Source organism: Streptomyces sp. NPDC019443 (assembly GCF_044389785.1).
Taxonomy (GTDB): domain Bacteria; phylum Actinomycetota; class Actinomycetes; order Streptomycetales; family Streptomycetaceae; genus Streptomyces.
Genome location: NZ_JBIRYJ010000001.1, coordinates 284,710 through 342,380, shown reverse-complemented (window position 1 = coordinate 342,380; position 57,671 = coordinate 284,710). Strand labels below are relative to the sequence as shown.

Below are 57,671 nucleotides of genomic sequence, written 5' to 3'. Positions count from 1 at the left end.
CCGCGTCGATGGCCAGGATGTCGCGGCGTGCCTCGGAGGTGACGCGAGCGTGCTGGTCAGCGGAGGCCCGGTAAATCGCGCAGCGTAGCCGGCCCTCGGGTGACCGGGCGTTGGGGAGGGCGTGCGTCAGGGGGCCGGGGGTGGCGTGGATCAGGAAGTCGCTGTCGTGGAGCAGCGGGTCAAGGACGTCGGCGGCAGCGGCATGGGTTGCGAGGTGGTCGCGGATATAGAGGCTTGCGGCGGGCCAGTCCCGGCCGCTGCTGCGCGGATCGTGGGGCACCTGGGCGAGGAGCGCCCTGGTGATGGCGGCGTGAGCTTCCCTGTCATGGCCTGGGGTGCGCAGGTGCTCGGCCATCGTCTCGTGGAAGAGGCGAAAGGCGGAGGTGTCCGCGGTGCCCGTTGCGACGACGTAGGAGCCGGCGTTCTCGTGGAGCCAGTGCAAATCCTCCTCAGGACAGGGTCTTCCGGAGAGGGCTTCGGCGATGGCAGACCAGTGGGTGGACCACGGGAGCCCGGCACCTTGGGCGTAGGCGAGCGGGCGCAGCAGGCGTTCGACCTTCTCCCTGTCGCGGCCGAACCGGGCCAGGTACGCGGCGAAGGCCTGGCCCGCGTCGCTGGGCAGGGCGTTCTGCCAGCCGGGCCGGGTGGTGTCCACCGTGATCCGGCCGTCCACGACAGCCCGCGCGGTCATCCGCGCGACCAGGAACGACCTGCCCGCGCGCTCCGCGATTCCCTTGGCGACCATGGCGGCTTGTGCAGGCCGGTTCCGGTAAGGGGAGCGGCTGTCCGGGTCTTGGGCCTCAAGCAGGAGACTGCGGGCGTAGTCGGTGATGTCGCTCTGCGTGATGTACTCGGAGTCGTCCAGGTTGATGACGTCCACCGCTCGGCCCAGCGCGGGGATCACAGGGCGGCGGGTGCCGATGATCAGCCGGACGGCGGACAGGCTGGTCATCGGCTGGAGGAGTTCGCGGGCGACCCGCATGCCCTCGCTGCTGTCGCCCGCGGTACCGGCCTCGTCGAGGGCGTCCACGAGTAAGGTGACCGGTTCGGTGCGCTCGCCGAGTGCCTGCAGGAGGTCATCGCGGTCAGTGCTGGGCAGGTTCAGCACCTTGGCGAGCTCAGCGGCCAGCTCCTCGGCGGTGGTGCGGCGGGCGTGCAGGGGGACGATGGCCAGGCCGGGCGGGGGTAGGGCGTTCCGCGGGGTACCACTACGGGACGGATGGTCGGCTTCGGTCAGCATCAGCAACCGTCCGAGCAGGGCGGACTTGCCGGATCCGGGGTCGCCGGTCACCACCTTGGCTCTGCGGTCGTGGCGGTCGGATCGGAGCCAGGAGGCCAGGGAGTTGAGGGCGGCGGTGCGGCCGGTGAAGTAGTCACCGCGCTGCCCCGCGTGTTCCAGGCCCCGGCCCCGAGGTCCGAAATGCCCCCGGCTCTGCTTGCGCAGGCGGGTCAGGGTCTCGACGTCGAGGTCGTTCCAGGGCAGGCCGGGGATATGGGCCGTGTTGCGGAAGAACGGAGCGTAGCCGTCGCTGTCGACTGCCGAGTGGCTGGCGTGCTGGGCTGCCTTGTGGGCGGTGCGGAAGTGGGCGTTGATCCGTTCAGTGACCTCCCGCACCCCGAGGAATTCCTGGTGGGCGCTCGCTCGGGGATGCCTGAGTACATCAGTGAGGGCGTCGACGAATGCGTTCTCCTTGGCTTTCTCCTTGCCGCGGGCGGCGGCCAGGAGCCAGCGGCCCGCCGCCCTGCGCTGGGCCCCCGCCAGCTCCGCCGCTAGCACCGAGACGTTCTCGGCCCCTGCGCCCGCGTAGCAGGTGTCCAGCATCACCAGCAGATGGCCCACCGGACTGGTCAATAGCGGTCGGCACAGGTCCTCGCTGGCCAAGGCGGTGGTCCACCGGCCGTAGTTGGTATTACCGCACAGGAGATAGTGGCGGTCGGCGGCCTTGGTGCCGTGGCCGGCGAAATAGACAACCACGACGTCGTGCGGACCGAGATCGGCTTCCAGCGCCCAGTCCTCGATGCCTTCGGGCAGGGCACGACTGTCGGGGTTCTCGGACAGCCCCGCAAGCACCCGCTCGTATCCCATCGGTTCCAGTAACGCGCATACCCGCCGTACGTCGTCCGCGACGCCCGGCAGGTCTTTGATGGCGTCGTCCCTGTAGGTGGAAGCCCCCACCGCGATCAGGAGGCGGCGGTTCACGGTGTGCTCGTTCACCGCTTCTCCTCGCCTTCCGAACAGGCCGAGTCCAGGAGGCCCTTGGTGATCACCTCGCCCGTCTTACGGGCGGTCAGGTAGCGGGTGAGGTCATGCATCCGCGTTCCGTTGGTGATCGGCAGGTCGGTGATGCGCAGCTCACCCTCGCGCGGGCGGAAGTGGTCGGCGAGGGTGTCGGGGAGGGCAATGATGTCACCCGGATCGGCGATGTTGGTCCAGCGGCGGATGCCGCCCGGCCACAGCCCAACCCCGCCGACGGGCGCCGGATCGAGCCGGTCGTGGACGATGCCGCGCAGGCCCAGCGGGGAGCCGAGTGTCACCAGGTCGGTCACCGGCCAGTCCGGGTTCGCGTGCAGCGCCTCGTACGCCACGACCGAGCCCAGGGAGTGGGCGACCAGCACGCTGGTCTCGTCGGCGATCTCCTCGGTCAGCCGCCTGCGTACCGCTTCGCGCAGCTCAGGCTCCGTCAGATAGCGGCGGACCTGCTTCAGGGCGAAGATCAGCAGCCGGTCAGAGACCTTGCCAAAGAACCGGGAGCCGGCCAGCGCGTCCAGCGCCTCCCGCACCCGCTGTAACAGCAGCAGTCGCGAGGCGCCATAACCGACCAGTCCCCGCGTACCGTCCTCGTCAGGCCCGGTCACCGCCGGATCTACCCGCGCGGCCTGCTCCCACCACGCGGCCAGCAACTCCGCCTCAATGCCGTCCTCGACGTCCGACTCGTCCCACGAGGGCAGGTCAAGTTCCGTGCCCCGGGTGCCCGTCTCGAAGTACAGATCGCCGTAGAAGGCGCACGCCACGTCCCGATCCCGAAGGTGTGGCCCTCCCGCCAGCCGTACCCCGTCCCTGAGCGCCGGGCCGACGACCACGCGCATCGTCTCCGGGCCCAAGAACTCCTTGCCGATGCCGTGCACGACAACAACCCGCGCCACCGCAGCCCCCACTGTTCTCATTGACCCGGGACCCGACCCTAGAGCAACGTGCCCGCCCTGAACGGCGATTTCGGCATTCCCGCGGTCGCACAGTGACCGGCTGTTGCGCACGGGCCGCATGCGCGAAGCCGGGTGTCCTGAAACGCCGAGCAGCCCCCGGCGGCAGGTACGTCAGACATTCAGCGGCTTGATCGCCGTCGGCGCGTGGCCCGGCTCCGTGGCCAGTTCCTCGAACTCGACGACATTGCTGATGTCCGCCGTCGTGCTCATCGAGATGTTGGTGATCCGCTCCAGGATCGCCTCCACGACGACCGGCACCCGGAACTCCGCGGCCAGCTTCTTGGCCTCCTCGAAGGCCGGCAGCAGCTGGTCCGGCTCGGTGACCCGGATCGCCTTGCAGCCCAGACCCTCGACGACCTTGACGTGGTCGACACCGTAGACACCCAGCTCCGGGGCGTTGATGTTCTCGAACTCCAGGTTGACCTGGAAGTTGATGTCCAGGCCGATCTGCGCCTGCCGGATCAGGCCCAGGTAGGAGTTGTTCACCAGAACATGGACGTACGGGATCCGGTGCTGCGCGCCGACCGCCAGCTCTTCGATCATGAACTGGAAGTCGTAGTCGCCGGACAGGGCGACGACCGGCGACTCCGGGTCCGCGGTGGCGACGCCGAGCGCGGCCGGAATCGTCCAGCCGAGCGGGCCCGCCTGGCCGCAGTTGATCCAGTGGCGCGGCCTGTAGACGTGCAGCATCTGCGCGCCGGCGATCTGGGAGAGGCCGATGGTGGTGACGTACCGGGTCTCCGGACCGAAGGCCCTGTTCATCTCCTCGTACACGCGCTGCGGCTTCAGCGGCACGTTGTCGAAGTGCGTACGGCGGTGCAGCGTGGCCTTGCGCTCCTGCGTGGCGGCGGCCCACTCGGCGCGGTCGGGGAGCTTGCCCGCGGCCTTCAGCTCGCGAGCCACCTCGACGAAGAGCTCCAGCGCGGCCTTGGCGTCGGAGGCGATCCCGTAGTCCGGGGCGAAGATCCTGCCGATCTGGGTGGGCTCGATGTCCACATGGACGAATGTGCGGCCCTTGGTGTAGACGTCGAGCTTGTAGCCGGTGTGGCGGTTGGCCCAGCGGTTGCCGATGCCCAGGACGAAGTCGGACTCCAGGAAGTTCGCGTTGCCGTAGCGGTGCGAGGTCTGCAGGCCGACCATGCCGGCGTTGAGCTCGTGGTCGTCCGGGATGGTGCCCCAGCCCATCAGGGTCGGGATGACCGGCGTGCCGGTGAGCTCGGCGAACTCGACCAGCAGGTCGCAGGCGTCGGCGTTGATGATGCCGCCGCCGGCGACGATCAGCGGGCGCTCCGACTCCAGGAGGAAGGAGATCGCCTTCTCGATCTGGGCGCGGGTGGCGGACGGCTTGTAGACGGGCAGCGGCTCGTACGTCTCCGGGTCGAACTCGATCTCGGTCAGCTGCACGTCGATCGGCAGGTCGATGAGGACCGGTCCCGGACGGCCCGAGCGCATCAGGTGGAAGGCCTGCTGGAAGACGCCGGGGACCTGCGCGGCCTCCAGGATTGTCGTCGCGGCCTTGGTGACCGGCCCCGCGATCGAGGCGATGTCGACGGCCTGGAAGTCCTCCTTGTGGATCACGGAGGTCGGCGCCTGGCCGGTGATGCACAGGATCGGGATCGAGTCGCCGATGGCGGAGTACAGGCCGGTGATCATGTCGGTACCCGCCGGGCCCGACGTGCCGATGCAGACACCGATGTTGCCGGCGCCCGCGCGGGTGTAGCCCTCCGCCATGTGGGAGGCGCCTTCGACATGGCGGGCAAGCGTGTGGTCGATGCCGCCGACGGCCTGGAGGGCCTTGTAGAAGGGGTTGATGGCCGCGCCCGGCACACCGAACGCGTTCGTGACGCCTTCGCGCTTGAGGATCTCAACTGCCGCTCGGGCAGCGGTCATACGAGGCATGGATGCTCCTGCTTCGGCCAGGCGGAGTCGGACTCTTTCGCGTCACTCGAGAGCTTCGATTCCGTAATGCGGAAGTATAGTTCTGCTATACGGAAGTAATGTAGGACGCGTACGGAACGGCGTCAAGGGATGGCCGAAGTCCCTCCCCAAGGCCTTGCGCTTGGTGGACGATGTACGCCAGTACGAGGGGAAGGGGGACCCGCGGTGGCCGAGACCGTGCGGGTGCGCTGTCCGTCCTGCCGGCGCGACCATCTGTACGCAGCGCAGGTCTATCCGTGCGCGTGCGGCGCCCCGATCGCCCCGCCGCTGCTGCGCGCCGCCCCCGCGGAGCCGATCACGCACCGCACCTGGACGGACGACTGGGTGACGGTCCGCTGCCAGGAGTGCGGCCGCCAGGACCAGTGGCCACAGCCGGAGCTCGGCTGCCTGTGCGGCACGGTGCTGCGCGTCCCGGTCCGCCCGGTGAGCGCCCCCGCCCCGGCCGCGCCCGACTCGACGGCGTCCTTGGCGGCACGCCCGTCGCACATCCGACTGCCGAGCACCGCGACAGCCGTGGTGCGCCCCTCTTTCCGCCCGGTCACGATCCGCACCGCGCGGGACGCGGTGACCGCGGCCGCGCTCTATCTGAAGTGGCTGGGGTTCCGGGACGTCGTGCAGCCGGAGGTCCGGCCCTCGTCCGGTATAGATCTGCGCGGCCCTGGCCTGGTCGCCCAGGTCGACCCGTCCACCCGCCCCGCCACGCTGCGCGATGTCGAGTGCCTGTGGCTGAACGGGCTGAGCATCTCGGCGTCGAGCGTCTTCTTCTCACTCGCGGGGTATGCGGACGACGCCAGGTCCCGCGCCGACGATCTCGGCATCCCGCTCTTCGTCATGGACCTCACGGGCAGCCCGCAGCCGGTCAACGGCCCGGCGGACGAACTCATCTCCACCGGCGTCTGACACGGCTCTCGCCACGACGTCACGACGCCTCGGGGGCGCGGGCTGCGGGGCCTGAAACGGCTGGGCCATACTCCCCATATGCGTATCCGACCGGCCGCACTCGCCGAACTCCCCCTGCTCCAGGACATCGAGAGGGCGGCCGGCGAGCCCTTCCGCGGCCTCGGCATGGCGGTGATCGCCGACGACGAGCCCCCGGCGCTCGACCTGCTGGAGCGCTACCACCGCCTGGGCCACGCCTGGGTGTCGGCCGACGCCGCCGACCGTCCGGTCGCGTATCTGATCTCCGACACGGTCGACGGCGCTGCCCATATCGAGCAGGTCTCGGTCCACCCGGCCGCCGCCCGCCGGGGGCTCGGCAGCGCCCTGATCGACCACCTCGCCGCGTGTGCGGCCGCCGACGGGCTGACGGCCCTCACCCTGACGACCTTCGCCGAGGTCCCGTGGAACGCGCCCTACTACACACGTCTGGGTTTCCGCTCGCTGACCGATGCCGAACTCACCGAAGGACTGCGGGAGATCAGACGCGCGGAGGCTCGGCACGGCCTGGACCACTGGCCGCGGGTGTGCATGCGCCGGGAGCTCGCCGGCTCTCCTCCGCCGAGCCGTACCGCCGGCGCAGCTCCACCTTTCTGACCTTCCCGCTCACCGTCATCGGGAAGCCGGCGAGGATCTCGAGACGGCGCGGGATCTTGTAGTGCGCGAGCTGTTCCCGGCAGAACGCGGCGATGTCGTCCAGGGTCGGCGGGTCCGCGGGATCGCGGGGGACGACGCAGGCCAGGATCTCCTCGCCATAGCGCTCGTCGGGGACGCCGACCACCTGAACGTCCGCGATCTTGGGGTGGCCGTACAGAAACTCCTCGATCTCACGCGGATAGACGTTCTCACCGCCCCTGATGATCATGTCCTTGATCCGGCCGACGATCTGGACGTAGCCGTCCTCGCGCATCACCGCCAGGTCGCCGGTGTGCATCCAGCGGCCCTCGTCGATGGCCTCTGCGGTCTTCTCCGGCTCGTTCCAGTAGCCGAGCATCACGCTGTAGCCGCGGGTACGCAGCTCACCGGCCTCCCCGCGGGGCAGGGTCACACCGGTGACCGGGTCGACGATCTTGACCTCGACATGGGGCAGCACCCGGCCCACCGTGCCGGTGCGGCGCTCCAGATCGTCGTCGCGCCGGGTCTGGGTGGAGACCGGCGAGGTCTCCGTCATGCCGTAACAGATCGACACTTCCGCCATGTTCATCTCGGCGACGACCCGCTTCATCACCTCCACCGGGCAGGGCGAGCCCGCCATGATTCCGGTGCGCAGGGTGGACAGGTCGTACGAGGCGAAGTCCGCGAGGTTCAGCTCGGCGATGAACATCGTCGGGACGCCGTAGAGCGAGGTGCAGCGCTCTTCGGCGACCGCGCTGAGGGTGGCCGTCGCATCGAAGGAGGGGGCCGGGATGACCATGCACGCGCCGTGCGAAGTGGCGGCGAGATTGCCCATGACCATGCCGAAGCAGTGATAAAAGGGCACCGGCAGACAGATCCGGTCCTGCTCGGTGTAGGCGATCATCTCCCCCACGAAATAGGCGTTGTTGAGGATGTTGTGGTGGGAGAGCGTCGCGCCCTTGGGGAAGCCGGTGGTGCCCGAGGTGTACTGGATGTTGACCGGGTCGTCGCAGGACAACTCGGCCTCGCGGGCGGCCAGTTGCTCGTCGGTGACGGTACCGGCCGCGTCCAGGAGCACGTCCCAGGAGCCGTCCTCGATGTAGTGGACGGCCCGCAGCTCGGGGCAGCGTGGGCGCACCTGCTCCACCAGTGCCCTGTAGTCGCTGGTCTTGTGCCGCTGCGATGCGCACAGCACCGAGATCCCGGCCTGTTTCAGTACGTACTCGAGCTCGTGCGCCCGGTACGCCGGATTGATGTTCACCATGATCGCGCCGATCCGGGCGGTGGCGTACTGCACGAGCACCCACTCGGCGCAGTTGACCGCCCAGATCCCGACCCGGTCGCCCTTGGCGACCCCGGTCCCGAGCAGCCCGCGCGCCAGCTGGTCCACCGCCGAGCCGAATTCGGCATACGTCCAGCGGGTGCCCGCGGGCACGTCGACCAGCGCCTCGCGGTCGGGATAAGCCGCGATCGCCCGGTCGAGGTTCTGGCCGATGGTGTCACCGAGCAGCGCCGTCGTGCCGGTGCCGTGCGTGTAGGAGAGCGTCACCGCAGGTTCCCCTCGTCGTACTCGGCGGCCGAGCCGTCGGCCGTACGCTCGCGCAGCTCGACCCGGCGGATCTTCCCCGAGACGGTCTTGGGCAGCTCCGCGAACTCAAGACGGCGGATGCGCTTGTACGGGGCGAGGACGGAGCGCGAGTGCTCGAAGAGCAGCTTCGCCGTGTCTTGGCCCGGCTCCCAGCCCTCGGCGAGCACGATGTACGCCTTCGGCACGGCGAGCCGCACCGGGTCGGGTGCGGGCACCACCGCGGCCTCCGCCACCGCCTCGTGCTCCAGCAGCGCGCTCTCCAGCTCGAACGGCGAGATCTTGTAGTCGGACGCCTTGAAGACGTCGTCCGAGCGCCCGACGTAGGTGATGTATCCGTCGGCGTCGCGCGCGCCGATGTCGCCGGTGCGGTAGAAGCCGCCGGCCATCGCCTCGGCCGTACCCTCCGGGTCGCCGTGGTACCCGGTCATCAGGCCGACCGGATGGCCGGACAGATCCAGCGAGATCTCGCCCTCCGTGGCGCCCGGCTCGCCCGTCACCGGGTCCAGGAGCACCACCTGGTAGCCGGGGCTCGGACGGCCCATTGAGCCGGCCTTCAGCAGCTGACCTGGGCTGTTGGAGACCTGCACGGCCGTCTCCGTCTGCCCGAACCCGTCCCGGACGGTGACGCCCCACTCGCGTCGTACGGTCTCGATGACCTCGGGGTTGAGCGGCTCTCCGGCCGCGACCACCTCGCGCGGCGGCGTACGCAGCTGGCCGAGGTCCGCCTGGATCAGCATCCGCCACACCGTGGGCGGGGCGCAGAAGCTGGTCACTCCCGCGCGGTCCATCTCCGCCATCAGCCGGGCCGCGTCGAAGCGCGTGTAGTTGTGGATGAAGACGGTCGCCTCGGCGTTCCAGGGCGCGAAGAGATTGGACCAGGCGTGCTTGGCCCAGCCGGGCGAGGAGATGTTCAGATGCACATCGCCCGGCTTGAGCCCGATCCAGTACATGGTCGCCAAGTGGCCGACGGGGTACGAGAGATGGGTGTGCTCGACCAGCTTGGGACGGGCGGTCGTGCCGGAGGTGAAGTAGAGCATCAGCGGGTCGTGGGCGTGCGTGACACCGTCGGGCTCGAAGTCGTCCGGCGCGGAGAACGCCCCCTCGAATTCGAGCCAGCCCGGCACGCCGGTTGCGCCCCGGTCCGCCACCGCGATTCTGGTGTAGTCCCCCGGCACCTCGGCGAATTTGGCGGTGTCCGCCTCCCGCACGATGACGTGCCGGGCGCGTCCGCGTTCGATCCGGTCCCTGAGGTCCAGCGGGCCGAGCAGCGGGGTCGCGGGGATGACGACCGCCCGCAGCTTCATCGCCGCGAGCGCGATCATCCACAGTTCCTGCTGGTTGCCGAGCATCACCAGGATCCGGTCCCCGGCTCGTACGCCCTGGGCCCGCAGCCAGTTGGCGACCTGGTTCGAGCGTACGGACATCTCACCGAACGAGACGGTGATCTCGCGGCCGTCCTCCTCGACGATGTGCAGCGCGGTCCTGTCGTTGCCGGTGGCGATCTCGTCGAACCAGTCCAGCGCCCAGTTGAAGCGCTCGGGCCGCGGCCAGGCGAAGCCGTCGTACGCCGTCGCGTAGTCCTCCCGGTGCTCCAGCAGAAAGTCCCGGGCGGCCCGGAAACTTTCCGTCGCGCTGCCTGAAGTCATGTGTCCTCCTCATTGCGGGACCGGCTACCGACATCGTGTAATCAGTGACTCAGGTCTCACCACCCCCGTACGGGGGTGACCCAGCACGGAGGAAGAGGACGTGCACGAGCCGGCCGATGCGGTGGAGATGCGAGCGGCGCTGCTGCGGCTGCGCCGGACGACCGGGCTGCCGGTCGCCTTCGGCGGTCTGCTGCACGACGCACGCCGGCTGCGGATCGCCGAACTGAGCGGCGCGGCGACGGGCGCGCTGCGGGGCCTCGCGATATGCGCGGGCAACGGCCTCGGCGGCAAGTCCATCGCGCTGTCCCGGCCGTGCGCGGTGACCGACTACCGCTCGGCGCGGCACATCAGCCACGAGTACGACGCGGCGGTCGCGACGGAGGGGCTGCGCTCGGTGCTCGCGGTGCCCGTCGTCGTACGGCGCAAGGTACGGGGCGTGCTCTACGGCGCGCTGCGTGAGCCGATGGCGATGGGCGAGAGGACCTTCGACGCCGCGGTGGCCGCGGCGCGCGATGTGGAGCAGGCGCTGGTCGTACGGGACGAGGTGCAGCGACTGCTGGCGGCGGCGCGGGAGCCGGTGGCGGGTCCCGGGGCGTGGGAGGAGGTCCGCGAGGCGCACGGCGAGCTGCGGGCGCTGGCCCCGCGGATCGTCGACCAGGCGCTGCGGGAGACGCTGCTGTCGGTCTGCGGCCGGCTGGCGACCGCGGCGGGCGGTCGGCCGCGCGAGTACACGGTCACGCTGACGCCGCGCGAGCTGGACGTGCTGGCGTGCGTCGCGGCGGGCTCGACGAACGCGGCCGCGGCCGAGCGGCTCGGCCTGAAGCCGGAGACGGTGAAGGGTTATCTGCGGTCCGCGATGCGGAAGTTGGGGACGCACACCCGACTGGAGGCGGTGGTGGCGGCGCGGCGCGCGGGGCTGCTGCCGTAGCCGCCTCCGGCGGGGATTGCCCTCTCCGCCCCTTCCCGAAACCGGGGCTTCGCCCCGGACGCCACTCCTCAATCGCCTCAGCGGCTGAGACCGCGGCTCTATGCGCCCAGCCGGGCATCGCGTTGAATGACGGGATGGTGTCGACGGACCGTTTCATCGCATTCGCCGCGATGTCCCTGCTGGTGATCGTGATCCCGGGCCGAGCGTGCTCTTCGTGATCGGCCGGGCTCTCGCCCACGGCCGCCGGACGGCGGTGGCCACCGCCTTGGGCAATGTCTTCGGCTCGTACGTCCTGGTCGTGGCCGTCGCGCTGGGCGTCGGCGCGCTGGTGGAGCGGTCGGCCACGGTGTTCATGGCGGTGAAGCTGGCGGGCGCGGCGTATCTGGTCTTCCTCGGTGTGCAGGCTTTCCGGCACCGCAAGGACATGAAGGTCTCGGACATGGCCGCCCCGGCAGGACCGGCGCGCGGCGATGTCCGTACGGTCGTGGACGGCATCCTGGTAGGCGTCACCAACCCCAAGGGCATCGTCTTCTTCGCCGCGGTGCTGCCGCAGTTCGTGGACCACTCGGCGGGCCATCTGCCCGCGCAGATGCTGCTGCTCGGCCTGGTCCCGATCTCGATCGGCCTGGTGACGGACACACTCTGGGGTCTGGGCGCGGCGGCGGCGCGCGGCTGGTTCGCCCGCTCGGAGCGCCGACTGTCGATGGTGGGCGGCGCGGGCGGGTTCGCGATGATCGGCCTGGGCGTGACGGTGGCGGCGACGGGCCGCGCGGACTGACTCCCGCTTCCCGCTACTCGCTGAAGGTCCCGAAGCGGATGTCGTACGCGGTGGCCGAGGACATGGCGGTGAGCATCCGCTCTCCCTCCTCGGCCACGGCGCCCTGCTGCGCGCGGGTCAGCGTCCCGAAGGCCTGGACGGTCACGGTCGCGGTCTCATCGGTCTCGGTCAGTCGCCAGATCCCGGCGAGGTAGCCGTCCACGAGGAGGGTCGAGTACGCCTGGTTGCCCTTCCAGGTGCTCGTCTTGTACTCCTCGGGCACGAGGCGGCTGCGGTCTGCGTGCGAGAGCAGCAGATTGTCGAACTCGGGCAGGAAGCGGGGCGGCGCCGGGGTCCCGGGGTCCGGCCGGGGCCCGTCGGGGAGGTCGAAGAGCTCGACGCCGTTCTCGTCCTGGAAGACGGCCAGCCGCGGCCGCAGCCGCTCGAAGACCTCCCGCATCCGGGTCAGCCCGGACCAGATCTGCATGTCCTTGACGGAGGCGGGGCCGAAGGCCGCGAGGTAGCGGAGCACGGTGGCGTCGGGCGCGGGCGCGGGCTCCGCCCACCGGCCGAACCAATGCTCGGCGGTGGTGAGCGTGACCTGGCCGCTCCTGCCCCACAGGCCGCGCGGGGTGACCTGCACCAGCGGCAGTACGCAGCGGGCGGCGACGGACAGGGCGAACGGATCGGCGTCCGGCCACTGTCTCAGCAGCGCCTCACGCAGCTCCTTCATGGTCCGGGGCTGCTCCTCGACCAGCTCACGGCTGAGGGCGCCGAGGCGGGCAAGATCGACTCCGGCCAGGCCCGACCGGAACTGCTTGAGCTCCCTGTCGCGCGCGGCCTGGACCAGCGGCCGCAGGGTGAGGCAGTCCTCGGCGGTGTGCGTATGGATGGTGGAACGCATGGTGACCAGTCGCGCGACCTCGCGGGATGCCATCAGCGCGGAAAGCTCTGCGGGGTCGAAGCCGTCCAGCCGGGCCGCGAGGGCGAAGTACGGCGGCTTCACGTTCTGCGCCTGAAGGCCGACGAGGTGCTCGACGGCGCCCTTGACGGACATCGCGGACCTGGGGGCGCGGCGCAGCAGGAGCTGACGCTGAAGCGTTGCGCGGTTGAGGGCGCGGTTGCCGAGTAGGGGATACGTCGTCTTCGAGGCCATGCGCCACACGCTACTCATACTTGCGGACAACTCCTGTCCGCAATGAGGGAGCCCTGTCCCTGCCCCGTCATGCCGGGGCAATTCGACGCGGATATCCTGCTCCGAAGCCGCAAGGGTGCACGTTATGGGTTCGATGTGGAGGTGAGACCCGCGATGCCGCTGTCCCCCAAGAAGCACCAATGGCGCCGCCGGCCCCTGCCGCCCACGAGCCCGCCGTCAAAGGCTCCCGCGACCGCCGAGCCTGCCGCCCCCGCACCCGTACACAAGGACCAGGGCAGCGTCGTCCAGGCCGCGCTCTACCGCGAGGGCAACCGCGTCGCGACGCCCGACTCGCTCGCCGAGACCTTCCGCAAGCTGCGCGAGTTCCCCGACGGCATGGCGTGGATCGGGCTGCACCGCCCCACCGAGGCCGAAGTCCATTCGCTCGCCGACGAGTTCGACCTGCATGAACTCGCCGTCGAGGACGCCCTGGAGGCCCACCAGCGCCCGAAGCTCGAACGGTACGGCGACACCCTGTTCGTGGTGCTGCGCGCCGCCCGCTATCTCGACGCCCAGGAGGAGGTCGAGTTCGGCGAGCTGCACGTCTTCCTGGGCAAGGACTTCCTGATCACGGTCCGCCACGGCGCGGCCCCCGACCTGTCCGCGGTTCGCCGCCGCATGGAGGAGACCCCGGAGCTGCTGGCCCTCGGCCCGGAGGCGGTGCTGTACGCGATCCTGGACGCCGTGGTCGACGGCTACGCCCCGGTGGTGGCGGGCGTGCAGAACGACATCGACGAGATCGAGACCGAGGTCTTCAGCGGCGACCCCGAGGTTTCCCGCCGTATCTACGAACTCTCCCGCGAAATGGTCGAGTTCCAGCGCGCCACCCGCCCTCTGGTCGGCATGCTGCACGCCCTGATGGCGGGCTTCGCCAAGTACGGCACGGACGAGGAGCTGCAGCGCTATCTCCGTGACGTCGCCGACCACGTCACGCACACGAGCGAGCGCGTGGACGGCTTCCGCCAGGCGCTCACGGAAATCCTCACGGTGAACGCGACGCTGGTGACGCAGCAGCAGAACGCGGAGATGCGGGCGCTGGCGGAGGCGGGCTTCGAGCAGAACGAGGAAATCAAGAAGATCTCGAGCTGGGCGGCCATTCTCTTCGCCCCGACGCTGGTCGGCACGATCTACGGCATGAACTTCGAGACGATGCCGGAGCTGAGCTGGGACTTCGGCTACCCGTTCGCGATCTGTCTGATGGCGGTCGTGTGTGTGAGCCTGTACTTCATCTTCAAGCGTCGCCACTGGCTCTGATCGGCGTGAGAGGCGCCGCCGCGAGGAGGTGCAGCCCCGATCTCAGGCTCCGACGGAGCGCCTGAGGCCGCTGGGGAGAATCTGGGGAGATATCAGCCACGCCCCGATCCGGGCGGACTCTTACGATCCCGGGCGCCGGCCTACAAGAGCCTTGCCGCTGCGGCGCCGTCTGCGAGCGCTGGCCAGAACGGAGAGTAGCGGGCCGTCTACGCGGCCGTGGCGACGGCGGCGGATGGCCGAGCTAGCAAACGGATACAGCTGGCGAAGCGTCGACTCCGCATGCGCCGCCTCGGCAACCTTCAAGATCGACTGCGCGTGCCCCAGCCTCTCTGCTTCGTGGCGCAGGTCATCCAGGAGTAGGCGCCACTTCATGGCGACGGCCTCGCGGGGACCGCGTTCGTGGGCCTCCGCCAGCTCGGTCACCTCGACGAACGGGGCCGCTACGCGGATCTCTCGGATCTCGGCCCGTCCCGCCAAGCTGCAAGAGCCCGGGCCATCTCTCCCAGATCCGGTGTCGAACCCGAGATCAGCTGGACTCCCTTGGACCAACCGCTGAAGATGAACCATCGCTCGACGGCTCCGAGGACGATCCAGCACGACTCGCGGTCAACAGCCTGGCTCTCGACACCTGCCGAACGGAGCGGGTCTGAGTCACTGATCAGGACTTTGCCCAAAGAGAGCCCGAACCCGGCAGCTGCCAGTTCGAGTGCCGCGGCGAGACTACCCGCTCTTGTGTAGTACGCCGCTATTGCTGCGAAAGCGCCGGCGACCCAGTCGGGGCGTCGCCCCAGTCGATCCCGCTCATTAGCGAAGCGTAGAACGCCACGGCCCCCGAGCGTGGACACGCGTACGCGCTCGGGGACCGTTCGCTGCCCCAGCCTGCCCCACGACGGGGGACGAGTGGCAGGCCGGGGCGGCTTAGGGCATGGCGCGTCACTCGATGGTGATACGCCCTGTGCGCAGGCAGGTGTGGTTCGCGAAGAGGGCATCGAGGTGGAACTCGCGGGTCAGGTCACCGGTCCACTTCGCATCCGGCAGATCACGGTACGTGGGCGCCCGGACGGTGCGGGCCCTGGTGCACTGGGTCAGGATCCACCGGGCTTGCGCCTGGCTCGGTGGCGGGTTGGTGTACATGCTCGCGGCCAGCCGCCACATGTGATCGCCGGTCGCACTGTCCGGCTCGACGACGCCCACGATCGCAACATCCCCGAGGCCGCGGGAGTCGCTCGACCTCGTGGTGTACGCGACGGTCAAGCCCTCCAGCGGGAACACCGTGAGACGGCTGCAAGCGGAGAGAAGGGCAACCACAACGGCTCCGTTCTGTGAGTGACGCGCGGCCGCCTTCTCGACGGCCGCGCGCGCGAGGGACGGGCTAGCAGCAGGGGCCGTCGCCGCAGCACGTCGGCGGGTTGCAGTCGGCAGCGGTTCCCCAGAGCCTCTCGTCGACGACGAAGCCGGCCTCGCGGAGCTTGCCGACGACGTCCACCATCAGGCCGCGCGTGCGGACCTTGGAGTTCGGCTTGTGGTGCAGGTAGTAGCCGAAGTTCTCCTGGCACCAGGCTGTGTACTCGGGGCTGTGCAGCATGAAGGTGTGCCAGCCCGGGTCAACCTCCTTGGACGGCGCCATGGTGTCGCCGGCCCGGGTGGTGCCCATCACGTAGCACATGGCGATTGCCTGGTCCTGGATCTGTTCCGCGACCACGCGTTCGAGGCCGTACTCCTCCGCGCAGAAGTCCACGAGCCTGTCGAACAGGTCGCCGTCCACGAGGTCTCGACCATGGCGGAGTTCCACAGCTACAGCTGTCATGCGATGCTCCTTGGGTGTGTGCTCGGCGCGGGGCCTTCCCCCATGCCGTCGTGCACGTGCTGGGCCCGCGGGCCCATCTCCGCCTCGGCTGGGGTTCCTGGCCGGAGTCGTCGGCCGAGGCGGGGCTCATGGGTGGTGGGCTGCGGGCAGCAAGGGCCCTCGTGCACCTCGGTGTCGAGAACGTGGGCGCCCATTCGGCCGCGGCAGGGAATCAGGGGCACGACCACACTTCGACGTCCAGAACGTGCGCACCGAGGCGGCCGCGAGCCCACCCGCAGTGGATCGCCCTGGACGTCAGCGGCTGGCCGCACGCGTAACAGGCCCGGCCGGCGTACTGCTCCCAGTTCAGGGAGCCCGCCGACGGGACAGGCCGGTCCCGGCAGATCCGCACGGCGCGGCGCGCCCGCGCGGCGGTGCTCACTGCGGCTCCGGCATGCGGTGCCGCCACGGCGTGCGGCGGTAGGCGTGGTAGTGATCGCCCCGGGAGTGCGGGCGCAGCGTGCAACGCGTCGCCGTGCCGGGCTCCTTGACCCAACAGAGCAACGGCAGCAGCGTGCGGCCCGGGGTCGTGTACGGCTTCATGACGCGAGCGGTACGAGGTGCCGCTGCTCACGGCAGGGTGCGCACGCCTCCAGCGGGAACGGCGGGCCCGAGGGCCGGTCAACCGCGTCGACGACTAAGGCTGTCTTGGACGGTCCTTTGTGCCAGTTGCACGAGCCGGACAGTCCCGCTTCACAGGCCCCCGAGGGGCGGGCATGTGGGTCCATGACCAGGACGTTAGGCAGGTTCGAGAATCACAGCCGTCCGTGATTCTCGAATATTCTCCGGCCGCCCCGGAGGATTCGCGCGGATGCTCAGGAGACGTCCAACTGAGCCCGCGCCCGTCCGATCAACCGGTGCGCATGCGGTCCGTACACGGCCGCCTGGTCGAGGAGATCCCACACCCTGCGATAGACGCTGACGCTGTCCGCTTCATCGAGCCAGAGTTCCGCGTGCCAGTCCTCGACGATCGCGAGCCGGTCGTCATACAGCCAGAAGCCATTGGCAGGCGGGACACGGACCGCGGCACCGAAGGGGACTATGCCGAGGCGGACAGTGTCCAGGCCGATAACTCCGGTCAGCCGGTCGAGCTGCGCGGCGAGCACGGACGTCGGGCACACGCGGGCGTGTAGGGCGGCTTCCCACATGACGATGTGGAAGGTTCGGCCCGACCCGTACAAGAGGTGCTGGCGGTGCATGCGGGCGCGTACCGCGTCGTCTATGTCGCGAGGCGACTGGTGCAGGTCGGCGTAGAGCTGAAAGATCGATCGGGCGTAGTCGGCGGTCTGGAGCATGCCGACGACCATCGCTCCTTCCCATGCGCGCAGCACGGTGGAGCGCTCGTACTCGACGGTGAGTGCGTCCTGTACCGGGCGATGGCCGGCGCGGAGCTGGCGGCGCCACGAACGAACATGGGACTCCAGCCCGTTCAGGCGGGACACCAGCTCGTCGGAGGTGTCCGGGTTGCCGGTCGCCGCCGCCCACGCCCGCAGGTCATCCGCGGTCGCGGTCTGCCTGCCTGTCTCCAACTTGCTGACCTTCGATTGTGTCCATCCGAGGCGGGCAGCGAGGTCCCGCCCCGTGAGCCCGGCGCGGAGCTCGCGGAGCCTCGCGCCGAGGGAAATACGGGCCTGCTGGAAGTCCGTGCTCACATGGGCAACGTACCGCTATGCCTGGTCAAAGGGCACGGAATGGTGCCACGCTGCCTCGCGTGCCTGGAGGTAGCGCAGTACGTCGACCGGGTTGGTGATGAGCTCGACGCCGGTCATCTGGTCGGCGTCGTCGAAGTGGAGCAGGGCGACCACCCGCGCATCGAAGATCCAGAAGTCTTCAGCGGGGAGCCTGAGTTCGTGGGCCTGCGCGCGGGTGAGGGTGCGGATAGTCTCACCTGCTGCGGTGTTGCGGCGGGCGTTGTCGAGGAGGTAGCGCTGTCCCTCGGTGGGCGGGGTGTCGAGGATCCGCACGCGCTCGAACCGCTTGCCGAGCGCGGTTTGTTCGCGGCGCTCGACGCACCACGGGTCGTTGAGGTCCCAGTCGACGGCCTCGCCGCCGGCGAACTGCCGGTAGGTGTCGGTGGTCTCGTCGGAGGCGTAGCGACGGCGGGTCTCCAGCCTCCATGCGGAGTGCCGCAGGCTGGTGAACATGCCGTCGAAATCGTCGAAGGTGATGAACTGGGGCACGTGTACGGGCTCCTTGGGGCCGAAGTTGGCGAGGAGCTCGCGCGGGACAGTGACGGCTCCCTCGTCGGGGGTGAAGTTGTCGAGCTGCTGGAGCTCGACGGGGTCGGTGACGCGGTCGCCCTGGACCACGTAGTGCCCGGCCGGTGTCTCGTACAGGGTTGGGCAGCCGTTGTTGCCGGAGTTGGTGCCGACCTTGGACAGTCGTCGGGCCATGGGTCCTCCCTCGAAGGCGGGGCTAGTTCTGGCGCGCGCACCGTAACCGTACGAGCGAGGGGCCCGACAGGCCGCCTACCAATTGGCGGAGCTTCGGCCGCCTGCCGCTCACGAGCGCATGGGCCGATGTCGGTCGTCCCCAGGAAGTGGTCCACACCAGGCCCTGATCCAGGCTGGTGTACGGCTCAGCCGCAGCGCTAAGGTTCCGCAGGATGAGAGATCGAGTCACGCGTTTCACGGCCATTTCAAGCACTGTCCTGATACCCACCGCATTCGGCCTGCTGGCTGGCGCCAAGCAGGCCAATGCTGCGCTCGCGCTCATCGGCGGCATCGTGACGGTGGTGGCGCTCACAAGCGGCGTCCGCAATCTTCGGCGAGAGTTCCGAGACTTGAAGTGGCGCCTCCGTGGCGTGCACATCATCACCCACAGCCAGGTGCCTTCGTCGCTTCGGGATTAAACCCTGCGTACTACGTCGGAATGGGTTGATGTCCTCTACCTGAAGCACCTCATTCGCTTCCACGTGGTCGAGCAGGCGGCGGAGGCTCTGGGCACCCCGCTGGTCCTTGCGCTCTTGGAACTAACCGCAGGCACCACGGCAAGCGTGTGGTCTCTCTGGATATGACACCTGATCATTCGCCGAGCGGCTCGGCGTCCTGCCTCATGGTGCTCACCTCCTCGTGGGGTGGTCGGGGTTCGGTCATGGGCTGCCCCGGCCGGTGTCGGCGTGGTCGATGGCCGCCTGGTCGTGCGCGGCCTGCACGGCGGTCGGCAGGTGCGGCCAGGCGGTGAACGCCGGTAAATCAAATGCTCTTAGGCTGCCACCCCGAACCCTCACTGACTCCGTTCAATTTGCGATCGCGCACACCTTGCCATCTGCCCTCGGGTGTCACCAAGCGTCCGTATGCGCGGCCGGCGGTCACGCTTTGCTGAGCCGCACCACGTCCCCTGCCCTGCCGCCCGCGAGGACATCGATCCGGGCTCCGGTGTCCGGATCGGTGAAGGTCTGGCCAGGCGCGTAAGCGGCCAGGTCCAGCTGGGTGCAACCAGTGGGCGGGGTGGCGGTCGGGTTGGCGTTCATGATCCTGACCGGTCCCTCGCCGGTCTGGGCGGCGGAATCGACCTTGTAGATGAGCACGCCGGTGGAACAGGCGGCCTGGTCATTGCCCTCGGCGCGGCGGGACTCCACGACGTACGCCGTCGTCTCGCCGGTGCGCAGTACGGCGATCTTGGTCCCGCCGGGGCGCTCCACCGGGGTCAGCGGTACCGTGCGGCGTCCGGGCCTGGGCAGACACGCGACCTGGTTGTCGCGGGTCCAGCCGAGCTTCCACGAGTGCCAGCCGAGGTACTGCGGGGCGGGTCCTGCGATGTTGCCCATGACGTCCCAGCCGCCGGCGTACTGGTGGGTGGAGCCGGTGAAGGAATACAGGTCCGGGAGGCCGAAGGTGTGACCGGTCTCGTGGGCGGCGACCTTGTATCCCCAGCGCCACATGTCCTGCCCGAAGGTGACCGCCCACTTGACCCGGGTGCCGTCGGCGGTGACACCGGGCGTGGTCGGGTCGTAGAGGTAGGTCGGGGAGAAGGAGATCGCGGCCGCTGCCTTCGTGGGGACGACATAGACCATGTCGTACTGGGAGAGGTCCACGGAGGGGTCGGCGGCGGTGATCGCGTCGCGTACGTACTTCTCGTGGATCTCGAAGGTGAGGCCGCGCGCGAACCCGTACGAGGTGGAGTCCGCGGGCATCCGGATCCAGCGGTGCAACGAGCTGATGGCGAGCCGGGAGAGGCCGTAGCTGGCTCTGCTCATCCAGTCGGCGGCCGGGGCGAGTTGGGCGGCGTACGCGTCCGTGGAGTCCGTGGCCTGCGCGTCGGGGAAGTCCACGAAAAGGGTCAGGACGCGGCGGGTGCCGATGGAACGCTGGAACTGGATCCCATCGGTGTTCTGGCCTTCGTCGGTCCAGCCGGTCTTGCCGGGAAGAGCGCAATCAGCCGCCGGAGCAGGCGAATTGGGCTTTGCGGCAGCAGTCGCCGTGGTCGGGGCGGCAAGACAGGAGACTAGGGCGAATGCGGCGGCGAGAGGCCGCAGGCGGGTCGGCAGAGCGGACATGTCTCTCCCTTAGGAGGCAGTGGTAGCAGACGGAAGCGGAGGGGAAGGACAAAAGAGGATGGGGTTACGCGCGGTCTGCGGCCAGATCCATCAGGCGGGCCAGCACACGGCCGCCGGAGGCGGTGACGCCATCGTGCTCCCATTCATTGGTGATCCAGACGCGGGTGGCACCGACCTCGCACGCGGTACGCAGGGAGAGGGCGGCGTCCACATACATGTCGTCGTGGTAGACGACCGCGGCGAGGGGGACCTGGTTGGCGGCGAGTCGGTGGGGGTCGTACAGCGGCGGCCAGTCGGCGCGCTCGGCCAGCAGGTCGGCGGCGTCCGCGAAAGGGCGCAGACCCGTGATGTCGCGGAACATCCACGGGTAGATCATTTCTCCGGTGAGGAGGAGGGGATCCGCGTCCTCGGCGAATTCGGGCAGGTCCGCGAGCGCCCGCGAGGCGGCCCAGCCGCTCGAACCCGCGCCCTGGCCGTATAGCGTCTCCTGCATCACGGCGAACAGCGGATTGTCGGTGAAGCCGGTGAGGGCCATCACCTGGTGGAGGAAGGTGTCGCTCGGCGCGCCCTCGGCGTCCAGGGATTCGTCGAGCAGCCAGTGGATCCGTTCGAAGCCGTCGCCCATGCCGAGGACGAGTCCGAGGGTGCGCAGGCGGCGGGTGGTGAGGCGGTCTCCATCGGGCAGGTGGACCTCGGTGGTCGCGAGGAGATCGGCGATCTTGCGGAGGCGGGGGGCGTCTTCGGGGTAGCGGGCGTAGAGGTCGAGAACGCGGTCCCGCACCCGCGGGTAGGTGCGGGCGTACACGTCGTCGGCGGTGGCGCTGAGACTGGGCAGACCACCGGTCACGTAGCAGGCCCGCAGTCCCTCGGGCGCCTGGGAGAGGTACGTGAGGGTGATGAAGCCGCCGTAGCTCTGGCCGAGTGTCTCCCAAGGCTGTTCACCGCAGAGCTGACGGCGGATCAGTTCCGCGTCGGCAACCACGGCGTCTGCACGGAAGTGGCGGAGATACGCGGCGAGTTGGGCGGGGGAAGCGAAACGGGCGGCGGACCGGGCGGTGACGGGGGTGGAGCGGCCGGTGCCGCGCTGGTCCAGCAGGAGCACCCGGTGGGTCTTGAGCGCCTGGGGCAGCCAGCTCGGTGAACCGGCCGACGGACGGGGTGATTTGCCGCCCGGGCCGCCCTGCAGGTAGAGCAGCCAGGGAAGTCGCTCGCCGACGCGGGCCGGGTCGATGACCTCACGGGCGAAGACCTGGATGTCCGGCCCGCCCGGGGCGGAGTGGTCCAGGGGGACGGTGAAGACGTGGTCGACGGTCGCGTACGCGGGGTTCATGGATCCCTTTCACAGCCCAGGAGCCGCGGCATGAAGTGTGACATTGCACGGATCAGCATGGTGCGGCCGACTGTCGGTGGGGAGCCCCCAAGTCCGCATAACTCCACGTTATGGAGGGCTGTGCCGCCTGAGTCAGCCGTGGCCCGCGTCGGCCAGGGCCGCTACCCGGCGGTCTTCGCCGCGGTCTCGCTCTTGGCCCAGAGGGAGCGGACATGGCCCAGGTGCTTGGCCATGAGCTTCTCCGCTCCCTTCGCGTCACCGGCGAGCATCAGGTCGAGGAGTTCCAGGTGTTCCTCGGCCGAGGGGATCAGCCCGCCGCGCTCGTCGAGGGCGGTGAGCCCGTACAGGCGCGATCGCTTACGCAGGTCGCCGACGGTTTCGACGAGCCTCTCATTGCCGGAGAGGGTGAGAAGCGAGAGGTGGAACTGCCGGTCGGCCTCCAGGTAGCCGATGAGGTCGTGATCGCGCGCGGCCCGGACGATCTCCTCGGCGACCGGCCGCAGCGCCTCCAGTGCCTCACGAGCGGCGGACCGGGTGATCCGGCCGACCGTGGGGATCTCGATCAGGGCACGGATCTCGGTGTACTGGTCGAGATCGCGCTCGTTGACCTCGGTGACCCGGAACCCCTTGTTGCGGACGGGCTCGACCAGGCCCTCCCGGGCCAGGTCGAGCATCGCCTCGCGCACGGGCGTCGCGGAGATCCCGAAGTCCTCGGCAAGGACCGGCGCCGAGTACACCTCGCCCGGCCGCAGCTCGCCGGAGATCAGGGCGGCCCGCAGGGCATGGGCGACCTGGTCGCGCAGCCGCTCGCGGGTGGCGTTGAGGTCGCGCTGCTTCAGGTGCCCCATAACGGTGGTGATCCCTTCATCCCTGCGGATCACCAGCGTACAATGTCACGTTGTTTGCACAGGTGACAGGGTGTACGTTCGGCTGGAGGTGTAGAACTCCAGGGCCGTGTGACCCTGTTCGCGCGGCCCGTGGCTGGATGCCTTGGCGCCGCCGAAAGGCAGGTGGAAGTCGACGCCGTTGGACGGGGCGTTGATCCGGATCATCCCGGTGTCGAGCTGATCCAGTCCGTTCAGGGCCGTGTCCAGGTCCGCGGTGTGGACCGAGGTGACCAGGCCGTACGGGACCGAATTGGTGATCCGTACCGCATGGGCGAGGTCGTCGGCGGGCAGCAGGGCCGCGATGGGCCCGAAGACCTCCTCGCGCAGCAGCCGGTGGCCCGCGGACACCTTCTCGACCAGGGTCGGGGCCGTGTACCAGCCGGGGCCGTCGGGCACGGTGCCGCCCGCGAGTACCGAGGACCCGTCCCAGGCGATGCCGACCTGATCGCGAGCGTGTTCGTTGATCAGTGGTCCGCACACGGTGGACGGGTCGGCCGGGTCGCCGACCGGGACGGTCCGCAGCGCCTCGGAGAGTGCCTCGCGCAGCGGGTCGAGGGCCGCGCCGACCGCGATCACGCGGCTGGTGGCGGTGCACTTCTGGCCCGCGTATCCGGCGATCGCGGCGGCGATGTGTGCCGCGGCCTGCTCGATGTCGGCGTCCGGAAGGACGAGGGCCGCGTTCAGGCCGCCCATCTCCGACTGGACCGGGATACCCCGGGCCGTGGCGGCACGTGCGACTGCCTGGCCGACAGTTGTCGAGCCGGTGAACGAGACGACGTCGGCGGCGGAGACGAGTGCGTTGCCCTCGGTCGCCCCGCCGGGCAACACGGTGAACTCCCCTGCCGACAGGCTCTGTTGGACGATCTCTGCCAGGCGCTGGGCGCACGCCGTCGCTTCCGGAGCGGGCTTGAGGACGACCACGTTGCCCACGGCGAGTGCCGGGGCGGCCTTCCAGCTCGGGATGGCGAAGGGGAAGTTCCAGGGTGTGATGAGGCCCGCGACGCCGTGCGGGCGCCGGCGGGTGAGGAGGAGTCCGGGGCCGGCCGCGGGTTCGTGGACTGCGCCGGTGGGTTCGTAGGGGGCCTGGGCGTAGTACCGCCAGATCGCTGCGGTCCGCGCGACCTCGGCCCGGGCCTCGGCGAGCGGCTTGCCCACCTCGCGCACGGCGAGTTCGGCAAGCTCGTCCGCGGCGGCCTCGATGCCGGTGGCGACCGCGGTGAGGGCCGCCGAACGGGCGGCCGCGCCACCGTTCAGCCAGTCGGGCTGGGCGGCACGTGCCCGCTCGACGGCGTCAACCGTCGCGAACGCGCCCGGAGTCGGGATGTTGACGAGTACGTCGGTGGGGTCGGCCGGGTTGTGGGAGACGAGGCTGGTCACAGGAGGAAACCTCCGGGGAAGGGGTCGTCCGGGTCGAGGAAGTACTGGGCGGTGCCGGTGATCCAGGCGCGGCCGGTGATGGCCGGCACGACGGCGGGCAGCCCGCCGACCTCCGTCTGGGAGAGGAGCCGGCCGGTGAAACGCGTCCCGATGAAGGACTCGTTGACGAAGTCGCGGCCCAGGGGCAATTCACCGCGAGCGTGCAACTGCGCCATCCGTGCCGAGGTGCCGGTGCCGCACGGGGAGCGGTCGAACCAGCCCGGGTGAATCGCCATCGCGTGCCGCGAGTGGCCGGCGTCCGAGCCGGGAGCCGCCAGGTAGACATGCTTGACCCCGGCGATCTCCGGCTGCTCCGGGTGGACGGGCCGGTCCGGCGACGCGTTGATCGCGTCCATGACCGCGAGCCCGGCAGCCAGCAGGTCGTCCTTGCGGGCGCGGTCGAACGGCAGCCCCAGGTCGTCGAGGTTGACGAAGGCGTAGAAGTTGCCGCCGAACGCGAGGTCGTAGGTGACCGTCCCATACCTGGGGACGTCCACCTTGCGGTCCAGGCCGACACAGAAGGCAGGCACATTGGTGAACGTGACCGACTTCGCCACGCCCTCCAGTACCTCTACGTCGACGGTGACAAGGCCGGCCGGGGTGTCGAGCCGCACCGTGGTGACCGGTTCGCTCACCGGCACCATGCCCGTTTCGACGAGGACGGTGGCGACGCCGATCGTGCCGTGCCCGCACATCGGCAGCAGCCCGGACACCTCGATGTAGAGGACCCCGAAGTCGGCGTCGGGCCGGGTCGGCGGCTGGAGGATCGCCCCGCTCATCGCGGCATGGCCGCGCGGCTCGTACATCAGAAGCGTTCGGAGATGGTCCAGATGCTCGATGAAGTGCAGCCTGCGCTCGGCCATGGTGGCGCCGGGGACCATCCCGACGCCGCCGGTGATAACCCGGGTGGGCATGCCCTCGGTGTGCGAATCGACGGCGTGGAAAACATGACGCGTACGCACGGTGAATCCTTTCGAAGCAGCACGGATGCGGTCAGTGGTGACCGTCGGCGACGGCCTTCTCGGTGGCAGCCCGGACGCCGGCCTCGATCTCCCCCGTGAGAGGGAAACGCGGTGGGCGGGTGGGGCCACCGCGGCGGCCGACGATGTCCATGGACAGCTTGATGGACTGGACGAACTCCGTCTTCGAATCCCAGCGCAGCAGCGAGTGCAGGGACTTGTAGAGCGGCAGGGCGGTGTCCAGGTCACCAGCGACGGCGGCGTTGTACAGCTCGGCGCAGGTGGCGGGGAAGGCGTTGGGGTATCCGGCGATCCAGCCGACCGCACCGGCCACGGCGAGTTCGAGCAGGACGTCGTCCGCGCCGATCAGCAGGTCGAGTTCCGGGGCGAGTTCGGCGATCTCGTACGCGCGCCGTACGTCGCCGGTGAATTCCTTGACTGCGACGATGCTGCCGTCTTGGTGCAGCCGGGCCAGCAGCCCGGGCGTCAGATCCACCTTGGTGTCGATGGGATTGTTGTACGCGACGACCGCCACCCCCGCCTTGGCGGCCTCGGCGTAGTGGGCGCGGACGGCCTGCTCGTCGGCTCGGTAGGCGTTCGGGGGCAGCAGGAGGACCGAGCCGCAGTCGGCTTCGGCCGCCAGCTCCGCCCAGCGGCGGGCCTCGGCGCTGCCGTAGGCGGCGACACCGGGCATGACCCGCGCGCCGTCGCCCGCGGCGTCGACGGCGGTACGGACCACGCGGGCCCGCTCCTCGTCGGTGAGGGTCTGGTACTCGCCGAGCGAACCGTTCGGCACGACACCGTCGCAGCCGTTCTCGATCAGCCAGTGGACATGCTCGGCGTACGCGTCATAGTCGACGGACAGATCGTCACGCAGGGGCAGCGCGGTGGCGACCATGATCCCGCGCCAGGGACAGGTGCTGTTCCAGGTGATGGCGGTCATGTCAGTAAGCCCTTCTGTAATGTGTGACATTTTACTGGTAGCTGTGCGGCGCCCACAAGGGCGGACCGCGGGTCAGTGGTCGGCGCCCCGGGCGGTATCGGGCCCGATCTCTGCGGGCCCCTCGAGCGAGGCGAGTGCCGAGAGCGGAACAGGCACGGCGAACGGACGGCGTTCAGCGGGTGATTCCACGGCACCCTCGCGGGCCGCGAGGCAAGCTACAGCCGTCCCGCACATACGCCCCTGGCACCAGCCCATGCCGGCCCGGGTGAGGAGTTTGACGGTGCGTGCGTCGCGGGCCCCGAGGTCGGTGACGGCTTCGCGGATGCTTCCGGCGGACACTTCCTCACAGCGGCACACGTCTGTGTCGTCGGTCAGCCAGCCCGTCCAGCCCGGTGCCGGGGCATGGGCGCCGGTCATCGCGTCGGCGAAGGCGCGCATCCGGTCCCGGCGGCGTTGCAGCTCGCGGACGCGCCCCTCACGGACGGGGTGCCCGTACAGTCTGGCGGCTGCCGCCAGCCCGGCCAGTTCCCCTTCCGAGCGGGCGAGCTGCGCGCCACCGACTCCCCCGGTCTCCCCCGCCGCCCACAGGCCACGCACCGAGGTTTCCTGAAGGCCGTCCAGGGCCAGGGCGGATGTCCCGTCAGCCAAGGGGTGGGTGGCGCAGCCGAGTGCAGTGGCCAGTTCGATCTGCGGGGCAAGGCCGTGCCCCACAGCGAGCGCGTCGCACGCGATCCGCCGGCCCGCCCCCCGTACGGGCCGCCAGTCGCGGTCGAGCCGGGTGACGGTGACGGCCTCCACCCGGTCGGTGCCGTGCACCTGGGTGACCGCACTGCGCAGCCACAGCCGCACCCGGTGCCGCAGCAGAGCGGCACCGTGAACCGCAGCCTCGGCCAGTTTCTGCGGGTTGGCCGCGAGCGCGCGAGGATGGCGGGCGTATCCCAGATAGCCGGACGCCTCGATCACGGCCGGGACCTGCGCGCCGGCGGCGGCGAGCGAGGAGGCGACCGCCAGCAGCAGGGGCCCGCTGCCTGCCACGACAACGCGCTTACCGGGCAGCACCAGGCCGGACTTGAGCATGGCCTGCGCTCCCCCGGCGCCCACGACACCCGGCAAGGTCCAGCCAGGAAAAGGCAGTTGGCGTTCGTACGCCCCGGTCGCGAGCAGGACCGTACGGGCCCGCACCCGCACCGACCGCTCTGCGGTGCCGTCGACCCCGGTGACGGCGTGCACCGCCCACAGACCGTGGTCCTCCTTGGTGACCGCCCAGACATGGTGTCCGGACAGGTGGCTGACGTCGCTCTGCTCCAGGCGTCGGCGCAGCTCCGCGAAGGCAGCCCAGTCGTGGTGCAGGGCCTCGGGCCGCGCCGCGCCCATGGCCCGCTCGGGATGCCGGTAGAACTGCCCACCCGTCTGGGGCGAGGCGTCCAGCAGGACCACGGACAAACCCAGTCCGGCTGCCGTGACGGCGCCCGCGAGACCGGCGGAGCCCGCTCCGATCACCGCGAGGTCGTAGGGATCAGACGCCGAGGTCGGCATGGCCGTGTCCCTCCTGGGCGGTGATCACGTCGCCGGGGCGGGCAGGCACCAGACAGGCCCTGCGGTTGGGCTCCCCATTGATGGTGGCGAGGCAGTCGTAGCACTGCCCGATGCCGCAGAAGACACCCCGCGGGCGGCCGGTCTTGCGCGTGGTGCGCCAGGCGAGGATGCCCGCGGACCACAGGGCCGCGGCGACGGACTGCCCGGGCAGGGCGGTGACCGGACTGCCGTCCATCGTGATCTCGAACGACGGGCCGGGGTTCGCACCGACCAGGTCGGCGGGGGTACGGGCCACTGCAGGCCTCCTCTCGTAGCAGACGGGTCAAGCGGTGGCTTCGAAGCGGCCGGGATGGAACGGGCCCAGGTCCAGCGGTGGTTCACCGCCGTCCAAGGAGCGCGCGATGAGCAGCCCGGTGGCCGGGGCAAGCCCGATCCCCGCGCCTTCGTGACCGCAGGCGTGCAGCAGGCCGGGCACCCGCGGATCGGGGCCGATGGCCGGTAGATGGTCGGGCAGGCACGGGCGGAACCCGGCATACGTCCGCATCGCCCGGACCCCGGCCAGGAACGGGAACAGTGCGGTGGCCTGGGCCGCCAGGCGGCGCAGCACCTCGGTCGACAACGTACGGTCGAAGCCGACCCGCTCCCGACTTGCGCCGATCAGGACCGGGCCCGCCGGGGTGCCCTCGACCACGGCCGAGGTCTGCAGCGCGGCGGAACCGCTCGCGACATCGGCGACATAGTCCGCGGAGTACACCTTGTGCCGCACCACGCGCGGCAGCGGTTCCGTGACGAGAACAAAACCGCGGCGGGGCAGCACGGGAAGCTCGACGCCCGCGAGCCGGGCCAGCTCGCCACCCCAGGTGCCGGCGGCGTTGACCACGTACGGGGCATGTACGTCGCCGGCCACCGTACGCACCCCCCGTACCCGTCCGTCCGCCGTGGTGAGCAGGCCGGTGACCTCCTCGCCGAGCCTGAGGCGCACCCGCCCGCAGCCCGCTCGCAGCAAATGCGCGGCCGCCAGAGCCGGCATGACCTGCGCATCCTGGGGGTAGTGGAAGCCACCTGCCAGGCCGGGGGCCAGATGCGGCTCCAGGTCCTTCAACCGGTCCTCCGGGACTTCCTCCGCCTGCACACCGGCCTTCGCCTGTCCGGCCGCGAAGTGGCGCAGGGCGCGCATCCCTGCCTCCCCGGAGGCGACGACGAGGCCGCCCTTGGGTTCGTACTCGATCTGCGGCGGGAGCAGTTCGGCCAGCTCCTGCCACAGCCCGGTGGACAGCAGCGCGAGATCGAGTTCGGGTCCGGGCTCCTTGTCGGAAACCAGGAGGTTGCCCTCGCCGGCACCCGTGGTGCCGCCCGCGACGGAGCCGCGGTCGATCACGGTGACGGAGAGGCCGGCTCGGGCTGCGTAGTAGGCGCAGGCCGCGCCGACCACGCCCGCACCGACGACGATGACGTCCGAGGTGTTTCTCGTGGGCACGAGCAGTAATATTTCACATTGCACTGACGATGCCAAGGGCTTCACGTGTTCTGCCCGCGGTTCACCCCTCCAGCAGGGCGCCCATCCACGTCTCGATGGCGTCCGGCGTCCTCGGCAGCGCGCCCGACATCAGCCGTGCCCCCTCCGCAGTAATCACAAGATCGTCCTCGACGCGTACACCGATGCCACGCAGCTCAGGCGGCAGGGTCTCGTCGTCGGGCTGGAGGTAGAGCCCGGGTTCGACGGTCAGGACCTGCCCCTCCTCCAGGATCCCCTCGAGGTACACCTCGGCCCTCGCCTGTGCGCAGTCATGGACGTCCATGCCGAGCATGTGCCCGCTGCTGCACAGGGTGTACCGGCGATGAAAGTCTCCCCCGGCGCTCTTCAACACCCCCCATTCCACGAGCCCTTCGGCGATCACCCGCATGCAGGCACGGTGGAAGTCGCGGAAGCTCGCGCCCGGCTTCAGGGCCGCGATGCCCGCTTCCTGTGCGGCGAGGACGAGTTCGTACACCTGTCGCTGCACCGACGAGAACCGCCCGGAGAGCGGGAGGGTGCGGGTGATGTCCGCGGTGTAGAGACTGTCGGTCTCCACGCCCGCGTCCAGGAGCAGCAACTGCCGTGCGTCCAGCGGCCCGTCGTTGCGTATCCAGTGCAGCACGCAGGCATGGGCGCCGGAGGCCGCGATCGTCTCGTAGCCGGTGCCATTGCCCTCGGCACGAGCCCGCAGGCCGAAGACGCCCTCGATCCAGCGCTCGCCGCGCGGATGGGCAAGTGCGCGCGGCAGAGCCCGTACGACGTCCTCGAAGCCGGTGGCGGTGTGGTCGACGGCGAGCTGTAACCGGCCGACCTCCCAGGCGTCCTTCACCAGCCTCAACCCGCTCAGCACCGCGGCAAGTTCGGCATCCGATGCCGCATTCCTGCCGGGCGGCAGATCGTCGTACCCATCCAGGTGTACACACCTGATGCCGGTCATCCGCTCGGCCTCCGCAAGATCGGGACGGCGCCCGACCCAGAACTCGCCGTAGCGGCGGTCCCGGTAGAACCCATCACCAGTGCGCAGGGAGCGGGGCCGGATGTACAGCACCGCATCGTGACCGCTCGGCCCATCCGGTTCGAGGACGAGGACGTGCCCCGCCTGCTCCTCTCCGGCGAGGCCCGTCAGCCAGCTGTAGGCGCTGTACGGCCGGAAGCGGTAGTCACAGTCGTTGGAGCGGACCTTCAGCTCCCCCGCAGGGACGATCACGCGCTCCCCGGGAAAGTGGGCCGAGAGCCGGGCGCGCCGGGCGGGGGTCAGGTCGGCGACGGACAGCCGGATGCCATCGGGCAACGAGGTGACCGCCCAGTCGCCCGCCATGAAGGACTCGAACTCGGATGAGACGGGCAGATCATGGCTTACCACGCGAATCCCGGTGGTTACTGACTCATTCATGAGGGCCCCTCGGACACAGGTGAGTAACGGACTTGCCAACGCCTTGTCAGTGCAATTTCACATTACTATGTTACCGGTCACATTCCAGCCCTCACTGGCCGACTGTTCTCGGAGTGACCACTGATGAACCAGCGCACCCTTACCGCCGTCGCAACCGCCCTGGCGGCGACCATCACACTCGGCGCAGCCGGCTGTTCCGGCTCCAAGCACCCGGCCGGGGGCCGAGGCGCCGGCGGCAAGAACCCGGCGACCGCCAACCAAGGCGCCGTAGTCGGCGGCACTCCGCAGAAGGGCGGCACCCTCACGGTCCTGTCCAACCAGGACTTCACCCACCTCGACCCGGCCCGCAACTGGGTGATGAGCGACATGGAGTTCGGGACCCGGCTGCTCTACCGCACCCTGGTCACCTACAAGGCGGCCCCCGGCACGGCGGGCGGTGAACTCGCCCCGGACCTGGCGACCGACCTCGGCACCTCCTCCAACGGCGCCAAGACCTGGACCTTCCACCTCAAACAGGGAATCAAGTACGAGGACGGCACACCCGTCACCGCGCAGGACATCAAGTACAACGTGGAGCGCTCCTTCTCTCCCGACCTGCCCGGCGGCGCCGACTACGCGGCCCGCTACCTGGCCGGCGCCGAGGGCTACCAGGGGCCTGCCAAGGGCAAGCACCTCGCCTCCATCAAGACGCCCGACGACCACACGATCGTCTTCGAACTCCGCAAGCCCTTCGCGGAGTTCCCCAACGCCACCGTCATGCCGACCTTCGCCCCGGTGCCCAAGGGCAAGGACAAGGGGCCTCAGTACGACAACCGGCCGTTCTCCTCGGGGCCGTACAAGATCGAGTCGTACGAGCGCGGCAAGAAGCTGGTGCTTGTGCGCAACACCAGCTGGGACGCCTCGACCGACCAGGTGCGCAAGGCGTACCCGGACAAGCTGGTCATGGTGATGGGGCTGAAGGCCAACCAGATCGACGACCGGCTGATCGCCAGCCAGGGCGCGGACGCCTCCGCCGTCTCCTGGGGTTCGCTGCGACCGGAGAGCGCGGCCAAGGTGCTGCCCGACGCGGAGGTGCGGAAGCGGCTGATTGCCGAGTCGACCAACTGCACGGACATGGTCCAGATGCACACCGGGCGGGCCCCGTTCAACGATGTGAAGCTCCGTCAGGCCGTGCAGTACGCGCTCGACAGGGACTCGGTGCTCACGGCCTCCGGCGGGCCCGCATTCAATGACCTGTCCACCGCCTACATGCCCGCCACCCTCTTCGACGGCAAGCAGCCCGACGCCCTGAAGATCCCCGCGACCGGTGACGTCGAGAAGGCGAAGCAGCTGCTGAAGGAAGCGGGCAAGCCGGACGGGTTCGAGACGAAGATGACCGTCTCGACCGGGGACAAGGGGCGGGCCGAGGCGATCCAGCAGTCGCTGGGCAAGGCCGGGATCAAGGTCACCATCGAGACCGTCGACCCGTCGGCGTTCTACGCGACGATCGGCGACACCAAGAACCGTACCGACATCGCGTACACGGGCTGGTGCCCCGACTACCCGTCCGGCTCCACCTTCCTGCCGTTCGTCTTCGACGGCCGCTACATCAAGGAGCAGGGCAACTCCGGCAACCACTCGCTCTTCCGTGACGAGCCGACCATGAAGCGGATGGACGAAATCGCCGCCATGACCGACGCCAAGCAGGCCAACACCGCCTGGCGGCAGCTGGACGGCGAGATCCTCGCCAAGGCCCCCGCCGTCCCGGTACTGGTCCGCCGCTGGCCCCTGGTGCTCGGCAGCAACATCGCGGGCGCCTACGGTCAGACCTCCTTCGGCGGTCAGCTCGACTACGCCACAGTCGGCCTCAAGGACCCGTCCAAGAGCCAGGGCTGAGGGCTCGTAAAGATCATGGCCCTCGCAACCGCACCGGTGGAGGTTCCGGCGGGCAGCGGCCCCTGGCAGCTGGCCCGCGCGGAACTACGCCGCCGCTCCTCCGTCAAGATCTCCCTCGTCATTGTCGTGCTCTTCGTCGTCATGGCCGCCGCCGCGCCCCTGCTGAGCGCACTGGGCGGCTGGTCGCCCGAGGAGTTCGACAAGTCCGCCGTCGACCCCTACCTGGGCGGGCTGCCGCTCGGACCGCTCGGCGGGATCTCCGCCGACCACTGGCTGGGCGTCGAACCCGTCACCGGCCGCGACCTGTTCGCCCGGGTCATGCACGGCGCCCAGGTTTCCCTCCTGATCGCCTTCACCGCGACCGCGATCGTCGTGATCGCGGGCACGGCAGCCGGGATCGCGGCCGGCTACTTCGGCGGCCGCACCGACGCGGTCCTCAGCCGGATCATGGACCTGACCATGTCCTTCCCCTCCCTCATCTTCATGATCGCGATGATGTCGGTGGCCAAGGACGTCAACCGGATCGTGCTGATGACCGCGGTGATCGGGCTGTTCGGCTGGCCCGGCATCGCCCGAGTGGTGCGCGGCCAGACGCTGTCGCTCAAACACCGCGAATACGTCGACGCCGCGCGGGTGGGCGGATCGGGGTCCTGGCGGATCCTCACCCGCGACATCCTCCCGGGCGTCGCCGGGCCCGTCATCGCGTACACCACCCTGATCATCCCGGGCATGATCGCCACCGAAGCGGCTCTGAGCTATCTGGGCGTCGGCGTCCGCCCGCCCACGCCCTCCTGGGGTCAGATGATCGCCGAGAGCGTCGCCTTCTACGACACGGATCCCATGTACTTCGTCATCCCGAGCATCTGCCTCTTCCTCACCGTGCTCGCCTTCACCCTCCTCGGAGACGCGCTGCGGGACATCCTCGACCCGAGGGGAAGCCGCACATGACCCTCTACCTCGGCCGCCGACTGCTCGGCGTGATCGGCGTGCTGATCGCGATCGCCGCCGTCACCTTCACCATCTTCTACGTCCTGCCCTCCGACCCGGCCGCCGCGGCCTGCGGCAAGTCGTGCAGCGCCGAACGCCTGGCGGCGATCCGCGCGAACATGGGCCTCGACCAGCCGATCTGGCGGCAGTTCTGGGACTTCCTCAGCGGCATCTTCACCGGCCGCACCTTGGGCAGCGGCCAGTACGCGCTGCACTGCGGCTTCCCGTGCCTCGGCTACTCGTACGAGAACAGCGAGTCCGTCTGGAGCCTGCTGATGGACCGGCTTCCGGTCTCCGCGTCGCTGGCATCCGGCGCGGCGGTGCTGTGGCTGCTGCTCGGCCTGACCACCGGAGTCACCGCCGCCCTGCGCAAGGACAGCCTGCTCGACCGGGTCCTGATGATCGGCGCGGTCGGCGCCGCCTCGCTGCCGGTGTACTTCACCTCGATGATGCTCATCTACGGGCTGATCCGGGTGGCGGGGCTGCTCCCTTATCCGCAGTACGTGCCCTTCGGCAGCGACCCCGTCCACTGGGCGACCAACCTGCTCCTGCCATGGCTGGCGCTCGCCATCCTGTACGCGGCCATGTACGCACGCCAGAGCCGCAGTTCGATGATCGAGACGATGGCGGAGCCGTTCATCCGCACTGCCCGCGCCAAGGGCCTGCCGCGTCGCACGGTCGTCGTCAAGCACGGGTTGCGGGCCGGAATGACGCCGATCCTCACCATCTTCGGCATGGACCTGGGCGGGCTCCTCGCGGGCGCCGTCATCACCGAGTCCATCTTCGGACTCCCGGGCATCGGCCGGCTCTTCTACGGCGCGCTCTCCACCGGGGACCAGCCGGTCATCCTCGGGGTCACCCTGCTCGCCGCCACCTTCATCGTCGTCGCCAACCTGGCCGTCGACCTGCTGTACGCCGTCGTCGACCCGAGGGTGAGGTTCTGATGACCGACAGCCAATCCTTGTTGATCGTACGGGACTTGAGTGTCACCTTCTCGACGAAGCGGGGGCCGGTGCGGGCCGTGGACTCGCTCAGCTTCGATGTCCACCGGGGCCGCACCCTGGGCATCGTCGGCGAGTCCGGTTCGGGCAAGTCCGTCACCTCGATGGCGGTGCTCGGGCTGCACACCGCCGCCGAGGTCACCGGCTCGATCAGCCTCGACGGACAGGAGCTGCTGGGGCTCCCGGAGCGGGAGATGAACCGGCTGCGGGGCCGCCGGATGGCCATGATCTTCCAGGACCCGCTCTCCAGCCTCCACCCGTACTACACGGTCGGCGAACAGATCGCCGAACACCACCGGGTCCACTTCAACTCCCGCCGTGCGGTGGCCCACAGACGGGCCGTGGCGATGCTCGCCGAGGTCGGCATCCCCGAGCCGGAACGTCGGGCGGGCGAGTATCCGCACCAGTTCTCCGGCGGGATGCGCCAGCGCGTGATGATCGCCATGGCGCTGGCCTGCGAGCCGGAACTCCTCATTGCGGACGAGCCGACCACCGCCCTCGACGTCACCGTCCAGGCCCAGATCCTGGAGCTGATCGCCCGGCTGCAGGAGGAGCGCGGGCTCGCTGTCGTCATGATCACCCACGATCTCGGGGTGGTCGCCCGGGTCGCCCACGAGGTGCTGGTGATGTACGGCGGGCGCGCGGCCGAACAGGCCCCGGTGGACACCCTGTTCGCAACCCCCGCCCACCCCTACACCCGCGGGCTGCTCGACTCCCTGCCCCGGCTCGACGACGGCGACGACGAACCGCTGCGGGCCATCCCCGGCGGCCCGCCGTCCCTGCTGGCACCCGCCCCCGGCTGTGCGTTCGCGCCCCGCTGCCCCCGGGCGGCAGGCGCCTCGGAGAGCGAGCGGCTGCGCTGCGAGACCGAACGGCCCCTGCTCTCCGGACCGGCCGGGCATCCGGCCGCCTGCCACCTCCCCGCGTACGAAGGCGTCGCCTCATGACCAGTACAGCTCAGCCACTCCTCGGCGTGCAGCCACTCCTCAGCGTGCGGGATGTAACGATGGCCTTCCCGGGAAAGCGCCGCCGTGCGGATCCCGTGCGAGCCGTCGACGGCATCAGCTTCGATGTCGCCGCCGGGGAAACACTGGGCCTGGTCGGGGAGTCCGGCTGCGGCAAGTCCACCACCGGCCGCATGGTCGTACGGCTCCTCGAACCCACCACCGGCTCGATCACCTACGACGGCCACGACATCAGCCACCTGTCCCAGCGCGAACTGAGGCCACTGCGCCGCGAACTCCAGATGGTCTTCCAGGACCCGCACTCCTCCCTCAACCCGCGCCAGACCGTGGCCCGGATCATCTCCGACCCCCTTCTGGCGCAAGGGAGTTCGCCGGCGGACGCACGCAAGCAAGCAGCCGAGCTGATGGACCTGGTCGGACTCATTCCCGAGCACATCGACCGCTATCCGCACGAGTTCTCCGGCGGCCAGGCCCAGCGCATCGGCATCGCCCGCTCGCTCGCCACCAGCCCCCGGCTGGTCGTCGCGGACGAGCCCGTCTCCGCCCTCGACGTCTCCGTACAGGCCCAGATCGTCAACCTCATGGAACGCCTCCAGCAGGAGCTCGGTCTGGCCTACCTCTTCATCGCCCACGACCTCTCGGTCGTGAAGCGGGTCTGCGACCGGGTCGCCGTCATGTACCTCGGCCGGATCGTCGAAATCGGCGACAAGGAACGGGTGTACGCCGCCCCCGCCCACCCCTACACCCGGGCACTGCTCTCCGCGGTGCCCCTGCCCGACCCCGCGGCCGAGCGGGCCCGTGAGCGCATCACGCTCCTGGGCGACCCGCCCAGCCCGGCCGCTCCCCCACCGGGCTGCACCTTCCACCCGCGCTGTGCCAAGGCCCAGGCCATCTGCCGCGCCGAGGCACCACTGCTGCGGATCGCCGCACCCGGCGAGCCGCGTGAGGTCGCCTGCCACTTCCCAGAGGCGGCCTGAACACGGTTGTGCCCCGGATCCGCACAACGGATCCGGGGCACAACTGTTCTGTCTCGGCTACGACTTGGTGACTCGCACCGTTTCTCCGTAGCCATCGGCGCTCAGCACGTCGATCCGTACACCGGCCGCGGAGTCCGTGAATGACTCACCGGCCCAGTACGGGGCGTCGTCCAGTGGGCGGCACCCGCTCGCCGGAGTGGCCGTAGGCTTGGCATCCATGACCCGGATCGGTCCGTAGCCGGTCCGCACGGACGTGTCGACCTTGTAGACAAGGGCGCCGGTCGAACAGGCCGCCGTGTCCGCCTGGACCGCCCTGCGGGATTCGACGACGTACGCGGTCGTCGGTCCCGTACGCACCACGGCCATCTTGGTGCCGCTGCCGTACTCGACCGCGGTGAGATACACCGTGCCGCTGCCCGCCGAGGCCTGGCAGTAGACCTGGCTCTCATCGGTCCAGCCGAGCTTCCACGACTCCCAGCCGAAGTACTGCGGCGCCTTCCCCCCAACCAGACCCATCACGTCCCAGCCTCCGACGAACCCGTGGCCATCGGTGCCCGTGTCAAAGGCGTACAGGTCCGGCAGCCCGAAGCTGTGGGCGGTCTCATGGGCGACCAGCTTCGGACCCCAGTGCCACATGTCCTGGCCGAAGGTCACCGCCCACTTGATTCTGGTGCCGTCGGCGACGACACCCGCCGTGCCCGGGTCGTACACGTACGTGGGGGTGAAGGAGATCGCCGCCGCGTTCCTCGTCGCGACGACGTACACCATGTCGTACTGCGAGAAGTCCACAGACGGGTCGGCGGCCGTCACGGCATCTCTGAGGTATGTCTCGTGTGCCTCGTGGCCGAGACCGCGTGCGAAGCCGTAGTCGGTGGAGTTGCGCGGCATCCGAACCCAGCGCTGCTGCTGGGTGATGGCGAGCCACACCTTGCCGTACGAGGCGTTCCACACCCAGTCCGCGCCGGGCGTGAGCTGCGCGGCGTCGTCGGCCGGGGACTCGGTGGCGGGCGCGTCCGGGAAGTCCACGAAGATCATGCCGACCTTGATGGTGCCAACGGGGCGCTGGAAGACGGAGTAGTCGGTGTCGTGACCCTCGTCCGTCCAGCCGGTGGTGCCGCGAAGAGCACAGGCTGATGGGCCGGCTGAGGCCGCCTCGGCGGACGGCGTGCCGAGGAGCAGCAGGAGCACGGCGGCGAGCAGCGCGGGCAAGAGCACCCTGTGTGCCGGCGTCAAGGGGTGGGACTGTCTCACCGGATCACTACCTCTCGATGTATGGTGTGTGACATTTCACATAAGACTGCGGATGCACGGCCCTGTCCGAAAGCTGTCGTCGCTCCATAACATCCACGCCATGGATCTGGAAGTACGGCATCTGCGGGTGGTGTGCGCGATCGCCGAGGCAGGCAGCCTCACTCGCGCCGCTGCCTCGTTGTCCATGACTCAGCCAGGACTCAGCACCCAACTGCGCCGCATCGAGGCCATGCTGGGCGGAACCCTGTTCGACCGGAGGCAAGCCGGCGCCGTCCCCACACCCTTCGGCGAGCTGGTACTGAGCCGGGCCCGCGCGATCCTGCCGGGCATCGACGGCCTCCTCACCGACACCGCCCGGGCCGCCCGCCGAACGTCGACCCCTGACCGAGTCCGCATCGGCTCGGTCGGCGCCCCACTGCTCGGTCATCTCATCCTGGCTGTAAAGGAGTTGCTGCCCCATGCCGAAGTGACCTCACGCTGCCAGTACTCCCCCGCAACTCTGCTCGACGACCTTGCGGCCGACCGCTTGGAAGCGACGGTGCTCGGCGACCATCCCGACCAGGAGCTACCGCCGCGTGAGGGCGTGGTGCTCAACCCGATCGTCACCGAGCCCGTATTCGCCCTCCTGCCGACGGCCCATCCGCTGGCGGCGCAGGAGGAGGTCTTGCTGGCCCAACTCATGGACGAGGACTGGGCAGTCCCCCGCCCCGACAGCGACCGCACCCGCGAATACTGGTCATCCGTCTGCGCTCAGGCAGATCGCCGTCCGTTCACCCCGTACGAAGCCGAGGGGCGGCAGTTGATCGAGATCGTACGGACCGGCTTGGCCGTCAGCCTCTGCCAGGCCACCTTCATCGAAGCCCCGGGCATCGCTGTCCGTCCCCTCGCCGGAAATCCTCTGTGGTACCGGCATGTCCTGGCTTGGCGCCGCGACGGCCCCCTCGCCGCACACGGTGCCGAAATCCACCGCAGAGTCGCCGACGGCTATCTGGACACCTGCGCCGCCAGCCCTGTGTACGCACGCTGGCGGGAACGGCATCCGCAATCGGCCAGGGTGGCGGAGACCAGAACCTGAGCCCATGGGTGAGGGGCACACGGCTGACTTGCCGTGGCCGTCCAGCAGTCGCACGGGCGCACCGGCACGGCCGGCCACACCGCGGCATCAAACCGTCCGACATCCTTCTGCCTCAACGGTCCTTCGACTCTGTTCCGTCCGCCACAACAGCCTCCGGGCTGCCGATGCGGGCAATGAGCAGGGCGATGTCGTCGTCGGCGGAGGCGGGGGCGAGGTGGGTGAGCAGGGTGTCGCACAGGTCGGCCAGCGGTGTGGTGCCGGTCAGCAGGTGGGTGAGTTCGGCCAGGCGTTCGTCGATGTCACGGCCGCGGGCTTCCACCAGGCCGTCGGTGTACAGGACGAGAAGGCTGCCCGGGGCCATGACCACCTCGGTGGTGGTGAAGTCGATGCCGCCGACGCCCAGCGGGGCTCCCGCAGGCAGCTGCAGCAGGTGCGCGGTGCCGTCGGGGGCGACGACGGCGGGTGGCGGGTGACCGGCGCGGGTGACCTGGCAGTGTCCGGTGCGCGGGTCGCAGACGGCGTAGAGGAACGTGGCCAGCAGCGGGTCGGAGAGGTCGGCCAGGGCGGCCTCCAGGTGGTGCAGGAGCTCGATGGCGGGGAGGTCGAGGCGGGCCAGGGCCCGCACGGAGCTGGACAGGCGCCCCATGACGGCTGCAGCGGCGGTGCCGTGGCCCATCACGTCCCCGATCAGCAATGCGACCTTCCCGTCAGGGAGCGCGATGACGTCGTACCAGTCCCCGCCGACCTCGTTGACGTCACTGGCCGGCAGGTAACGGTGGGCGATGTCGATCCCCGGCGGCGGCGTCACATGCTGCGGCAGCATGCTGCGCTGCAGGATCACAGCGGTGTCATGCTCCCGGCTGTACATGCGAGCGTTGTCGACGCACACCGCCGCACGGGCGGCCAGGTCGCAGGCGAGCGCGACATCGGCTGTATCGAAGGGTCTGGCCGTGCCGACGCGGCAGAAGGACACCACACCCAGCACCACGCCACGGGCGGGCATGGGCGCCATCATGAACGAGTGCACGCCCATCCGCAGCAGCCGTTCGGGCTTGTCGGTATGGCGGGCGGCAGCCGCTACCGCGCGGGTGTCCAGGTGGGCGATCAGGAAGGGCTGCCGCTGGACGAGGGCCTGGGTGTAGGGGGCGGCAGCCGGGAATGTCAGAGTCCGGCCCAGCGGGGCCAGGACATCGGCGACCGGCGAGCCACTAAGAGGTGCCTTGCCCAGGCGGCGCAGCGTGGCGCCGCCGACCAGCCCGGTGCCGAGTGTGACGCCGGCGGCGACTGTTTCCAGCACATCGACGATGACCACGTCGGCCAGGTGCGGCACCGCCACCTCGGCCAGCTCCTGCGCGGTCCGTTCCAGCTCCAGTGTCGTCCCGATCCGGACGCTGGCCTCATTCAGCAGAGCGAGCCTGCCGCGGCTCGCTGCCGCCTCCGCCTCGACCTGCTGCTGGGCGGTGATGTCGATGATCGACGCGGTGACACCGATCGGCCGACCGTGGGCATCCTCCAGACGGACGAACGAGCACGACCACACCCGGTCGTGGTCGGGGTCGGCCGGGGTCCGTCCGACGCGGCGGAAGTCCAGCACCGCCTCGCCGCTTTCCAGGACCTGGCGCATCGCCTCCTCCATCTCCCCGGTATTCACCTCCGGCAGCACCTGCGCCAGACGACGGCCCACATGAGCCGCCTGCTGGACCCCGTTCATCAGCTGCAAAGCCGGGTTGACCTGCAAAAACCTAAGCTGTGTGTCGAACACCGCGATCCCGATCGGAGAGCGGGCGAACAGCCCGTCCCACACGGCGGAGGCCCCCCGCACCCGGCGGGCACCGGACGCGTCGGCCGCGAATACCAGCACCCCTGGGCTGCGGTCACCGCCCGGGACCGGACATGCCCAGATCTCCAGCTCCAGCGGGTGCCCATCCCTGTGCCACGCCGTGACCACACCCATCACACCGTGCCCCGCGGCAGCCGCCTCCCACAGCGACGAGCCCAGGCTCCGGTCCGCGCCCGGATGCATCAGCTCCACCACATGCCGGCCCACAACCTCCGGCGCCCGGTAGCCCAACAACTCCTGCGCTACCGGATCCCACCGCACGATCCGGCCGTCGGCTCCGGTGGCGACCAGCGCCACCGGCAGCACACCCAGCCATCCGCCGGCACCTGATGCCGCACCAGCGCCGCCGGTCAGCTCCTCGATCGGCATGTCATCGCTCATAGCCGGGACCTCATGCCCGCAGGGGACTCTCCAAGTATGAGCCGCCGCCCCCGGCAGAGCACGGCGTCAACCCCGCCCCGACCGGCAGCGCCGCGGGCTGCATGACCGGGCGTCGGCCTGCAGGACCGAGCAGGGTGTGGTCGATCTGGGCATGCCCACGCACCCGCTGTCGCAGACGCAGACGCGTACGGCGCTGACCGCGGCCGACTGCCATCCCTCTGTTTCCCAAAGGACCTTGTCTGCATCCGTAAGCGGGGCCCCGCGCGCCCGGCACTCAGCCGGTCGTGGGAGCCCCGCTCATACGGTGCTGCCTTCGAACCCCTTCCGCTACGGGTGCAGCACGACCTTCGTGTAGCCCTCGATCCGCTTGTCGAACTTGTCGTACGCCGACGGCGCCTGGTCCAGGGGCAGTTCATGCGAGACGACGAAGCTCGGCTTCGCCCGGCCCTCGATGATCATGTCGCGCAGGTACCGGTTGTAGCGCTTCACGTTGCACTGCCCCGTCCCCACCTTCAGGCCCTTCTCGAAGAGCTTGCCGATCGAGACGAGGAGCATGCCGTGCTTGGCCTGCTCGTCAGGGCCTCCGGGGTCGGCCGGGACGTAGAGGCCGGGCACGCCGAGCATTCCGGTGGGCCGGACCGTGCCGATGAGCGAGTTCAGGACGGTCGCCGGTTCCTCGCGGTCAGTGCCGTGCGCCATCGCCTGGTAGCCGACGGCGTCCACGCCCTTGTCCGTGCCGACACCCTCGGTCTGATCCTTGATCTGCTCCACGGGATCGCCCTCGGCGAAGTTGATCGGAACCGCGCCGATCTCCCGGGCCTTCTCCAGCCGCTCGGGAACCCGGTCCACGGAGAAGACCTTCTTCGCGCCGCGCAGCATGGCCGAGTAGGCGGCCATGAGCCCGACCGGCCCGCCGCCGTACACGGCGACGCTCTCGCCCGGGCGGACCTGAGCGAGTTCACAGCCGTGATAGCCGGTGGGGAAGATGTCGGCGAGCAGCATGAAGTCGGTCTCGTTCTCGCTTCCCTCCGGCAGCTTCAGGCAGTTGAAGTCGGCGTAGGGAACGCGTAGGTATTCCGCCTGGCCGCCCGGCCAGGGCCCCATGGCGACATAGCCGTAAGCGCCGCCCGCGAAGCCGGGATTGACGGTCTGACAGAATCCGGTGAATCCCTCGACACAATTGGTGCAGAACCCGCAGGCGACATTGAAGGGCATCACCACGCGGTCGCCCTTCTTGAGCGAGGTGACGCCCTGGCCGATTTCCTCGATGATTCCCATGTTCTCGTGGCCGAAGACTATGCCGGGCTCTGCCGCGGTACGGCCCTCGTACATGTGCAGGTCGGAGCCGCAGATCGCGGTGGAGGTGACCCGTACGACGATGTCGTTCGGGTGCTGAATTTTGGGCTTTTCAACATCTTCTACCGCCACGGTGAACGGTCCCTTGTATACGACAGCTTTCATGGCTGCCACCTCCGCTCGGCGTGCAGGTATGATTCCCTCCCCATCCGCTATATTTCGCGTGACCTATCTCTCATGATTCTCCCGCCTGCGCCGACATACAACCCGGTAATCTCGGGAGGAATATCTGCCCTGGTGTCGTACCGGGGAAAGGAATGGAAGGGAGGGCGAGGAGTGGCAGCTCAACGGCTCGGGACCCTGCTCGTCCCCGTACCCGGCCTGTCCGGCACCACGTACCCGCCCGGAACGACGGTGACTGTCCGCGGTCGCGGCGCGACTGTCGATGCCTTTGTCAACGGCGACTGGCTTCCGCTGTCGTGGTGGGAGTTCTCCGACGGCCTCCGCGAGGACATCGCCGACCGCTGACCCCGGCGCGCGGGGCCGCCCCCGCCGTCTCGCGGGACACTGCCCCACGATCAGCCGCCGCGGCGACCATCTACGTTCACCGTGGCGGCGACTCCTGTGGTGCCACCTCCGGTGTGCTTTCCTCCGCCTCGCCCTCTGCCAGGAATTCCACCACTGCCAGCGCGAGGAGCAGCACGAGCGCGATGCCGACGACGACCCAGCCCGTGGGGTAGCTCCACAGGAAGTACGTCAGGACGGCCGCGGCGACCAGCACCCAGGTGATCCATGCCCGGTAGCGGTTGACGAACGGGCCGACCGGCCCGGTTCGCAGACCGGCGCGGTCGGCGGTGGAGCGGACCGCGCCGATGCCCGCATTCCACAACTGCCGTACGAACGTTGCCCGTCGGCCGTGGCCGCTCAGCCAGGCGGCCAGCGCGATCACTACGCCGAGCACCACGGTCATCCGGACCGTGGTGCGCAGGTAGCGCGTCAGTGTGTCGTAGACGGCCCCGGCGGCGGGCTGCGAGACGTTGTCCGGCAGTGCGTTCAGATACACCACGCGGAACACGCTCAGACCGAGGCCGAGGATCAGCATCGCGAAGGCGAAGGCGAGTGCGGAAATCACGAGCGTACGCCGGCGGTGGACGGAGAGCAGAACGCCGGCGGCGATCAGCACGACCGCGATCACCGGCAGCCAGAACCCGGCGACCTCAAGGACCTGGAAGCCGGTCTTGACCTTGCCGATGTTGTCGGATCGCAGGACCGTGAAGTCGGTGTGCACTTCGGGGATCTTTCCGGCCACCGTCATTCCTTCGGCGACGAGGCGCTGTTTGACCTGGTCGACGACCGGGCCGAGGTCGACGGTCACCGAGTCGTTGTTGATCTTCACCGCGCTGTCGGCACTGCCCGTCAGGGCTTTGTCCACGGCTGCGTGGATCCGGCGGTTGGCGTCGATCCAGATCTTCTTGAAGGTGTCGGAGGCGACGATGTCCTGCGCCTTGTCGTGGACGAAGCTGCGGACGGCGTTCTCCAGGGCGTCGCCCAGCCTGCCGAGCGCCTTCTGCAGGAGGGGCCGGTCCGCAGGGGCCGCACCCTCCAGCAGGGTCGCCAGGTCGATGTGTTCCATCACCGCGTTGGTGACCCGGTTCGCCGCGGCCGCCTGGATGTCCGGGTCGGAGGCGAGAGGTGCGACCGTGTCGACGTACCGGTCCGTGTTGCCGACCTCGTCCGCCGTCCACGCGGCAACGGCGCCGAGCGGTGCGAAGACGCAGCCGATGACGATGAGCAGCGCCGCGAAGAAGGACCTCCACCGGTGCCGGGGGACCCGGGACGCCAGATCGGCCTCCAGCGCCGCGACGCGTGTGCGCAGCTGCTCCACTCCGGCGTGCGCGTCGTCCGCGCCCGGTGCCCCGGCGTGCTCCGCGCCCGCGTCCGGGCCGGTCGGTCCGTTGTTGGGCATTGCGTGTCCTCCCCGTACGGATGGGTGGATACCAGCAGACCCCGCGGACCGGGCACACGCGAGCTGTCCAGGGCCACACGGGGTACATGCACTGTCCTGGCGTGGCGCCCTGGATGCGCGGCCCGCTCAGCCGGGCGGTGCGGTCTCCGGTCGGTGCCCGCCGCCGATGCCCTGACGGTCGTCCGCCGCGCCATGGCGCGGCGGACAGGATCGGTGAACTCCCGCTCGACCGCCTCGTCCAGGAGCCCCAGCTCCGTGCGGACCGCCGGCAGGTGTTCGGCCGGCAGGGTGTCCAGCAGGCCCTCCAGCAGCACACGGAGCCGTCGGCAGAGATGGGTGGACCTCGCCCGTACTCACGGATTTCGGTGACGGCGAGCTGAAGGTAGTCCTCCCAGCCCCGGGCTCGGCACCACCAGTCGCGGTCGGCCACGATCGTCGCCAGTCACGTAGCGGCGGCGGATTTCGGATGCCGCTGCTCGGCGGGCGCAGGGAAGCCGTCGCCGCTCAAGGAGCCGTTGCCGGCTCGACAGGCCCAGGGGGAATTCCTTGCTTAAGCTGTCCGGGTGACACCGAGTCGGCGCAGCGGCACATGGGTGATTTACATCCGCGACGCGAGCGATCCGTACTGAGGGTTGCGCACGCGGTGCGTTTTTCGGCACGAGCCGAAAGGGGCTCACGATGGACGACTACCCGCTGATCGAGAATCACGGCCTGATCGGTGATTTGCAGACCGCGGCGCTGGTGACCACCGATGGGACGATCGACTGGTTCTGCTGTCCACGCTTCGACTCGCCAAGCGTTTTCGGTGCTTTGCTGGACCGTGAGAAGGGCGGGCATTTCACGGTCGCCCCGGCCCACAAGACCTACGCCACCAAGCAGTTGTACTTTCCCGACACCGCGGTTCTCGTGACCCGGTTCATGACCGAGGCGGGCGCCGGCGAGGTGGTCGACTTCATGCCGGTGACCGGGCGGACGGCCACACCTCGCCATCGTCTGGTCCGCATGCTGCGGTGCGTGCGCGGCAGCATGTCCTTCGAGATCGAGATGGCCCCCCGGTTCGACTACGGCCGTAAGCCCCACAAGCTGCACATCACCGACCACGGTGCGGTGTTCGCCTCGGAGGGACTGGAGCTGACCGTGCACGCGGTCCGGGAGCCGGGGGACGAGCGGCTGGTGAACTCCCTCGCAGGCGAACAGGACCTGCACTTCTCGCTGACCCTGCAGGCCGGTCAGGAGCGAGGTGTGGTCATGGAGTCGTCCGCCGACGGACCGCCGCGCGAAATCCGCCTCAACGAATTCCAGATGCTTTTCGACGACACCGTCCGGTACTGGCGGTCCTGGCTCGGCCAGTCCCGCTACTCGGGCCGGTGGCGCGAGGCGGTGGAGCGCTCCGCCGTGACGCTGAAGCTGATGACGTACGCACCCAGCGGCGCTCTGGTCGCGGCCCCGACGGCGGGACTGCCGGAACAACTGGGCGGCGAGCGCAACTGGGACTACCGCTTCACCTGGATCCGCGACGCCTCGTTCTCCGTATACGCCCTGCTGGGACTGGGGTTCAAGGAGGAGGCGACCTCCTTCATCGGCTGGCTGCGCGACCGCGTGAAGGAGAGGGCGGGCAGTGCCGGAGACACGGGACCGCTGAACATCATGTACCGCGTCGACGGCTCGTCCGACCTCACCGAAGAGATCCTGGAGCACTGGGAGGGGTACCAGGGCTCTGCACCGGTGCGCATCGGCAACGGCGCCGCGGAGCAGCTGCAGATGGACATCTACGGGGAGGCGTTGGACAGCATCTACTTCGCCCACCAGCGCGGGATACAGCTGGACCACGGGGGCTGGAAATCGCTGCTCACCCTCCTCGACTGGCTCACCGACCACTGGGACCAGGCCGGAGAGGGCCTGTGGGAGACCCGTGGCGGTCGTAAGAACTTCACCTACGGCCGGGTGATGTCCTGGGTCGCCTTCGACCGCGCGCTGCGGCTGGCGGCCGCCAGCGGCCGGCCTGCCGCGGTCGAGCGCTGGGGCCGTGAGCGGAACAAGATCTACGATCAGGTCCTGACACAGGGCTGGGATGCCGGTCGCAAGGCCTTCGTCCAGCACTACGGCAGCGATGTGCTCGACTCCTCGCTGCTGCGGATGCCCACCGTTGGCTTCATCACCCCGGACGATCCCATGTGGATATCCACGCTGGACGCGATGGACCGGGAGCTGGTGTCCGACAGCCTGGTGTACCGGTACGACCCCGGGGCTTCGCCCGACGGGCTGCGCGGCTCCGAAGGGACTTTCTCCCTGTGCACGTTCATGTACGTCGACGCGCTGGCGCGGGCCGGGCGGCCCGAACAGGCCAGGCTCGTCCTCGAGAAGATGCTGACGTACGCCAATCACCTCGGCCTGTACTCCGAGGAGATCGACCTGACCGGGCGGCAGCTGGGCAACTTCCCTCAGGCGTTCACCCATCTCGCTCTCATCGACGCGGCCATCACCCTGGACGCGACGCTGAACCGGGCCGGCAGCAACGGGACGTAGGTGCCGTCGGGTACGACGGATCAACCGCCCAGGACGAGCCGGACCGGCCTCACGGGCCCGGCGGCGCGGGGCTGAGCAGCCCGACGGTGTCACCGGCGCGCGGCGTGACTGCGTGGGCCTCGGTGACCGGGTCCACCGGCCGTCGGCCCGTACCCCGCTGCTGCTCGAGCCCCGCCCACATCAGCACCTCGAGTCCCGCGGACTTCAGGGACCGCCCCAGGTCGATCACCCAAGGATCCCCGCCGACCAGCAGGGGCCTGGTACGCGCCGATCTGATGACGGGCGCCTTGGGGATTGAACCGGCTTCGGGCGGGCAGCGCGCGACTCCGTCGGGCGGACACCGGTCCGGCCACCTGGTCGGCTCACGCGCCTTCACCCGTTCCGGCAATCACCCGAGATGCGAGACGTACGTGGTCACGGACAATTGGACTGACCCCGCCGGACAGGAAGTGCATGCGATGAGCAAGGGCAGCCGGACCTCCGACGACGTAGCGCACCTGTCGCCCCGGGAACGGGCGGACAGGGGCAGGGCGGCCCGCAAGCAGGTGCCGAGATCGAGCCATGCCGGCTTCTCCCCCGCCGCGGGGCGTCCGGACCCGGTGGACGTGATCGAGGAGCAGTCGGCCACGCGGGTGCCCGAGCTGGTTCCCATCCGCTACGGACGCATGACGGAGTCGCCGTTCCGCTTCTACCGGGGTGCTGCCGCGATCATGGCCGGCGACCTGGCCTCCACTCCCCGCTCGGGAATCACGGCCCAACTGTGCGGAGACGCCCACCTGTTGAACTTCCGGCTGCTCGCCTCCCCCGAACGGCGGCTGATGTTCGACATCAACGACTTCGACGAGACGCTGCCAGGCCCCTGGGAATGGGACGTCAAGCGGCTGGCAGCGAGCCTGGTCATCGCGGGACGGGAGAACGGCTACACCGACGAGGAGCGTGCGACGGTCGTCCGGGCCGCCGTTGGGTCGTACCGCCAGTGGATGCGTCGCTTCGCGGGCATGGGCAACCTCGAAGTGTGGTACACCCGCGCCGACATGGAACAGATCCAGGCCCTGCTGGACCAGAAGCTCGACAAGAGGGGCCGTGGACGTCTGTCGGCGGCCATGACGAAGGCGCGGACCCGGGACAACCTCAAGGCGTACCAGAAGCTCACCCGGATCGTCGGTGGTGAACGCCGGTTCGCCGCCGATCCGCCGTTGGTCGTACCGATCGAGGACATGTTGCCCGGTGCCGAGCGCGACTGGGTCCAAAACGAGATCCGCGTGCTCGTCGACCGGTACGCCCGTACCCTGGCAACCGACCGGAGGCACCTGCTCCGGCAGTACCGCGTGGTCGACATCGCGCGCAAAGTGGTCGGCGTGGGCAGTGTCGGGACCCGCTGCTGGATCCTCCTGCTGCTTGGCAAGGACGACGAGGATCCGCTCATCCTGCAGGCCAAGGAGGCCGACCGGTCTGTGCTCGCCACACACGTCGGCCAGAGCAGGTACGACAACCAGGGAGAGCGCGTGGTCGCGGGGCAGCGCCTGATGCAGGCCGCCGGCGACATCTTCCTGGGCTGGGACCGGGTCGTGGGAATCGACGGCCGCCGACGGGACTTCTACGTCCGCCAGTTGCACGACTGGAAGGGCATCGCAGAGCCCCAGCTCATGGTGCCGAACGGTATGCGGGTGTTCGGCGAGCTCTGCGGCGCGACCCTCGCCCGGGCCCACGCCCGCTCCGGGGACCGGATCGCCATCGCCGCGTACCTGGGAGGCGGCGACGGTTTCGACCGTGCGCTGACGGAGTTCGCGGAGAGTTACGCGGACCAGAACGAGCGCGACCACCGGTCCCTGGTCGACGCCGTGCAGACCGGCCGGGTGGCCGCCGCACCCGCATGACACCCGCCTGATGGTCAGTCGTCGTCGGCCGTGCCACCGAGGCCGGGCGCGCTGCGCTGAAGGTCGGCATCGGTGAGGGATTCCAGCTCGCCGTGGGTGTCCAGCCAGTAGAGCAGGACGACGGCAGGTCCGACGAGCAGCACGGCGACGAGCGTGACGACGCCGAGCCAGCGCAGCGTCGTGGGAGCGCCGGCGGCTTCCGCCACGGTCAGGGACGTGGGGATGAGGTAGGGGCGCTGGGCTGCCCCCCAAGCGATGACGGCCGCCGCGACCACGCCCACGGCCGTGAAGCGGGACCAGGCGCCGGACGCCCGGAGCAGGAGCCAGACCGTGGCGGCGGCGCACACTGCGGCCAGAACGACGAACCCGAGGCCGAGGCCGCCCGTGAGCCCGTTCCACACATAGGGGGCGTCGCCGTGAGTGACGGCTAGCGCCGCCAATCCCAGCACGGTTACGACGGCGAGGCTGCCGAGGGCCCGCAGCCGGAAGTAGCCGACGAGGTCGGGCGCGCCGAAGCGTGCCGCGTCTCTGGCCAGGAACACGGCTCCGAGGAAGGCCGTCGATGCGACGGTGAGCAGCCCGAAGAGGACGGAAGTGGGGTTGGACCAGGCTTCCGCCGAGGCTTCCGTTCCCGGCGCCACCCGGCCGGAGGCGATGCCGCCGACGGCCGCGCCGAGGAAGAAGGGGGTGAGCAGCGAGGCGACGGCGAACACCGCCCCGAAGATGCGCCGACGGGCCAGGCGCCGGGCGGGTTTGCGCAGGGCGAACCCGGCGCCGCGCAGGACCATGCCGATGGCGGCGAGCGCCAGCGGCAGCCACATCGCGGAGAACACGGTCTGGAACAGCGTCGGGAATCCGGTCCACATGATGATGAAGACGAAGATCAGCCAGACGTTGTTGACCTCCCAGACGGGTGCCATGGCGTGGTCGATCAGCCATCTGGGGCGCTTGCCGCGTTCCGCGCCGCCGGCGGTCAGGTCCCAGAACCCGGCCCCGTAGTCGGTGCCGCCGGCGCAGGCATAGGCGGCCACCGCGAGCAGCAGTACGGCGGCGATGAGGTTCGCGGTCATCAGAGCCCGTCCTCGTCCGCTCCGGACCCGGCGCCACGGGAGGCGAGTACGTCGGCGGCGGGCGGCCGGGATCGGGGCCCGTACGGCGTCTCCGCCTCCGGTCCCTCGCCCGGTTCCCCGGCCTCCCGGCGCTCGTCGGCGAGCCTCCAACGGGTACGCATCTTGAGCAGTACGGCGAGCAGTGAGCCGAAGATCAGCACGTACACCACGATCACCACGCCCAGCATGATCCACAGGCTGGTGGACCGGGTCGACGTCACTGCTTCGGCGACCCGCATGTTCTGGTAGACGATCCAGGGCTGGCGGCCCACTTCGGTCGTGATCCAGCCGCACTCGACGGCGACGACCGAGGCGACTCCCGCACAGGCCGCGCTGCGGAAGAACCACGGGGAGGCGGGCAGCCGGCGGTGCCGCAGCCAGACCAGGCCGTACCAGAGGGCGATGAGAACGAGCAGCGAGCCGATCACGACCATGATGTCGAAGGCCCAGTGGGCGATGGTGGCCTGAGTGGCCGTGGGCCGGTGGCTCGCCGGGACGGACGTCAGTCCCGTCACCTTGGTGCCGGGACTGAACCCGGCCAGGATGGAGTCGAGTTGGGGGATCTTGATGCCGCCGGAGATGGTTCCGTCCGGGTGAAGGCGTCCGAACAAGTACTCCGGCACATGGGTGTCGGTCTTCCAGACGATCTCCGTCGCGGCGAACTTCACCGGCTGCTTGTGGAAGACCGACCGTGCGATGGAGTCTCCCAGCATGAGCTGCACCGGGGTGAGCACCGCGGCAACGGTGAAGGGAAGGGTGAAGCCCAGCCGGTGGTAGCGGTCCCTGCGGCCCCGCAGCCAGCCGACCGCGTAGACGCCGGCGACGACGTATCCCGCGGTCACCAGCATCGCCACGACGAAGTGCCAGTACTGCGGTCCGAACATCGGGGTGAAGATCGCCGACCAGATGTCGACGTCGACCGGGTTGCCGTCGGAGTCGAGTGAGAAGCCTTGGGGCGTATTCATCCACGAGTTGGCCGCCAGGATGCCGAACGCCCCGAGCAGTGCGGCTGCGGGAAGCGGCAGGCCGAGCAGGAAATGGGTCCGCGGCTTCAGTCTGCGCCAGCCGTAGAGATAGATGGCGATGAGTACCGCTTCGAGGAAGAAGGCCCACGCCTCGACACCGAATCCGATGCCGAAGACATCACCCCACTTGCCCATCAGGCCCGGCCAGAGCAGGCCGAACTCGAAGGACAGGACGGTGCCGGTGACGACGCCGACCGCGAACTGCACTGCCATGACGGCCGACCAGCGTCTGGCGAGGAGCAGGGCGACGGGGTCGTTGCGGCGCAGGCCGCGATAGTGCATCACCAGGGTGAGGAGCGGCAGCGCCACCCCAAACGGCACCAGGATGATGTGGGAGGCCAGGGTGAATGCCATGAGCTGCCTGGCCGGCAGCAGTTGGGCCGGGGCGTCCGCCAGCAGGTGGACCGTGGTATGCATACGTGCCTTTGCTGCTCGCGACGTGCAGGAGAGGGTCAGCCGCCGGTGGCGAATCCGGGGAAGAGAGTCATCCCGCCGTCCACGTAGAGGGTGGTCCCCACCACGTAGTCCATGAGGTCGGACGCGAGGCCTACGACGGCATGGGCGATGTCCTGGGGTTCGCCGATGCGCTTGTAGGGGATGAGCCGCAGCAGATCCTCCTGGGCCTGAGGTGTCTCCCAGGCGCCGCGGTTGATCGGCGTCTTGATGGCTCCCGGGGCGACCGCGTTCACCCGGATCTTCTGCGGCGCGAGTTCCTGCGCCAGTGTCTCCATCATCATCTGTACGCCGCCCTTGGAGGAGGCGTAGTTCACATGCCCCGCCCACGGGATGAGCTGGTGGACCGAGCTCATGCAGATGATCTTCCCTGCCGCGCTCGACACCTCCGGGACGACCCCGCGCCGCAGGAACTCCTTCGTCGCCTCCCGGGCGCACAGGAACTGACCCGTCAGGTTGACGTCCAGCACCTTCTGCCACTGGGCGAGGGTCATCTCGGTGAACGGGGCGTCGCGCTGCAGACCGGCGTTGGCGACAAGGATGTCGATGGTCCCGAACTCCTGGACCATCCGGTCCACCATGCCGACGACCTCGTCCTCCCTGGACACATCCGCCTCGTACGCCGCCGCACGCACACCGAACGAGGTGATCTCCTTTACCACTTGCTCGGCGGCCTCACGGTCGGCCACGTAGTTCACGACCACGTCGGCGCCGGCCCGGCCGAGACCGATGGCCGTCGCCTTGCCGATACCGGAGTTGGCACCGGTCACCAGAGCCTTCTGCCCCTTCAGCAGATGCGTCGGGATCACGCCCTGGGGTGCGCCCGCGGTGGAATTCACGATTGCCTACCTCCTCGGTGCGCCGGTCGAGCCCGGCTCGTCACAGAATCACCGGCGGACGGGGACGGCACCTGCGGCGAAGCAGACATTGGGCCGCACGGCGGAGCATCTTCGCCCGGTCGGACCATCGACCGGACCGCCGTCAGCTCAGCCGGTCAGGTCAGCCGGTCAGGTCAGCCGGTCAGGTCAGCCGGTCAAGGATGTGGTCGCCCACCCGCAAGGCGTTGGCCATGGCCGTCAGCGACGGGTTGACCGCGCCGATGCACGGGAAGAAGCTCGTGTCGACCACATAGAGGTTGTCGAGGTCGTGGGCCTTGCAGTTGACGTCCAGGGCAGAGCTGTTCGGGTCGTCGCCGAACCGGACGGTGCCGGCCTGGTGCGCGGTGGCGGCGATGGGCATGCCCTTGTGCAGATAGATGCTGTGCGAGAGCAGCTGGTGTTCGTGCATGCCCAAGTGGCCGAGCATTCCCTGCAGTTTGTGCTGCAGGCGCTTGAGCCCGGCGACATTGTTCTTCTCGTCGAGGGACAGATGGATCCTGCCGTCCGCGTCCAGGGTGACGCGACTGTCCGGGAGAGGAAGATCCTCACTGCACAGCCAGAAGTCGACAGCGTGATGGGCCAGCACCTCGAACGGCAGGTCCGGGGTCACTGCTCCGGCCCAGCGCGGGGCCTCGCCGTGGATCTGCTCGGCGTCCGACTTGCCGAGCATCTGAATGCCGCCCAGCGGGTAGTCCCAGTCGTCCGCTCCCAGGTACCAGTCGTGGAGCGCGAGGGTCTTCTGGAACTGAGTGTCGTTGGGTTCCTTCGACAGTGCCATCAACGCCAGGTTGTTGTGCCGCATGTAATGTCGGCCGACCACGTCGGAGCTGTTGGCAAGTCCTCGGGGGTGCCGGTCGTTGGACGATGCCAGCAGCAGGGCCGCGGAGTTGACCGCCCCGCACGCGGCGACCACGATGTCCGCCCCGAACCGGGCCTCGGAGCCGTCCGCGAGCCGGGTGACGACCGTGCTGACGCTGAGCCCGGACGGGTCGGTCTCCAGCCTGACCACCCGGGCGTTGGTGATCATCTCTACGTTGGGGTGCTCCAGTGCGGGCTCGACGCAGATCACCTGAGCGTCGGACTTGCCACGCACCAGGCACGGGAAGCCGTCCACCCGGTTGCAGCGGATACAAACGCTGGAATGGGTCGCCCGGCCGTTTCCGTCCTGGCTCAGATTGACACCGATGGGCAGGTGGAAGGGGCGCAGTCCGCGCTTCTCGAGGTCGTCGCTGAGCTGTTGGATGCGCGGCTCGTGTTCGACGGGCGGGTGGGCGTACTGCGCGCTCGCCGGTCCTTCGCCGGGGTCCTCGCCGTGCCGCCCGTGCACCAGGTAGAGGTGTTCGGCCTGGGTGTAGTACGGCTCCAGGTCCTCGTAGCGGATCGGCCATGCGGGCGAGATGCCGTCGTGGTGGCGGAGTTCGCCGAAGTCCTCGGGGCGCAGCCGGAAGAGGGCGGCGCCGTAGAACTTGGTGTTGCCGCCGACGTAGTAGTTGACCTCGGGCGGGAACTCGTTTCCGTGCTTGTCGAGCCAGAACTCCGGGGCCCGGTACTTGCCCTTGACGAACACGGCGGTGGAGTCCCAGTTGTCCCGCTCGCGCGGGAGGAAGTCACCGCGCTCGAGGATGAGCACGCGTTTCCCGGAGGGGGCGAGCCGGTGGGCGAGCGTTCCGCCGCCGGCACCGGTACCGATGATGATGATGTCGTAGTCAGGGGCATCGCCCACGGCGACCACCGTCCTTGCGCTCGCGGCCCTGCGCTCCCCGCCGGGACCTGTCACTGCGCGCTGCGGAAAAATACCCGTCCCACCCATTCGAACCTATCCGCCCTTTCGGTTCACGGCGACCGGACCGGTGCTGCCGCGGCCGTCGGGCCGCGGTCACAGGACGGCGATCGGATTCACCGGGGAGCCGGTGGCGGCGGGCAGCCGCAGCGGGGCGACCACGCACAGGAAGCTCCAGCGGTCCGCAGCTGCGCACGCAGGAGCCAGCTCCTCGAACTGCAGATAGTCCATCAGGTGCAGCCCCATGGCGTGTATGGCCAGCACATGCACGGGAAAGGCGATGTCCGCAACCGCACTTGGGGCGGTGTCGTTGTTGCCGTCCGAGCCGAGCACCGCGACCTTCCGCTCGGCCAGGAACCGCACCGCAGTCGGATGAAGTCCGGCCCTGGCCTGCGCCGCGTTCCAGGCCCCGAGTTCCCGGCGCCGGCGGCGGTGACCCACCCGGACGAGCAGCAGGTCTCCCTGGCCGGCCCGGACGCCCTGGGCGGCCTCGGCGGCGGTCAGGTCGGCGGCCGTCACCTGATCGCCGGGCTCCAGCCACGGCACGCCGCGCAGTCGTGGGATGTCCAGGAGCACCCCGCGGCCGACGATGCCGTCCCGAACGATGTCCAGGGAGAGTGAACCTGCGCCGTCCGGTGTCACACTGCTCGCGGGGATCCCGTTGTAGAGCTCACCGTCGAACAGCACGTGGCAGAGCGCGTCGAGATGGCTGTCGGCGTCCCCGTGCACATTCATCGCGAACCGGTCGAGGGCGAAGTGCAGCCCGCCCGCGCCGATGTCACCGGCTGCGGGTCCGGTCATCCGGTGGTCCGCGGGTTCAGGGTTGTCCGGTCCGGGCCGCGTCTCGATGGGCGCGGCGAGGGACACCGTACGGCCGGACCGGACCTCGGCGGCGGCTGCCACCACGCGCTCGGGCGTCAGGTGGCCGAGCGCCCCGCGCCGGTCGTCCGGACTGCGCCGGGCCTCGTCGCGAAGGTGCTCGTAAAGCGCCCGGAAGGCGTCCGTGGTCATGGCCTGCGGGGCCGGTGGTTCCGTGCGCGTGGCCATGAGGATGCTGCCTCCCGCCGACGAGTTGTGCATACGGCCGTCTCATTGTCGATCGGCCGGTCCGGGGCCGCGACAGCGGCGCCGGCCTCAGCCGCTGGTCCCCCACGGGCCGAGCCCCCACCGGAGCACATGGCTGCCGCCCGGCTCGAGGGCGGCGAGATCCGTACCGCTGCGGAAGGCGTCCGCCGGGCAGGACATGGCCTCCACGGCGACACCGCGCCGCCGCCGCTCGGGCTCGGGCAGCGTGTCACCGGTGTACACCTGCACGTATCCGGTGCCTTCGCCGAGCCAGAGATCGATGCCATGGAGGCCCGAGGGGTGAGCCAGCCGCACCACGGCCCGGCCGGAGCCGTCACGGTCGAGTCCGGCGAAGGCGGTGTCCAGCTGCTGGTCGCCGATGGGGCGGGCGGTGCGGAAGTCGTACGGAGTGCCCTCGACCGGTTCGTGACCGGTCGGCAGGCCCTGCTCGTCGGTGCACAGCCGGTGGCGGGCGGGCACGGTCAGCAGTGCCGTGTCCACCGCACCGGTGCCCACGGTCAAGTAGGGGTGCTGGCCCACACCGTAGGGTGCCGCGATGTCCCCCACGTTGGTCGCGGTGACGGCAACCTCGAGCCCCTCCGGCCCCAGCCGATAGTCGGCGAATACCTCCAGTTGGAAGGGATAGCCCGGCTGCGGGAAGAGCGTGGTGCCCACCCTGACTCCGTGGTCGCTGCGGGCGAGCAGCTGCCACGGGGTCCAGCGCAGCAGGCCGTGGATCGCATTGTGCTTCTCCGGCTCGGTCAGTGGGAGTTGCAGGTCCTGGCCGTTGAAGTGGTAGCGCCCGCCGCCCACCCGGTTGGGCCAGGGGACGAGCAGCTGCCCTCGGCCGCCGGTGATCCGCGCGTCGGCGGTGAACCCGTCCAGCAGCTGTCGGCCGTCCACCTCGTAGTGGCGCAGGGCGCCGCCCAGTTGGACCACGACGGCCTTCTGCCCGCCGTGACGCAGCTGCCACTGTTCTCCTGTCGCGCGCGGGGACATGAGCGGCTCCTCGGGCGGTGCGGGCGGCCGCCGCGCCCGCGGTTGGCGGGAGTTGGGGCCGCTGGAGTCCCGCGCGTCACCTCTCCGAAGGACTCGGAGCCGCGCACAGCGCCCAGATGACGAAGCCGTCGATGGCGATCAGCACCATCGCCCAGAACGGCGCGTAGGGCAGCCACAGGAAGTTCGCGATCATGGCAAGACCTACCAGCACCACACCGACGACCCTCGCCCACGTGGCGCCCTGGAACAGGGCGAATCCGGCGAGGACGATCACGATGCCGAGGATCAGATGGATCCAGCCCCATCCGGTGAGGTCGAACCGGTAGACGTAGTCGTCGGTGGCGACGAACACGTCGTCGTTGGCGATGGCGGCGATGCCCGCGAAGAGCGTCATGAAGCCGCCGAAAACCATCAGGACGGCTGCGAAGACCAGCCACCCGCTGCCGAGGCCGCTCTTCTCCGAACTGCGCGCCGCAGCGCCCGTGTGGGTTCCGCTCACATGACTCGTCATGGTGCGCTCCTTCGTGTCGTACGACCGGCCGGTCGGGCTCCCGTTCGGCCGATCGGGTTACCTCCAACATCGGTCCAAGTGATCCGTTTCGCGACTCGGGGCTGTTCCGCAGCGGCGCGACGCCGCTCTCAGGACCGGTCGGCCGCGTGGGTGGGCACAGATCCGGCAGGCTTGCCCACCGGCGGAACAGCCCGTCCGGGAGGAAGCAGCTCGGCGGTCACGAACGCCACGATGGCCGCCAGGATCACCACGGGGCTCATGGCGGCGCTGCCGAGCATCAGGACGACGAGCACCATGCTGCTGATCGGCAGCCGCAGGGCACTGGCCGCCGCGGCCGCCATGCCCGCAGCCAGTCCCGGTACGACACCCAGACCCGGAAGGGGCGCGAGCAGCACGCCCACCGCGCCGCCCAGGAACAGCGCGGGAAAGATGGGCCCGCCTCGCAGGCTGCCCAGACAGAGCGCGTAGGCCGCGCCCTTGCAGAGCAGTACGGCGATCAGGGCGCCGACCCCCCAGGCGTGCGGATCGGCGGCGAGCCCGGTCAGCGTGGCCTGACCGGACGAGGCCACGTCCGCGGGCGACCTGTCGGTGACGAGTGCGTACACGGCGGCGCAGGCGCCGGCAGCCAGTGCGCAGACGGCCGTGTGGGCGACGGGACGCGTCGGGACGAACGCGGCGACCCGCCGGCCTCCGACCAGCACCAGATGCACGGCGGCACCGATCGCGACCGCCATCAGCACCGACCAGACCACGTCTCCGGTGTCGAGATGCGGAAACGGTGCCCTCAGCTTCAGGGACAGACCGCCGGTCGAGAGGCCGGTCCAGTTGCCGAAGCCCGTGAACACGAGCGAACCCACCCCGCTGGACAGCAGCGCCGGCAGCATGACCGCGAACAGCTGTGGACCGCCGACCCCCGCCACCTCCATGAGCAGCACCCCGGCGACCAGCGGGTTCCCGAAGATGGCCGCGAGAGCCGACGCGGCCCCGGCCGCGCCCACGAGCGCCGCGGTCCCCGGGGTGGCCGGTGCGTGGGCGAGGTCCTTGAAGAGGAGCGCCAGGCCACCGCCGAAGGCGATCAGCGGGGCTTCCGGGCCCAGGGTCGCGCCCAGCGGGAGGCTGGCCACAGCCGCGAGGATCACCCCCGGCAGGGCCCTGGCCGTGGCACCCCCCGGTTGCAGTCCCGCCGCGGGGATGTGACCGCCGGCGCCGGGCAGATGTGTGACCACCAGGCCAACGACGATGCCGGCGACCAGCAGCAGGGGCAGCGGCCACCACCACGGCGGAGTGTCCCAGTCCAGGGCCTGCGGCAGATCGGCCCACATCAGATGCTCCAGCTCGTGGAGCGCGACGAGGAACCAGAACGCGGCGAACGACACCGGAATACCGATGAGGGCGCAGAACACGAGCGTTTTCAGATAGCCCGGGCTTCGCAGCATGACGCGCAGCCGG

Annotated in this window: 49 protein-coding genes and 1 pseudogene (2 of these 50 only partly in view); 15 read left to right on the top strand and 35 right to left on the bottom strand. The window is 69.6% G+C overall.

The features are described from left to right. From ACH492_RS01545 to gcl, 3 genes are all read right to left on the bottom strand, one after another. Positions 1-2,215: the 5' portion of a caspase family protein gene (locus tag ACH492_RS01545; protein ID WP_398981624.1), read on the bottom strand. Its footprint begins 1,649 nt before the window's first position; the window shows 2,215 of its 3,864 coding nt (coding positions 1-2,215); it begins with the start codon at positions 2,213-2,215; its stop codon lies beyond the left edge, outside the window. Then, positions 2,212-3,144, bottom strand: a complete 933-nt coding sequence (locus tag ACH492_RS01540) for an antibiotic ABC transporter ATP-binding protein (RefSeq protein ID WP_398981622.1) — start codon at positions 3,142-3,144, stop codon at positions 2,212-2,214. The genes ACH492_RS01545 and ACH492_RS01540 overlap by 4 nt, the downstream gene beginning before the upstream one ends. 171 nt (positions 3,145-3,315) lie before the next feature. Next, positions 3,316-5,094, bottom strand: coding sequence for a glyoxylate carboligase (gcl, locus tag ACH492_RS01535; protein WP_398981620.1), 1,779 nt, complete (start codon positions 5,092-5,094; stop codon positions 3,316-3,318). Between the two features lie 213 nt (positions 5,095-5,307). Between gcl and ACH492_RS01530 the strand changes: the two genes are divergently transcribed. After that, on the top strand, positions 5,308-6,042 hold the full coding sequence (locus tag ACH492_RS01530; RefSeq protein ID WP_398981618.1) for a hypothetical protein: 735 nt from the start codon (positions 5,308-5,310) through the stop codon (positions 6,040-6,042). Between the two features lie 78 nt (positions 6,043-6,120). Then, a complete protein-coding gene (locus ACH492_RS01525; protein WP_398981616.1) occupies positions 6,121-6,675 on the top strand; it encodes a GNAT family N-acetyltransferase in 555 nt (184 codons plus the stop codon). Here ACH492_RS01525 and ACH492_RS01520 read toward each other — a convergent pair. Continuing rightward, on the bottom strand, positions 6,560-8,242 hold the full coding sequence (locus ACH492_RS01520; RefSeq protein ID WP_398981614.1) for an AMP-binding protein: 1,683 nt from the start codon (positions 8,240-8,242) through the stop codon (positions 6,560-6,562). The two genes, ACH492_RS01525 and ACH492_RS01520, sit on opposite strands and share 116 nt — an antisense overlap. Further along, complete coding sequence (locus tag ACH492_RS01515) at positions 8,239-9,927, bottom strand: AMP-binding protein (RefSeq protein ID WP_398981612.1); 1,689 nt, start codon at positions 9,925-9,927, stop codon at positions 8,239-8,241. Before ACH492_RS01515 ends, ACH492_RS01520 begins: the two co-directional genes overlap by 4 nt. Positions 9,928-10,027: 100 nt before the next feature. On the opposite strand from ACH492_RS01515, the gene ACH492_RS01510 reads away from it, so the two are divergent. Both ACH492_RS01510 and ACH492_RS01505 read left to right on the top strand, forming a co-directional pair. Further along, a complete protein-coding gene (locus ACH492_RS01510) occupies positions 10,028-10,855 on the top strand; it encodes a response regulator transcription factor (protein WP_398981611.1) in 828 nt (275 codons plus the stop codon). A 134-nt stretch (positions 10,856-10,989) separates the two neighbouring features. Then, positions 10,990-11,633: pseudogene (locus ACH492_RS01505) on the top strand (LysE family translocator). A 13-nt stretch (positions 11,634-11,646) separates the two neighbouring features. On the opposite strand, the gene ACH492_RS01500 reads toward ACH492_RS01505, so the two are convergent. Further along, complete coding sequence (locus ACH492_RS01500; protein ID WP_398981609.1) at positions 11,647-12,768, bottom strand: winged helix DNA-binding domain-containing protein; 1,122 nt, start codon at positions 12,766-12,768, stop codon at positions 11,647-11,649. Between the two features lie 153 nt (positions 12,769-12,921). Here ACH492_RS01500 and ACH492_RS01495 point away from each other — a divergent pair, with 153 nt between their 5' ends. Beyond that, positions 12,922-14,061 carry a magnesium and cobalt transport protein CorA gene (locus tag ACH492_RS01495; RefSeq protein ID WP_398981607.1) on the top strand — a complete coding sequence of 380 codons (1,140 nt, stop codon included), beginning with the start codon at positions 12,922-12,924 and terminating at the stop codon, positions 14,059-14,061. A gap of 120 nt (positions 14,062-14,181) precedes the next feature. Here ACH492_RS01495 and ACH492_RS01490 read toward each other — a convergent pair whose 3' ends face one another. From ACH492_RS01490 to ACH492_RS01465, 6 genes are all read right to left on the bottom strand, one after another. Beyond that, positions 14,182-14,433 carry a DUF6193 family natural product biosynthesis protein gene (locus ACH492_RS01490; protein WP_398983230.1) on the bottom strand — a complete coding sequence of 84 codons (252 nt, stop codon included), beginning with the start codon at positions 14,431-14,433 and terminating at the stop codon, positions 14,182-14,184. A 561-nt stretch (positions 14,434-14,994) separates the two neighbouring features. Further along, positions 14,995-15,369, bottom strand: coding sequence for a hypothetical protein (locus ACH492_RS01485; RefSeq protein WP_398981605.1), 375 nt, complete (start codon positions 15,367-15,369; stop codon positions 14,995-14,997). A 64-nt stretch (positions 15,370-15,433) separates the two neighbouring features. Further along, positions 15,434-15,868 carry a hypothetical protein gene (locus ACH492_RS01480; protein WP_398981603.1) on the bottom strand — a complete coding sequence of 145 codons (435 nt, stop codon included), beginning with the start codon at positions 15,866-15,868 and terminating at the stop codon, positions 15,434-15,436. Between the two features lie 417 nt (positions 15,869-16,285). After that, positions 16,286-16,450, bottom strand: coding sequence for a hypothetical protein (locus tag ACH492_RS01475; protein WP_398981601.1), 165 nt, complete (start codon positions 16,448-16,450; stop codon positions 16,286-16,288). A gap of 272 nt (positions 16,451-16,722) precedes the next feature. Next, a complete protein-coding gene (locus tag ACH492_RS01470) occupies positions 16,723-17,559 on the bottom strand; it encodes a helix-turn-helix domain-containing protein (protein ID WP_398981599.1) in 837 nt (278 codons plus the stop codon). A 15-nt stretch (positions 17,560-17,574) separates the two neighbouring features. Then, complete coding sequence (locus ACH492_RS01465) at positions 17,575-18,300, bottom strand: DUF6879 family protein (RefSeq protein WP_398981597.1); 726 nt, start codon at positions 18,298-18,300, stop codon at positions 17,575-17,577. Positions 18,301-18,512: 212 nt separating this feature from the next. On the opposite strand from ACH492_RS01465, the gene ACH492_RS01460 reads away from it, so the two are divergent. Continuing rightward, entirely contained in the window at positions 18,513-18,758 is a 246-nt protein-coding gene (locus ACH492_RS01460) for a hypothetical protein (RefSeq protein ID WP_398981595.1), read from the top strand. 459 nt (positions 18,759-19,217) lie between these two features. On the opposite strand, the gene ACH492_RS01455 is transcribed toward ACH492_RS01460, so the two are convergent. The 10 genes from ACH492_RS01455 to ACH492_RS01410 form a co-directional block, all read right to left on the bottom strand. Then, entirely contained in the window at positions 19,218-20,405 is a 1,188-nt protein-coding gene (locus ACH492_RS01455; RefSeq protein ID WP_398981593.1) for a M6 family metalloprotease domain-containing protein, read from the bottom strand. A 64-nt stretch (positions 20,406-20,469) separates the two neighbouring features. Then, the gene (locus tag ACH492_RS01450; RefSeq protein WP_398981591.1) at positions 20,470-21,735 is read right to left on the bottom strand and encodes an alpha/beta fold hydrolase; all 1,266 of its coding nucleotides are present in this window, start codon (positions 21,733-21,735) and stop codon (positions 20,470-20,472) included. 161 nt (positions 21,736-21,896) lie between these two features. Then, entirely contained in the window at positions 21,897-22,583 is a 687-nt protein-coding gene (locus ACH492_RS01445; protein ID WP_398983228.1) for a GntR family transcriptional regulator, read from the bottom strand. 45 nt (positions 22,584-22,628) lie between these two features. Then, positions 22,629-23,999: an aldehyde dehydrogenase family protein gene (locus tag ACH492_RS01440; RefSeq protein WP_398981589.1), complete on the bottom strand. Its 1,371-nt coding sequence runs from the start codon at positions 23,997-23,999 to the stop codon at positions 22,629-22,631. Further along, complete coding sequence (locus tag ACH492_RS01435; RefSeq protein ID WP_398981587.1) at positions 23,996-25,000, bottom strand: proline racemase family protein; 1,005 nt, start codon at positions 24,998-25,000, stop codon at positions 23,996-23,998. The genes ACH492_RS01440 and ACH492_RS01435 overlap by 4 nt, the downstream gene beginning before the upstream one ends. A gap of 31 nt (positions 25,001-25,031) precedes the next feature. Then, positions 25,032-25,940: a dihydrodipicolinate synthase family protein gene (locus ACH492_RS01430; protein ID WP_398981585.1), complete on the bottom strand. Its 909-nt coding sequence runs from the start codon at positions 25,938-25,940 to the stop codon at positions 25,032-25,034. A gap of 72 nt (positions 25,941-26,012) precedes the next feature. Then, positions 26,013-27,476 carry an FAD-dependent oxidoreductase gene (locus ACH492_RS01425; RefSeq protein ID WP_398981583.1) on the bottom strand — a complete coding sequence of 488 codons (1,464 nt, stop codon included), beginning with the start codon at positions 27,474-27,476 and terminating at the stop codon, positions 26,013-26,015. After that, a complete protein-coding gene (locus ACH492_RS01420) occupies positions 27,457-27,771 on the bottom strand; it encodes a (2Fe-2S)-binding protein (RefSeq protein ID WP_398981581.1) in 315 nt (104 codons plus the stop codon). The genes ACH492_RS01425 and ACH492_RS01420 overlap by 20 nt, the downstream gene beginning before the upstream one ends. Before the next feature lie 27 nt (positions 27,772-27,798). After that, positions 27,799-28,953 carry an NAD(P)/FAD-dependent oxidoreductase gene (locus ACH492_RS01415; protein ID WP_398981579.1) on the bottom strand — a complete coding sequence of 385 codons (1,155 nt, stop codon included), beginning with the start codon at positions 28,951-28,953 and terminating at the stop codon, positions 27,799-27,801. 61 nt (positions 28,954-29,014) lie between these two features. Next, positions 29,015-30,385 carry an aminopeptidase P family protein gene (locus ACH492_RS01410; RefSeq protein ID WP_398981577.1) on the bottom strand — a complete coding sequence of 457 codons (1,371 nt, stop codon included), beginning with the start codon at positions 30,383-30,385 and terminating at the stop codon, positions 29,015-29,017. Positions 30,386-30,508: 123 nt separating this feature from the next. Here ACH492_RS01410 and ACH492_RS01405 point away from each other — a divergent pair, with 123 nt between their 5' ends. Genes ACH492_RS01405 through ACH492_RS01385 form a run of 5 tightly spaced genes read left to right on the top strand, consistent with a single transcriptional unit; the run spans position 30,509 to position 36,190 of the window. Then, on the top strand, positions 30,509-32,260 hold the full coding sequence (locus ACH492_RS01405) for an ABC transporter substrate-binding protein (protein ID WP_398981575.1): 1,752 nt from the start codon (positions 30,509-30,511) through the stop codon (positions 32,258-32,260). Positions 32,261-32,275: 15 nt separating this feature from the next. Continuing rightward, positions 32,276-33,208, top strand: a complete 933-nt coding sequence (locus ACH492_RS01400; protein ID WP_398981573.1) for an ABC transporter permease — start codon at positions 32,276-32,278, stop codon at positions 33,206-33,208. Next, entirely contained in the window at positions 33,205-34,191 is a 987-nt protein-coding gene (locus ACH492_RS01395) for an ABC transporter permease (RefSeq protein WP_398981571.1), read from the top strand. The genes ACH492_RS01400 and ACH492_RS01395 overlap by 4 nt, the downstream gene beginning before the upstream one ends. Continuing rightward, a complete protein-coding gene (locus ACH492_RS01390; RefSeq protein ID WP_398981569.1) occupies positions 34,191-35,195 on the top strand; it encodes an ABC transporter ATP-binding protein in 1,005 nt (334 codons plus the stop codon). The genes ACH492_RS01395 and ACH492_RS01390 overlap by 1 nt, the downstream gene beginning before the upstream one ends. Next, positions 35,192-36,190 carry an ABC transporter ATP-binding protein gene (locus tag ACH492_RS01385; protein ID WP_398981567.1) on the top strand — a complete coding sequence of 333 codons (999 nt, stop codon included), beginning with the start codon at positions 35,192-35,194 and terminating at the stop codon, positions 36,188-36,190. The genes ACH492_RS01390 and ACH492_RS01385 overlap by 4 nt, the downstream gene beginning before the upstream one ends. A 57-nt stretch (positions 36,191-36,247) precedes the next feature. Here the strand turns inward: ACH492_RS01385 and ACH492_RS01380 are convergent, their stop codons facing one another. Beyond that, a complete protein-coding gene (locus ACH492_RS01380) occupies positions 36,248-37,423 on the bottom strand; it encodes a M6 family metalloprotease domain-containing protein (protein ID WP_398981565.1) in 1,176 nt (391 codons plus the stop codon). Between the two features lie 118 nt (positions 37,424-37,541). Here ACH492_RS01380 and ACH492_RS01375 point away from each other — a divergent pair, with 118 nt between their 5' ends. Further along, complete coding sequence (locus ACH492_RS01375; protein WP_398981563.1) at positions 37,542-38,516, top strand: LysR family transcriptional regulator; 975 nt, start codon at positions 37,542-37,544, stop codon at positions 38,514-38,516. A 112-nt stretch (positions 38,517-38,628) separates the two neighbouring features. Here the strand turns inward: ACH492_RS01375 and ACH492_RS01370 are convergent, their stop codons facing one another. Next, entirely contained in the window at positions 38,629-40,737 is a 2,109-nt protein-coding gene (locus tag ACH492_RS01370; protein WP_398981561.1) for a SpoIIE family protein phosphatase, read from the bottom strand. A gap of 327 nt (positions 40,738-41,064) precedes the next feature. Beyond that, positions 41,065-42,198 (bottom strand): glutathione-independent formaldehyde dehydrogenase, encoded by a 1,134-nt coding sequence (locus ACH492_RS01365; protein ID WP_398981559.1) that lies wholly within the window; start codon positions 42,196-42,198, stop codon positions 41,065-41,067. Between the two features lie 171 nt (positions 42,199-42,369). Here ACH492_RS01365 and ACH492_RS01360 point away from each other — a divergent pair, with 171 nt between their 5' ends. Beyond that, entirely contained in the window at positions 42,370-42,561 is a 192-nt protein-coding gene (locus ACH492_RS01360) for a hypothetical protein (protein ID WP_030931808.1), read from the top strand. A 76-nt stretch (positions 42,562-42,637) separates the two neighbouring features. On the opposite strand, the gene ACH492_RS01355 is transcribed toward ACH492_RS01360, so the two are convergent. Beyond that, on the bottom strand, positions 42,638-43,999 hold the full coding sequence (locus tag ACH492_RS01355) for a hypothetical protein (RefSeq protein ID WP_398981556.1): 1,362 nt from the start codon (positions 43,997-43,999) through the stop codon (positions 42,638-42,640). 678 nt (positions 44,000-44,677) lie between these two features. Here ACH492_RS01355 and ACH492_RS01350 point away from each other — a divergent pair. Continuing rightward, positions 44,678-46,525 (top strand): glycoside hydrolase family 15 protein, encoded by a 1,848-nt coding sequence (locus tag ACH492_RS01350; protein ID WP_398981554.1) that lies wholly within the window; start codon positions 44,678-44,680, stop codon positions 46,523-46,525. 49 nt (positions 46,526-46,574) lie between these two features. Here ACH492_RS01350 and ACH492_RS01345 read toward each other — a convergent pair whose 3' ends face one another. After that, positions 46,575-46,754 carry a hypothetical protein gene (locus tag ACH492_RS01345; protein ID WP_398983336.1) on the bottom strand — a complete coding sequence of 60 codons (180 nt, stop codon included), beginning with the start codon at positions 46,752-46,754 and terminating at the stop codon, positions 46,575-46,577. A gap of 229 nt (positions 46,755-46,983) precedes the next feature. Here ACH492_RS01345 and ACH492_RS01340 point away from each other — a divergent pair, with 229 nt between their 5' ends. Beyond that, positions 46,984-48,402 (top strand): DUF2252 domain-containing protein, encoded by a 1,419-nt coding sequence (locus ACH492_RS01340; protein ID WP_398981553.1) that lies wholly within the window; start codon positions 46,984-46,986, stop codon positions 48,400-48,402. Between the two features lie 14 nt (positions 48,403-48,416). Here ACH492_RS01340 and ACH492_RS01335 read toward each other — a convergent pair whose 3' ends face one another. From ACH492_RS01335 to ACH492_RS01300, 8 genes are all read right to left on the bottom strand, one after another. Continuing rightward, entirely contained in the window at positions 48,417-49,472 is a 1,056-nt protein-coding gene (locus ACH492_RS01335) for a cytochrome d ubiquinol oxidase subunit II (protein WP_398981551.1), read from the bottom strand. Then, complete coding sequence (locus ACH492_RS01330) at positions 49,472-50,953, bottom strand: cytochrome ubiquinol oxidase subunit I (protein ID WP_398981549.1); 1,482 nt, start codon at positions 50,951-50,953, stop codon at positions 49,472-49,474. The genes ACH492_RS01335 and ACH492_RS01330 overlap by 1 nt, the downstream gene beginning before the upstream one ends. A gap of 35 nt (positions 50,954-50,988) precedes the next feature. Next, entirely contained in the window at positions 50,989-51,783 is a 795-nt protein-coding gene (locus ACH492_RS01325; protein ID WP_398983225.1) for an SDR family oxidoreductase, read from the bottom strand. 226 nt (positions 51,784-52,009) lie between these two features. Next, positions 52,010-53,590: a GMC oxidoreductase gene (locus tag ACH492_RS01320; protein ID WP_398981547.1), complete on the bottom strand. Its 1,581-nt coding sequence runs from the start codon at positions 53,588-53,590 to the stop codon at positions 52,010-52,012. 153 nt (positions 53,591-53,743) lie between these two features. Further along, a complete protein-coding gene (locus tag ACH492_RS01315; protein WP_398983223.1) occupies positions 53,744-54,658 on the bottom strand; it encodes a cyclase family protein in 915 nt (304 codons plus the stop codon). A gap of 123 nt (positions 54,659-54,781) precedes the next feature. Beyond that, entirely contained in the window at positions 54,782-55,711 is a 930-nt protein-coding gene (locus ACH492_RS01310) for an aldose 1-epimerase family protein (protein WP_398981545.1), read from the bottom strand. 76 nt (positions 55,712-55,787) lie between these two features. Further along, a complete protein-coding gene (locus tag ACH492_RS01305; protein ID WP_398981543.1) occupies positions 55,788-56,222 on the bottom strand; it encodes a hypothetical protein in 435 nt (144 codons plus the stop codon). Between the two features lie 128 nt (positions 56,223-56,350). Further along, a protein-coding gene (locus ACH492_RS01300) for a chloride channel protein (RefSeq protein ID WP_398981541.1) crosses the window boundary here: on the bottom strand, positions 56,351-57,671 show its 3' portion. 62 nt of this gene lie beyond the right edge of the window; only the last 1,321 of its 1,383 coding nucleotides appear in the window; its start codon lies beyond the right edge, outside the window; it ends in the stop codon at positions 56,351-56,353.

Bases quoted from the DNA above. Each gene is read 5' to 3' on its own strand.
- gcl (WP_398981620.1), bottom strand. From the start codon at position 5,094: ATGACCGCTGCCCGAGCGGCAGTTGAGATCCTCAAGCGCGAAGGCGTC.
- ACH492_RS01525 (WP_398981616.1), top strand. From the start codon at position 6,121: ATGCGTATCCGACCGGCCGCACTCGCCGAACTCCCCCTGCTCCAGGAC.
- ACH492_RS01515 (WP_398981612.1), bottom strand. From the start codon at position 9,927: ATGACTTCAGGCAGCGCGACGGAAAGTTTCCGGGCCGCCCGGGACTTT.
- ACH492_RS01500 (WP_398981609.1), bottom strand. From the start codon at position 12,768: ATGGCCTCGAAGACGACGTATCCCCTACTCGGCAACCGCGCCCTCAAC.
- ACH492_RS01495 (WP_398981607.1), top strand. From the start codon at position 12,922: ATGCCGCTGTCCCCCAAGAAGCACCAATGGCGCCGCCGGCCCCTGCCG.
- ACH492_RS01490 (WP_398983230.1), bottom strand. From the start codon at position 14,433: ATGAAGTGGCGCCTACTCCTGGATGACCTGCGCCACGAAGCAGAGAGG.
- ACH492_RS01480 (WP_398981603.1), bottom strand. From the start codon at position 15,868: ATGACAGCTGTAGCTGTGGAACTCCGCCATGGTCGAGACCTCGTGGAC.
- ACH492_RS01475 (WP_398981601.1), bottom strand. From the start codon at position 16,450: ATGAAGCCGTACACGACCCCGGGCCGCACGCTGCTGCCGTTGCTCTGT.
- ACH492_RS01465 (WP_398981597.1), bottom strand. From the start codon at position 18,300: ATGGCCCGACGACTGTCCAAGGTCGGCACCAACTCCGGCAACAACGGC.
- ACH492_RS01460 (WP_398981595.1), top strand. From the start codon at position 18,513: ATGAGAGATCGAGTCACGCGTTTCACGGCCATTTCAAGCACTGTCCTG.
- ACH492_RS01455 (WP_398981593.1), bottom strand. From the start codon at position 20,405: ATGTCCGCTCTGCCGACCCGCCTGCGGCCTCTCGCCGCCGCATTCGCC.
- ACH492_RS01450 (WP_398981591.1), bottom strand. From the start codon at position 21,735: ATGAACCCCGCGTACGCGACCGTCGACCACGTCTTCACCGTCCCCCTG.
- ACH492_RS01445 (WP_398983228.1), bottom strand. From the start codon at position 22,583: ATGGGGCACCTGAAGCAGCGCGACCTCAACGCCACCCGCGAGCGGCTG.
- ACH492_RS01430 (WP_398981585.1), bottom strand. From the start codon at position 25,940: ATGACCGCCATCACCTGGAACAGCACCTGTCCCTGGCGCGGGATCATG.
- ACH492_RS01425 (WP_398981583.1), bottom strand. From the start codon at position 27,476: ATGCCGACCTCGGCGTCTGATCCCTACGACCTCGCGGTGATCGGAGCG.
- ACH492_RS01410 (WP_398981577.1), bottom strand. From the start codon at position 30,385: ATGAATGAGTCAGTAACCACCGGGATTCGCGTGGTAAGCCATGATCTG.
- ACH492_RS01405 (WP_398981575.1), top strand. From the start codon at position 30,509: ATGAACCAGCGCACCCTTACCGCCGTCGCAACCGCCCTGGCGGCGACC.
- ACH492_RS01400 (WP_398981573.1), top strand. From the start codon at position 32,276: ATGGCCCTCGCAACCGCACCGGTGGAGGTTCCGGCGGGCAGCGGCCCC.
- ACH492_RS01395 (WP_398981571.1), top strand. From the start codon at position 33,205: ATGACCCTCTACCTCGGCCGCCGACTGCTCGGCGTGATCGGCGTGCTG.
- ACH492_RS01390 (WP_398981569.1), top strand. From the start codon at position 34,191: ATGACCGACAGCCAATCCTTGTTGATCGTACGGGACTTGAGTGTCACC.
- ACH492_RS01385 (WP_398981567.1), top strand. From the start codon at position 35,192: ATGACCAGTACAGCTCAGCCACTCCTCGGCGTGCAGCCACTCCTCAGC.
- ACH492_RS01375 (WP_398981563.1), top strand. From the start codon at position 37,542: ATGGATCTGGAAGTACGGCATCTGCGGGTGGTGTGCGCGATCGCCGAG.
- ACH492_RS01370 (WP_398981561.1), bottom strand. From the start codon at position 40,737: ATGAGCGATGACATGCCGATCGAGGAGCTGACCGGCGGCGCTGGTGCG.
- ACH492_RS01365 (WP_398981559.1), bottom strand. From the start codon at position 42,198: ATGAAAGCTGTCGTATACAAGGGACCGTTCACCGTGGCGGTAGAAGAT.
- ACH492_RS01355 (WP_398981556.1), bottom strand. From the start codon at position 43,999: ATGCCCAACAACGGACCGACCGGCCCGGACGCGGGCGCGGAGCACGCC.
- ACH492_RS01350 (WP_398981554.1), top strand. From the start codon at position 44,678: ATGGACGACTACCCGCTGATCGAGAATCACGGCCTGATCGGTGATTTG.
- ACH492_RS01340 (WP_398981553.1), top strand. From the start codon at position 46,984: ATGAGCAAGGGCAGCCGGACCTCCGACGACGTAGCGCACCTGTCGCCC.
- ACH492_RS01335 (WP_398981551.1), bottom strand. From the start codon at position 49,472: ATGACCGCGAACCTCATCGCCGCCGTACTGCTGCTCGCGGTGGCCGCC.
- ACH492_RS01330 (WP_398981549.1), bottom strand. From the start codon at position 50,953: ATGCATACCACGGTCCACCTGCTGGCGGACGCCCCGGCCCAACTGCTG.
- ACH492_RS01315 (WP_398983223.1), bottom strand. From the start codon at position 54,658: ATGACCACGGACGCCTTCCGGGCGCTTTACGAGCACCTTCGCGACGAG.
- ACH492_RS01310 (WP_398981545.1), bottom strand. From the start codon at position 55,711: ATGTCCCCGCGCGCGACAGGAGAACAGTGGCAGCTGCGTCACGGCGGG.
- ACH492_RS01305 (WP_398981543.1), bottom strand. From the start codon at position 56,222: ATGACGAGTCATGTGAGCGGAACCCACACGGGCGCTGCGGCGCGCAGT.